The sequence below is a fragment of the Agromyces sp. G08B096 genome (assembly GCF_040267705.1).
Taxonomy (GTDB): Bacteria; Actinomycetota; Actinomycetes; order Actinomycetales; family Microbacteriaceae; genus Agromyces.
On sequence record NZ_CP158374.1, the window covers coordinates 3,369,654 to 3,425,087 of the forward strand.

The window sequence follows — 55,434 nt, forward strand, 5'->3', positions numbered from 1 at the left end:
GGCCGCGCGCCGCTCATGCGTGCATGCTATCGATCGGCCGTAGGCTCGACCCCATGACGACCGCCGCCCCCGCTCCCTCCGGCACCGCCGACCGCGCCGCCGAGCTCCGCCGACTGCACGAGGCCCCCGCGCTGCTGCAGGTGGTGAACGTGTGGGATGTCGCGAGCGCGAAGGTCGTCGCGGGCGTCCCGGGCACGACCGCGCTCGCGACCGCGAGCCACTCGATCGCGGCCACGTTCGGCTATCCCGACGGCGAGCAGATCCCGGTCGACCTGATGCTCGAGATGGCGGGCCGCATCGCCGCCGCGGTCGATCTTCCCGTCAGCGCCGACCTCGAGGCCGGGTACGGCGACGCGGGCGAGACGATCCGGAAGGCGATCGGGCGGGGCATCGCGGGCGCGAACCTCGAAGACCAGCTGAAGCCGCTCGGCGACTCCGTCGCGGCCGTGCGGGCCGCCGTCGCCGCGGCCGACGCCGAGGGAGTGCCGTTCGCGCTCAACGCCCGAACGGACGCGTTCCTCCGCGGAGGCGACCGGCCCCTCGCCGACTCGGTGGCCGACGCGATCGAGCGCGGCCGGGCGTTCCTCGACGCGGGCGCCACGTGCGTGTTCGTTCCGGGCAACTTCGGCGAGGATGTCATCGCCGACCTCGTCGCCGGCATCGGGGAGCGCCGCGTCAGCGTCATCGGGCTGCCGTCGGTGCCCGCGCCGGCCCGGCTCGAGGAGCTCGGCGTCGCCCGCGTCTCCTACGGACCGCTCACGCAGCGGGTCGCCCTCGGCGCGCTCGAGGATCTCGCGACCGCGCTGATCGCCGGCGGCGTGCTGCCGAGCGGCATCCGCCCGTTGAACTGACCCCGCGCTAGTCTGACTCCTGGCGGCATGGGCCGCCGGGGTCGTGCGGGGGCGCGACCCGACGCGGCACCGGTTCGCCCCCGGCGTGAGGAGCGGGCATGGCGGGCGGCATTCCCATCGAGGTCAGCGGGCTGACCAAGCGGTTCGGCCCGGTGACGGCGGTCGAGGATCTGAGCTTCACGGTGCAGCCGGGCCGGGTGACGGGCTTCCTCGGCCCGAACGGCGCCGGCAAGACGACGACGCTCCGGGTGCTGCTCGGGCTCGAACGCCCCACCGGGGGCTCGGCGACGTTCGACGGCACCGCGTACGCGGCGCTCGAGCGTCCGCTCGAGACGGTCGGCGCGGCGCTGGAGGCCGACTTCCATCCCGGGCGGACGGCGAAGAACCACCTCGCCGTGTACGCGACGGCGGCCGGCATCCCGCGGGCCCGCGTCGCGCAGGTGCTCGACCAGGTCGGCATCGCCGAGTTCGCCGACCGGCGGGTCGGCGGCTTCTCGCTCGGCATGCGGCAGCGCCTCTCGCTCGCCTACACGCTGCTGGGCGATCCCGGCGTGCTCGTGCTCGACGAGCCGATCAACGGGCTCGATCCCGAGGGCATCAAATGGATCCGCGTGTTCCTGCGCACTCTCGCGGCGGAAGGCCGGACGGTGCTGGTGAGTTCGCACCTGCTGAGCGAGGTGCAGCAGTCGGTGGACGACGTCGTGATCATCGCCAAGGGCCGGCTGGTGAAGACGGGCACGCTCACGAGCCTCGAGCTCGACGCGGCGCCGCGCACCGTGGTCGACTCGCCCGACCGGGCCGCGCTGCGGGCGGCGCTCGAGGCCGCCGGGCTGAGCGCGTCCGAGGGTCGGCAGGGCTTCATCGTCGACGAGCCCGATCCGGGCAGGGTCGGGCATGCGGCGTTCGTCGGCGGCGTGGAGGTGAGCAGCCTGCACCGGCTGAAATCCGGCCTCGAGGACTCGTTCCTGTCGCTGGTGGAGGGCGCCTCCGACGCCGGCACCGCCGCGCCGCATCCCGGCACGACCGGCGAAGGGGGCGACCGGTGAGGCTCATGCGCGCCCTCGCGGCGGAGTTCCAGAAGGTGCTCACCACCCGGATGTGGTGGCTGCTCGCCATCCTCCTCGCGGTCTACGTCGCGTTCATGGCGGGCGGCCTCGGCGCGCTGTTCAGCTGGCTCTCGGCCAACCCGGGCGAGGCCGCGGAGACGGGCGGCGCCCCGCTCCCCCGCGGCTTGGAACTCGCGCCGCTGCTGTACAGCTTCGCCTCGACGATCGGGTACGTCTTCCCGCTCCTGCTCGGCGCCCTCGCCGTCACCGGCGAGTTCCGGCACAAGACGCTCACGCCGACCTTCCTCGCGGAGCCGCACCGCTCGGTCGTGCTCTCGGCGAAATTCCTCTCGCAGCTCGTGGTCGGCGCCTTGCTCGGCGCACTCGCCTACGCGGTGTCGGTCGGCTCGGGCGCGGCGGCCCTCGCGGGATTCGGACTCGAGACCGGGCTCGACTCGAGCGACACCTGGGCCGTCATCGGTCGCGGTGTCCTCGCGATGGCGCTCTGGGGCGGCATCGGCGTCGGACTCGGCGTGCTCATCCCGAACCAGGTCGCGGCGGTCGTCATCGTCATCGCGTTCACCCAGTTCCTCGAGCCGATCCTGCGGTTCGCGGCATCGCTCAACGAGGTCACGGCGAGCATCGGCAGGTTCCTGCCCGGCGCGGCGAGCGACGCCCTGGTCGGGGCATCCTTCTACAGCGTCGCCTCGTTCGGCGGCGTCGAACTGCTGGAGTGGTGGCAGGGCGGGCTCGTGCTCGCGGGGCTCGCGGTGCTGCTCACGATCATCGGCGGGGCGACGACCTGGCGGCGGGACGTCTCGTAGATGGATGCCGCCGAGCTGCGCTCGCGACGGCTGTTCGCGCAGGGGCTCCGCGGCGAGGCCGATCCCGCCGCACCCGTCGGCACCGCGGCGGAGGTCGTGCGCCGCTCGCTCGCGGTGCAGGCGCAGGAGTACCTGCCCGCCCAGTGGGGTCTCGCCCAGCGGATCGCGCCCGCCGCGCGCCCGGATGCGGCGGCGGTGGCGGGCGCGATCGATGGCGGTGAGATCCTGCGCACGCATGTGCTCCGTCCGACGTGGCACTTCCTGCACCGCGACGACGCCAGGTGGGTGATCGGCCTCTCGGCCGAGCGCGTGCACCGGGCGAACGGCACGATGTACCGGCAGACCGGGGTCGCGGCCGACACGGCGGCGCGCTGCCTCGACGTGCTCGCGGCAGCCGTCGCGGGCGGCCGCCACCGCACCCGGGGCGAGCTCGCGGAGGAGCTCGCCGCCGCGGACCTGCCGTCGACGAGCGTCGGGCTCGCATACGCGATCATGCACGCGGAGCTCGAGCGCGTGCTCATCTCCGGCGCAGGGCGGGGCGCGCAGCGCACGTACGCGGCCTTCGACGAGCGCGTGCCGCCGGCTCCGGACCGGCCGCGGGGCGAGGCGCTCGCGGAGCTCGCGGAACGGTTCCTCCTCACCCGCGGGCCGGCTTCGGCGAAGGACCTCTCGACGTGGTCGGGTTTCACGCTGAACGACAGCCGGGCGGCGCTCTTGGAGGCCGCCGAGCGCACCGGAGGGCGCATCGAACGGGTCGCGGGCGAGGACGACCTGTGGCTCGACCAGGCGGTGGCCGCGGCCTGGAGTGCGCGGCCGGCCGAGCGCGCCCGCGCAGACGACGACGCGAGCATCGTCGACCTGGTGCAGGCCTACGACGAGGTCATCATGGGGTACGCGGCACCGCGGAGCTTCCTGCAACCGCCGGGGCGAGCGCCCGTCATGTCCGAGTTCCCGCTGCACGCGATGCTCGCGGGCGGGGTGATGGCCGGTCGATGGGCGCCCGCCGTCCGCGGCCGTCGCGCGACGGTGCGAATCGTCCCATGGCGTCGGATGACCCGGGCCGAGCTCCGCTCACGCGACGCCCGCATCGCCGAGGTCGAGGCGTTCCTCGGCCGCCCCGTCGATCTCGAGGTCGAGCCGGTCGCGCCGGCCTGACCGGGCGGGCGGCGCGTACGATCGGCGCATGGCCGTCATCGCGAGCATCCTCGTCGCCCTCGCCGCCCTGCTGCACGGGGCCATCTTCCTCATGGAGAGCGTGTGGTGGACCCGCCCGTCGACCTGGAAGCGGTTCGGTGTCGCCGACCAGGCGCAGGCCGACACGACCCGCCCGATGGCCTACAACCAGGGGTTCTACAACCTGTTCCTCGGCATCGGCGCGGCGATCGGGCTCGTGCTCTTCTGGTCCGGCGCCGAGGAGGCGGGCACCGCGCTCGTGCTCTTCACCACCGCGTGCATGGCGCTCGCCGCCGCCGTGCTGACGACGACGGGCCGCGGCTACTGGCGCCCCGCCCTCGTGCAGGGCGTGCTCCCGCTCGCGGGCTTCGTGCTCTTCCTCTTCGCCTAGTCGGCGACCGGCTCGGCCGACGCCTCGGCGGCCGCCACCTTCAGCCGGTCGATGAGCTCGGCCGCGTGGTTGGTCGAGATGATGAGCCGGGCGTACTCGCCGCCGGCGAGTTCGAGCACCACGGCCTGCCGCTTGCCCTTGACGATGACGAAGTCGCTGCCGCCGTGGTACTTCCAGAGGCCGACGGCGACGACGAGCGGGATCTCGGTGCCGCGGCGACGGATGCCCCGGATCCAGATCCACGGATCGTCGGTGATGGTCGCCGAGCGGATGTCTTCACGCTGGATGACGAGGTCATCGCCTCGGAACGCGAGCGACTTCTCGGTCGGGGTGAGTTGCACCTCGATCCGGTCGGAGTGGACACGCAGCTTGGCCATGTCCCCATCCTGCCCCATGACCGTGCGACGACCACGCCGCCCGCATCACGGTTTCAGGACATCGCCAGGCGCCGAGCCGGGCGACCCTCGCTCCGGCCGGCGACCGCGGCTCAGGCCGGGGCGACCGCGGCCGCGGCGGCGCGGGCCGCCTCCGGCAGCGCATCGACGATGCGCGACACGGCATCGTCGTCGTGCGCGGCCGTGACGAACCACGCCTCGTACACGCTCGGCGGCAGCGAGACACCCGCGTCGAGCATGGCGTGGAAGAACGGCGCGTAGCGCCAGCCCTCCTGCCGCTGCACGCCCGCGTAGTCGACCACGCCGGATGCCACGTCCTCGCCGAACGCGAAGCTGAAGAGGTTGCCCGCGCGCTGCACCGCGTGCGCGACGCCCTCCGCCGCGAGTGCGGCCGAGACGGCGTCGGCGAGGGTCGCCGCCGTGCGGTCGAGCGCGTCGTAGACGGAGGCATCCGCCGCTCGCAGCGTCGCGATGCCCGCCGCGACGGCGACCGGGTTCCCGGAGAGGGTGCCCGCCTGGTACACGGGGCCGACCGGCGCGAGGAAGTCGAGGAGGTCGGCCCGGCCGCCGAGCGCCGCGACCGGCATGCCGCCGCCGATGACCTTGCCGAACGTCAGCAGGTCGGGCGTGTAGGCGGATGCCTCGTCGCGGGCCTCGAGGCCCCACCAGCCGGCCGACGAGACGCGGAAGCCCGTGAGCACCTCGTCGCTGATGACGAGCGAGCCGTTCGCGTGGGCCAGCTCGACCAGCGCCCGGTTGAAGCCCGGCTTCGGCGGCACGACGCCCATGTTGGCTGCGGCGGCCTCCACGATGACGGCGGCGATGCGGTCGCCATGCTCCGCGAAGGCGGCGCGGAGCGCGTCGAGATCGTTGTACGGCAGGACGAGCGTGAGCGCCGCGATGTCGGCCGGCACGCCGGCGGACCCGGGCAGGGCGAACGTCGCGAGCCCCGAACCGGCCTCGGCGAGGAGCCCGTCGGAATGGCCGTGGTAGTGGCCGGCGAACTTCACGAGCAGGTCGCGTCCGGTGACTCCGCGAGCCAGGCGGATCGCGCTCATCGTCGCCTCGGTGCCGGTCGAGACCAGCCGCAGCTTCTCCACCGGCGCGACGCGCTGTTCGACGAGCTCGGCGAGCTCGGTCTCCGCCGGGGTCGACGAGCCGAACGAGAGGCCGCGCGCCGCGGCATCCTGCACCGCCTCGACGACGCGGGGGTCGGCGTGACCGAGGATCGCGGGACCCCAGCCCGCGACGAGGTCGACGTACTCGCGGCCTTCGGCGTCGGTCACATAGGGTCCGCGCGCCGACACCAGGAAGCGCGGCGTGCCGCCCACGGAGCGGAACGCCCGCACCGGGGAGTTCACGCCGCCGGGGATGGCGGCCTGCGCCCTGGCGAAGAGCTCGTCGTTCCTACGCACGCCCTCGGCGCGCTCCTCACCGGCGGTCATTCGGCCTCCCCCTCGCGGATCCACCCGGCGAGCTCGGTCGCCCAGTAGGTGAGCACGGCGTCGGCTCCCGCGCGACGGATGCCTCGCACCGACTCGATCACCGCCCGCTTGCGGTCGATCCAGCCGTGCGCCGCGGCCGCCTCGATCATCGCGTACTCGCCCGACACCTGGTAGGCCCACACCGGCACCTCGGATGCCGCAGCGACGTCGGCCAGCACGTCGAGGTAGCTGCCCGCGGGCTTCACCATGACGATGTCGGCGCCCTCCTCGATGTCGAGCATCGCCTCGCGGAGGCCCTCGCGACGGTTGCCCGGGTCGAGCTGGTAGGTGCGCCGGTCGCCCTCGAGGGTCGACTCGACGGCGTCTCGGAACGGGCCGTAGAAGGCGCTCGCGTACTTCGCCGAGTAGGCGAGGATCGCCGTGCCGCTGAACCCGTCTCGGTCGAGGGCGTCGCGCACGGCGGCGACCTGGCCGTCCATCATGCCCGACAGGCCGAGCAGCTCGGAGCCCGCGCGCGCCTGCTCGAGCGCCATCGCCACGTAGCGCTCGAGCGTCGCGTCGTTGTCGACCCGGCCCTCGTCGTCGAGCACGCCGCAGTGGCCGTGATCGGTGAACTCGTCGAGGCAGAGGTCGGTCTGCACCACCAGCGCACCCGCCGCGGCCTCACGCGCCACGCGCGTCGCCACGTTCAGGATGCCGTCGGGGTCGGTCGCCCCCGAGCCGCGCGCGTCGCGCATCTCGGGCACGCCGAAGAGCATCACGCCGCCGACCCCTGCGGCCGCCGCCTCGGCGATCGCGTCGGGCAGGCTCTCGAGGGAGTGCTGCACGACGCCCGGCATCGAGGAGATCGGCAGCGGCGCGGACACGCCCTCGCGGACGAAGAGCGGCAGCACGAGGTCGGCGGCGTGCAACCGGGTCTCGGAGACGAGACGACGCATCGCGGCGGTCTCGCGCAGACGGCGGGGGCGGACACGGGGCGCGGGAATCACCCGACCAGCCTACGTCGCGGCAGCTGAGCGGGCGCCGGGCGCCGGGGCGTCTGCCGGGTCAGGCGCTCGCGAGTGCGGCATGCACGACGGCGTCGATGAGCGACTCGGCGCTCCGCTCCTCGGCGACGACGTCGACGCGGAGGCCGACCTTCGCGGCATCCTTCTGGGTCTGCGGGCCGATGGCGGCGACGAGGGTCGTCTCGGGGATCGGCCCGAGCTGCTCCTGCACCTGCTCGGCGACGCTGCCCGAGGTCACGAGCACGGCGTGCACGTTGCCGGCGCGGACATCGTCGACGACCTTCTGCGCCACCGGCACCCCGACGGTGCGGTACGCCACGACGGCCTCGACGTGGTGGCCGATGCGGGCGAGGCCCACGGAGAGCACCTGCTTGGCGATCGCGGACCGGAGGGCGAGGACGCGCAGGCCCTTCTGCCCCTCGGTCGCGGCCTCCCACTCCTCCAGCAGGCCTCGCGCGGAGTTCTCCTCGCTCGGCACGATGTCGGCACGGTACCCGGCGGCCACGAGGGCGGCGGCGGTCGTCTCACCGACCGCGGCGACCTTCGTCGTCGACGGGATCACCGCGTTGTAGGAGGAGAGCACGTCCACGGTGGTGGCGCTGGTCACCGTGACCCAGTCGAACGCGCCCTCCGCGAGGCGGCGGAGCGCCGCCTCGAGCGCCGGCTGGTCGTCGGTCGGCGCGAAGTTGATCATCGGGGCGATGATGGGCGAGGCGCCGCGCGCCCGCAGGCTCGCCGCGACGCTGTCGCCCCAGGGACCGCCACGCGGCACGAGGACGCGCCAGCCCTGCAGCGGTTTGCCCTCGGCGCCGGACGGCAGCCTGATGGCGCCCGTCATCGGTTCGTAGTCGGTCACCGGGTCTCCTCGGGTGGTGCGAGTTCGGCGGCGCCGTTGCCGAGGAGTTCCGCGACGGCGCGAGACGCGACGTCGCGTGCCGCTTCCGCCAGATCGGCGGCCGAGCGGCTGTCGGGGGTCGCGGCGTGCGAGCTGGTCAGCTGCCGCGTTCCGTCGGCACTGTACACCGTCGCCGTCAGGAACAGAAGTTCGTCCTCGAGGAAGGCGGTCGCCGCGACCGGAGCCGAGCAGCCGGCCTCGAGCCCCGCGAGCACGAGGCGCTCGGCGAGCACCGCGGCCCGGGTGGAGCGGTGGTCGACCGACTCGAGCGCCTGCTCGAGCACGCGGTCTCCCCGTTCACGGCGGACCTCGACGGCGAGCGCGCCCTGGCCCGGTGCGGTCGGCCAGTCGGCGAGGTCGAGCAGCTCGGTCGCGGCCTCGAGCCGGCCGAGGCGGCCGAGCCCGGCGGCCGCGAGCAGGACCGCGTCGAGCTCGCCGCTCTCGACCTTGCCGAGCCGGGTGTCGACGTTGCCGCGCAGGTCGACGACCTCGACGTCGGGCCGCGCGGCGCGCAGCTGCGCGATGCGCCGCGGCGATCCGGTGCCGACCCGCGCGCCCTCGGGCAGCGTCTCGAGCGTCAGGCCGTCGCGGGCGCACAGGGCGTCGCGGGCGTCGGCGCGCTTCGGGACGGCGCCGAGCCGCAGGCCCTCGTGCTCGGAGGTCGGCAGGTCTTTCAGGGAGTGCACGACGAGGTCGCAGTCGCCGGCGAGCAGCGATTCGCGGAGCGCTGCGGCGAAGACGCCCTCGCCGCCGATCTGGCTGAGCGACGCCCGGGACGTGTCGCCGTGGGTGGTCACCTGCACGAGCTCGATCTCGGCGCCGCCCGCGGCCTTGGCGATGCGCTCGGCGATCCACGACGTCTGCGCCACCGCGAGGGCGCTGCCCCGGGTGCCGACTCGGATGACCTGGCTCACGGCGCGATCCCCGCGAGGGCCGGGCGGAAGCCGAGCCGCACGTTCTCGCAGCATCCCGGGCGGCACACGTCGTACCAGGGGCCGAGCTCGGTCATCGCCGGCCGTTCCTCGGTCGGGGTGCCGTTCACGCGCTCGAGCACGAGATCGACGAGGCCGGCGACGTAGGCCGGGTGGGTGCCGGGCGTCGGCACGCGGACGGCCGCGAGCCCCTGCTCCTCGGCGGTCTCGAGCGCCTCGTTGTCGAGGTCCCAGAGGACCTCCATGTGGTCGCTCACGAAGCCCAGGGGCACGATCACGACGGCCTTGCGGCCCGCGGCGGGCAGCAGCTCGATGGCGTCGTTGATGTCGGGCTCGAGCCACGGCATCGACGGGGGCCCCGACCGCGACTGGTAGACGAGCTGCCACGGCACGTCGCCGGCGCCGGCTTCGCGCATGACGACCTCGGCGACCGCGGTGTGCTGGGCCGCGTAGGCGCCGCCCTCGCCGAACCCGCGCTCGGCCGGCCCCGACTTGGCGGCGTCGGTCGACGGGATCGAATGCGTGGCGAACAGCACCTCGACCTCGGTCGTGCGGTCGAGGCCCGGCAGCTTCGCCTCGAGCTCGGCGAGGCCGTCGCGCACGCCCTCGATGAAGGGCTGCACGAAGCCGGGGTGGTCGAAGAACTGGCGCACCTTGTCGATCTGCACCGCACCGTCGCCCTCGGCGAGGCCGGTGTCGGCGAGCGCGTCGGCGAAGTCCTCGCGGTACTGCCGGCAGCTGGAGTACGAGCTGTAGGCGCTCGTCGCGATCGCGATGAGCTTCGTGTAGCCCGCGGCCTTCGCCTCGGCGAGCGCGTCGTTGAGGTACGGGTCCCAGTTGCGGTTGCCCCAGAGCACCGGCAGGTCGACGCCGCGGCGCGCGAGCTCGGCCTCGAGCGCGGCCTTCAGGTCGCGGTTCTGCTGGTTGATGGGGCTGATGCCGCCGAAGTGCCGGTAGTGGTGGGCGACCTCTTCGAGCCGCTCGTCGGGGATCCCGCGTCCGCTCGTGACGTTGCGGAGGAAGGGGATGACCTCGTCCTGGCCCTCTGGGCCGCCGAAGCCCGCGAGGAGGATCGCGTCGTAGGCGACGGGCTCGGTGACGTGCTCGGGGCCCGACTGGGCCGCCGGGGTGGCGCCAGGCACGACGGCGCCGGGTGCGTACGGCGCCGACGCGGCGGGAGCGGGCTTGCGACCGCGCTGCGCGTGCGCGGCCTCGGCGCGCTCGGGCGAGTCGGCGCCGGTGGACCCGAGGTTGGCCGCGACCATTACTGCAGCACCTCCACGAGCTCCGCCGTCGTGATGCGCCGGCCGGTGAAGAACGGGACCTCCTCGCGCACGTGCAGACGCGCATCGGTCGCGCGGAGCTCGCGCATGAGGTCGACGAGCTCGGTGAGGTCGTCGGCCTCGAGCGGCAGCAGCCACTCGTAGTCGCCGAGGGCGAAGGCGGCGACGGTGTTCGCGATGACCCCGCGGAACGCGGCCCCCTTGCGGCCGTGCTCGGCGAGCATGCGGCTCCGCTCGGCCGGGGAGATGAGGTACCAGTCGTACGACCGGTTGAAGGGGTAGACGGTCAGCCACGCCTTCGGCTCGATGCCGCGGAGGAAGCCGGGCACGTGCGACTTGTTGAACTCGGCGTCGCGGTGCACGCCCATCGCGTTCCAGGTGGGCAGGAGCGCCCGGAAGAGCCGGGTGCGGCGGAGCTCGCGCAGCGCCCACTGCAGGCCTTCGGGGGTCGCGCCGTGCAGCCACAGCATCACGTCGGCGTCGGCACGGAGGCCGGACACGTCGTAGATGCCGCGCACGACGACGCCCTCGTTCTCGATGAGCGAGACGGTGCCGTCGAGCTCGTCGACGAAGCGCGGCACGTCGCGCCCGTCGAGGTCGTCGGGACGCGCGGGATCGCGGCGGAGCACGGCGAAGAGCGTGTAGCCCTCGGGCGACTGCTTGGGTTCGGATTCGGAACGGAACGCGTCGGCTGCCGCCTCGGCAGCGGGGGAAGACATGCCTCCAGTCTCTCTCTTTCGACGTGATCGGCCAAAAGGAGCGGATGCCTCCGCCGGCGGCCGGGCTTAGGCTCGGGCGTCGTGAGGATCTGGTCGCTGCATCCCCGGTACCTCGACCGGCAGGGGCTCACCGCGTGCTGGCGGGAGACGCTGCTCGCGCAGGCGGTGCTCGCGGGGACGACGCGCGGGTACACGAGGCATCCGCAGCTCGAGCGGTTCCGCGCCGCGCCCGATCCGCTCGCGGCGGTGGCCGCCTACCTGGCCGGAGTGGCGGACGAGGCCGACGCGCGCGGGTACCGGTTCGACCGGTCGCGGATCCGGCCGGTGCCCGCGCCCGCGGCAGGGGTGCCGACCATGGCCGCGCCTTCGATCGCCGTGACCGAGGGGCAGCTCCAGCTCGAGTGGGCGCACCTGCGGGCGAAGCTCGCGAGACGGAGCCCCGAGGTCGCCGATCGTTGGCGCCTCGTGGAGGTGCCGGAGACGCATCCGCTCTTCGTACCGGTGCCCGGCCCGGTCGAGCCGTGGGAGCGTGCGACGGGTTAGCCGAGCGCGGGTTCCACCCCGTCGGGCTCGTCCGACGGATCGTCGTCGCCGGTCGCGGCGAGCGCGTCGAGGAAGCGCACGACCACCTCGCGCTCCTCGGGGGTGAGTGCCGCCGCCACGGCGAACCGGCGCGCGTGCTGGCGGCCGACGGTTTCGCGCGCATCGCGGCGGGTGTGCTCGGTGACGGTGATCGCGAGCGCGCGGCGGTCGGTGGGATGCGCGGCGCGGGCCACGTGCCCGCCGCGTTCGAGCCGGTCGAGCAGCTTGGTCGTCGCGGCGCTGGAGATGCCGAGGTACTCGGCGAGCGCGCCCGGCGTCGCGATGCGGCCCTGGTTGCGGGCGGCCACGAGGAAGCGGATGGCCCGCATGTCGGTGTGGTTGAGCTTCATGTAGCGCTCGGAGGCGGCGCTCATGCGGGCGGCCGCCTCGTGCCAGCGCCGCAGGCTCTCCATCACCCGGACGACCTGGTCGACATCGGCGTCGCTGAGGCCGTCGCGGTCGATGAGGCTGCCGTCGCGGTCGCTGACCCGGGGGTCGTGCAGGTGGTCGGCGATCGAGCCGGCGGGGGGCTCGGGCGCATCAACCATACGTTTGATTCTAGCCGAGATGGTGTATTTCTAGCCCGGTTAGCTTTACGCTGAAGACGGAATCACTCGAAGGGAGACCTGATGACCGATCCCGTCGAGGAGGTCGTCCTGCTGGACGCCGACGACCGTCCCATCGGCACCGCGCCGAAGGCGAGCGTCCACGGCGCGAACACCGCCCGCCACCTCGCGTTCTCCTGCCACGTCTTCAATCCGGCGGGCGAGCTGCTCGTCACGCGCCGAGCGCTCGCCAAGCAGGCGTGGCCGGGCGTCTGGACCAACTCCTTCTGCGGTCACCCCGGCCCCGCCGAGACGCTGCCGCACGCCATCCGCCGCCGCGGCGAGTTCGAGCTCGGCCTCGAGCTGAGCGACCTCGAGCCGGTGCTGCCGCTCTTCCACTACCGGGCGACCGACGCGTCCGGCATCGTGGAGAACGAGCTCTGCCCCGTCTACACCGCCCGCACGACGTCGACCCCCCAACCGCACCCCGGCGAGGTCGCCGAGTTCGCGTGGGTCGCGCCCGCCGCCCTCGCCGCCGCCGTCGACCACGCGCCGTGGGCGTTCAGCCCGTGGCTGGTTCTGCAGGCACGGCTCCTGCCCTTCCTCGGCGGCAGCGGACGGCTCGATCGCGACAGCGAGGCATCCGCGCCTGCGACGCTGCGCCCGCGACCCGCGACGGCGATCGCCTCATGACCCTCACGGCCCTCACCGCACCGACGCCGCTCGTCGGCATCGCCCAGGGCCTCGCCGCCGTGGAAGCGAGACTCGACCGGTTCTTCGAGGAGCAGGTCGCACGGGCGCGGACGCACGGCGACGCCTACCGACGGCTGTGGTCCGCCGCCCACGACGCCGCACGCGGCGGCAAGCTGGTCCGGCCGCGCCTGGTGCTCGCGGCGCACGACGCCCACGTCGGCGAGTCCGGCAGGGCGGCACCCGCGGCGGTCGACCTCGCCGCGGCGTTCGAGCTGCTGCACGCCGCGTTCCTGATGCACGACGACGTCATCGACCACGACCTCGTGCGGCGGGGCCGGCCGAACGTCGCCGGCAGCTTCGCCGCCGAGGCGTCGGCGGCCGGTGATCGCCGGGCGCGCGAGTACGGCGAGGCCTCGGCCATCCTCGCCGGCGACCTGCTGATCAGTGCCGCGCACCGCCTGGTCGCCGGGCTCGACGCGCCGACCGCCACGCGTCGCGCGCTCCTCGAGCTCGTCGACGAGTGCGTGTTCCTGGCGGCGGCCGGTGAGCACGCCGACGTGCGCTTCGCGCTCGGCACGGCCCCCGAGCCCGGCGAGATCCTCGCGATGATCGAGGAGAAGACCGCCTCGTACTCCTTCAGCGCCCCGCTGCAGGCCGGCGCCCTACTGGGCGGCGCGGACGCCCGCACGGTCGGCCGGCTCGGCGACCTCGGCCGCGACCTCGGCGTCGCCTTCCAGCTGCGCGACGACGTGCTCGGCGTCTTCGGCGAGGAGGCGGTCACCGGCAAGTCCGCGACGGGCGACCTCCGCGAGGGCAAGCAGACGCTGCTCATCGCGTTCGCGCGAGCGGATGCCGCGTGGCCGGACGTCGCCGACCGGTTCGGCCGGCCCGACCTCGGGACGGAGGACGCCGCGGCGATCCGGCGGGTCATCGTCGAGGCGGGTGCCCTCGACCGGGTCGAGGCGCTCATCGCCGACCGGTGCCGGTCGGCCGTCGCGCTCGCCGGCTCGTCGGGGCTGCCGACGGCACTCGCGGCGGAGCTCGCCTGGATCGCCCGCGGGTGCGCGGAGCGCGACCGATGAGCGCCACGACGGGGCTCGCCCTCTACGACGAGGTCGCGCGGCGCGGATCGGCGCGCGTCATCCGGGCGTACTCGACCTCGTTCGGACTCGCGAGCCGGCTCTGCTCGCGATCCGTCCGCGCCCATGTCGCCGATGTCTACGCCCTCGTCCGCGTCGCGGACGAACTCGTCGACGGCCCCGCGGAGGAGGCGGGGCTCGACCGCGACGCCCGCGCCGCGATGCTCGACGCCCTCGAGACCGAGACCGAGCGGGCGATGGCGACGGGGTACAGCCCGAACCTCGTGGTGCACGCGTTCGCGCGCACGGCACGGACGACCGGCTTCGGGCCGGAGCTCACGCGGCCGTTCTTCGCCTCCATGCGGCGCGACCTGGACCCCGTCGAGTTCGACGACGACGAGTTCGCCCGCTACGTCCACGGCTCGGCCGAGGTCGTCGGCCTGATGTGCCTGCGCGCCTTCACCCACGGCCTGCCCGCCGACGCCGCCCGCGACGCCCGCTGGCAGCGCGGCGCCAGGCATCTCGGCGCGGCGTTCCAGAAGGTGAACTTCCTCCGCGATCTCGCCGACGACTACGGCGAGCGCGGGCGCAGCTACTTCCCCGGCATCCGCCCGGGCGGCCTGACGGACGCGGAGCGCGACCGCCTCCTCGACGACATCGACGCCGACCTGGCCATCGCGGGCGCCGTGATCCCCGAGCTGCCCGCAGGCTGTCGCCGCGCCGTGGCCGCGGCCCACGCCCTCTTCGTCGAGCTGTCGGCGCGGCTGCGCCGCACGCCGGCCGCTGAGCTGCTGAGCGCGAGGGTCCGGGTGCCGGCCGCGCGGAAGCTCGTCGTCGTCGCGCGAGCGAGCCTCGCGCCGGGGCGGACGGCATGACGGGGGCGGCCCAGCCGGCCGGCCGGCCGGCGCCCGGCTCGAAGCGGGTCGTGGTGATCGGCGGCGGCATCGCCGGCCTCGCCACGGCGGGTCTGCTCGCGAGGGACGGACACCGGGTCACCGTGCTCGAGGCGCGGGGCGAGCTCGGCGGCCGCGCAGGCCGGTGGGAGCACGCCGGCTTCCGGTTCGACACCGGGCCCTCGTGGTACCTGATGCCCGAGGTCTTCGACCACTTCTTCCGCCTCATGGGCAGCTCCGCCGACGCCGCGCTCGATCTCGTGCCGCTCGACCCCGCATACCGCGTGTACTTCGAGGGCGAGGAGCGACCGGTCGACGTGCGGGCCGAGCGGGAGGCATCCGTCGCCCTCTTCGAGTCGATCGAGCCGGGCGCCGGTGCGGCGCTCGAACGTCACCTCGACTCGGCCGACGAGGCCTACCGTCTCGCGATGGCGCATTTCCTCTACACCGACTTCGCGTCACCGCGCTCGCTGCTGGTCGCGCCCGTGGTCCGCCGGCTCGGCCGGCTCGCGCGGCTGCTCGGCGAGCCGCTCGACCGGTTCGTGGCCAGGTCGTTCCGCGATCGGCGGCTGCGCCAGATCCTCGGCTACCCGGCCGTGTTCCTCGGCAGTTCGCCCTCGGACGCGCCGAGCATGTACCACCTCATGAGCCGGTTCGACCTCGCCGACGGCGTCGCGTACCCGATGGGCGGCTTCGGCGAGGTGATCGACGCGGTGGCCAGGCTCGCACGGTCGGCCGGCGCCGAGATCGTGACCGGCGCCGAGGTGACGGCGATCACGCTGGACGGCTCCCGCACCACCGGCGTGCGGTATCGCCGCGACGGTCGCCAGGTCGAGCTGCCGGCCGAGGTCGTCGTCTCGACGGCCGACCTGCACCACACCGAGACCTCCCTGCTGCCGCCGGCGTTCCGCAGCCGGTCGGATGGCGCGTGGGAGCGATGGAACCCCGGTCCGGGCGCGGTGCTCGTGATGCTCGGCGTCCGCGGACGCCTCCCGCAACTCGCCCACCACACGCTGCTGTTCACCGAGGACTGGCACGAGAACTTCCGGCGCATCTTCGGATCCGCTCCGAGCGTGCCCGATCCCGCCTCGCTCTACGTGTGCATGCCGAGCGCGACCGACGCCTCAGTCGCCCCTGCGGACTGCGAAAACCTGTTCGTGCTCGTGCCGGTGCCGGCCGACCCGTCGATCGGCGGCGGCGGGGTGGACGGCGACGGCGATGCGCTCGTCGAACGCACCGCCGACGCCGCCATCGCCCAGATCTCCTCGTGGGCCGGCATCCCCGACTTGTCCGATCGCGTCGTCGTGCGCCGCACCATCGGGCCGGCCGACTTCGAGGCCTGGTTCCACGCCTGGCGGGGCGGTGCGCTCGGACCCGCGCACACGCTGCGGCAGAGCGCGTTCCTGCGCGGCCGCACCGCCTCACGTCAGGTCGGCGGCCTGTACTTCGCGGGGGCCACGACGATCCCCGGTATCGGGCTGCCGATGTGCCTCATCAGCGCTGAGCTCGTCGCGAAGGCGCTCCGCGGCGACCGGTCGGCCGGTCCCCTGCCCGAGCCGGCTCCGACCGAGCGAGCGGTGCGCACGTGAGCCTCGTCTACCTCGCGCTCCTCGTGGCCTCGATCGGCTGCATGGTGCTGCTCGACCTGCGGTTCCGGCTCTTCTTCCGGGTCGCGCCGGCGCGCGCGGCCATCACGCTCGCCGCAGGGCTCGCGTTCCTTCTCGCGTGGGACCTGGTGGGCATCGGCCTCGGCATCTTCCTGCACACGCCGAACACGATCTCGACGGGCATCCTGCTCGCACCCCACCTGCCGCTCGAGGAGGTCGTGTTCCTGGCCTTCCTCTGCTACCTCTCGATGGTGCTGTGGACGGGCGCGCTGCGGATCAGGGCCGCTCGCGCTGCCCGCGCCGCCCGGGTGTCGGCGGCCGATCGACCACGGCCGACCGAGGGAGCCGCGCCGTGACCTACGCCGCCGTGTGCGCAGTTTTCCTTGCCGTCGCCCTCGTGGTCACCGCCCTCTCCTGGCGGGCCGCGCCGCACGGGCACGCGGCCGCGCTCGCCTGGGCGGCCACGGGCCTGGTCGTGCTCACGGCGGTCTTCGACACCGTGATGATCGCCGCCAGCCTCTTCGACTACGCCGGCGAGCTGATCTCCGGCGTGCGGATCGGCCTCGCCCCCATCGAGGACTTCGCCTACCCGATCGCGGCGCTCCTCGTGTGCACTTCGGTGTGGAACCTCCTCGGCCGAACCCGGCGGCCGGCGCCCACGGCCGCCCGCGACGAAGTAGAGGACGCCGCATGAGCGCGAGTCCGACCACGACCGCGCCACGCGGGAGCCTGCTGCGCGACCTGCTCGTCGCCTCGCGCCCGCTCAGCTGGATCAACACCGCCTTCCCGTTCGCCGCCGCGTATCTGCTGACCACGCGCGAGGTCGACACCGCGCTGATCGTCGGCACGCTGTTCTTCCTCGTGCCGTACAACCTCGCGATGTACGGCATCAACGACGTCTTCGACTACGCCTCCGACGCCCGCAATCCGCGCAAGGGCGGCGCGGAGGGCGCGCTGCTGCGCCCCGCGCGCCACCGGACGACGATCCTCGCCGCGGTCGGCCTGTGCGTGCCCTTCGTGGTGTGGCTCGTCCTCCTCGGCGGACCGGCGTCCTGGCTCGTGCTCGCCGTGAGCCTCTTCGCCGTCGCGGCCTACTCGGTGCCGGGGCTGCGGTTCAAGGAGGTGCCCTTCCTCGACTCCCTCACCTCGAGCGTGCACTTCGTCTCGCCGGCCGTGTACGGCCTCGCGCTGGCGGGGGCATCCGTCACGCCGCAGCTGGTCGCCCTGCTCGCCGCCTTCCTCGCCTGGGGCATCGCGAGCCACGCCTTCGGGGCCGTGCAGGACGTGGTGCCCGACCGTGAGGGCGGCATCGCATCGGTGGCGACGGTGCTCGGCGCGCGAGCGACGGTGCGGTTCGCGATCGGGATGTGGCTGCTCGCTGGAGCGCTGATGCTCCTGACCGCGTGGCCCGGACCGCTCGCGGCGCTCCTGGCGCTGCCCTACATCGCGGCGGCGTGGCCGTACCGACGCGTGACCGACGCGGACTCCGGCTCGGCGAACGCCGGCTGGCGGCGCTTCCTCTGGATCAACTACGCCTGCGGCTTCGCCGTCACGATGCTGCTCATCTGGAGCGCGGTGCTCACGGCGTGAGTCAGTCGCCGACGAGCAGCCTCGTCGAGTGCGCGAGGTGCTCGTGGATCGCCGCAGGCCCGCGGCGCTGCACGTCGGCGACCAGGGCGCGGTGCTCGCGGGCGAGGCCGGCGAGGCTGTAGTGCGGCCGCACGTGAAGCAGGAAGAGCAGGAGTTCGCTGCCGAGACCGGCGTGCGCTTCGATGATGCGGGGACTGCCGGATGCCTCCACGAGCGCCCGGTGCACGTCCGCGTGGAGCCGTTCGGCCTCGAGCCACTCCGCGCGGCTCGGAACTCCGTCGGTCGCCGCGGAACCGGCGGCGGCGGCGGGCGCCCCATGAGCGGAAGCCTCGGCCAGCGCGTCGAGCCGCTCGAGGGCCTCCTCGGCGGGAGCGAGCACCTCCGCGGGCCACGCCGACCCGAACCGTTCGCAGGCGATCCGGACCGCCTCGGCCTCGAGCGCCGACCGGAGCTGCTGCAGGGCGACGATCTGATCGCGGTCGAAACTCGTCACCCGGACCCCGCGGTACGGCTCGGCGATCGCGAGCCGCTCGGCGACGAGACGCTGGAAGGCCGCACGCACCGTGTGCCGCGAGACGCCGAACCGCGCCGCGGCCTGCTCCTCGCGGAGCGGCTCGCCCGCGCCGAGGTCGCCGCTCAGGATCTCGGCGCGCAGCGCGGCCGCGACCCGGCCGACGGCCGTAGCATCCGTCGCCGTCACCTGCCGGTCAGGGCTTCGTGACGTTGCGGACCACGAGCCACACGACGCCGCCGATCGCGACGACGACGCCCACGGCCGCGGCCGCCGCGGCGACCGGCTGCTCCTCGGCGAACCGCCGGAGCCGCACCTTGGTGCGAGCGGTCGCCCGCGACACCTGCTTCGGCACGTTCAGCTTGTCTTCGAGGGCGTTCAAGGTGTCGACGAAGTCGGCACGCGCGAGCTCGACGTTGGCGCGGGCCTGAACGCGGGTGACGTTCCGCTCCTGAGCGGCGAGGTCGCGCTTCGAGAGCCGGGGCTGCGAGCCCGCGGTGCTCGGACCGCCCGGCGTCGCGCCGGGGCGCGTGGGATCAGTAGCGGTCATAGTCGCCCGTTCCCTTCACGGCGTCGATGTCTTTGCGGAGGCTGTCGATGGATTCCAGCGGCTCGCTGCCGCGCTTGAAGTTCACGATGCCGATCCACACCAGCACGGCGATGATCAGGGCGAGCGCGCCCGAGACCACCAGGGCGGCCGCCCAGGCCGGCATCACGAGGGCGAGTGCGAAGATCGCCGCGGCGAGCAGGGTGAAGATCAGGAACGGCAGCACCACCAGGGCCACCACGAACAGGCCCGAGCCGATGCCGAAGTGCTTGGCCTTGTAGCTGAGCTCGGCTTTGACCTGGTCGATCTCGGCGCGCACCAGGGTCGAGACCCGGTCGGGCAGTTCGCCGATGAGGGTGAAGAGCGAGCGTTCGTCGTTGGTCGGATCGGCCATCTCGGGTCGTCTCCTCACGTGCGATCAGGAATCGGATGCCGCGGGCTTGCGCATGCTCGACGCGGTGCGCGAGCTCGGCGAGGTGCGAGGCGCGGTTCGCCCGGCGGGCTTCGCGGCCTCGCCGGCGACATCCGCCGCCTGCTCGATGACGTCGTCGATCGCCTCGGCGGCCGAATCGACGGCCGACTTCGCCGCCTTCGCCGAGGACGAGACGCCGCGGCGCGCCGATGCGGCGGCCCGCGAGACGTCCTGCTTGGTCGCGCCGGAACTCCGCGTGGCGGAGCCGATGAACTCCTTCGCCTTGTCGAGCACGACCTCGCCGAGGTCGCCGACCTTCGACTTCGCGAAGTCGGTGACCGTGCCGACGCCCTGCTGGACGCTCGGCTGGTTCCAGACCTTCTCGGCGGCCTGCTTGATCTGCTCGTAGCGCTCGCGACCGGCTCGGGTGCCGAGCACGTAGCCGACGCCCAGCCCGACGACGAAGAGGATCTTGCCCTTCATGTCCACCCCAATCCCGCCGCCCGCGGCCAGGCGGCGTTCTTCCAGCGTAGACCCCGACCGAGGCCTCGCAAGGGGGTTGCGCGAGGAATATGCCGTTCCGGCTATGCGTCGCCGGCGTCGCCGGCGACGGCGAGGTGCCTGATCCGCGCGGCGGCGGCACGCGCGTGCGGCACCACCGAGGCGAGGCCCGTGCCGGCCAGCCACGACCCCGTGACCTCCAGCCCGGGCACCGCGGCGATCGCCTGTTCGACGAACCGCACGCGGTCGCGCTGGCCGAGCGCGGCGTGCGAGAGGGCGTCGCGCCAGGCGGTGCGGCCCGCGGCGACCAGCATCGAGCGGTCGAGCGGGATGCCGGTGAGTGCGGCGGCGTCCGCGAGCGCGAGGTCGGCGACCTCCGCATCGGTCCGGCCGTCGAGCGGGTTCGGACCGCCTGCGCGGCCGTACGACAGGCGGACCACCTGATGCGGTGCGGCGAGCTCGGCGACCCACGACCACTTCGCGCTCGAGTGCGTGAGCGCCTTGGCGGCGACGCCCGGCGTGCCGGCGGCCACGAGCACGCCGGTGCCGCGCGGCGCGGCCGCGAGCGCGGGAGCGTCGAGCACGAGGGTGACGAGCTCGACCGAGGCCGCATCGGGCCAGGACGAGACATCCGCCCAGCCGTCGACGGCGGTGGCCAGCAGCGGCCGCGACGCCGCAGCGGGCGCCGCGACGATGGCGAACCGGGCGTCGACGACGAGCTCGCCCCCCTCGGTCTCCGCGGTCGCGCGCCAGCCCGGCGACGCGCCGTCGACCGATTCCGTCGCCGCCGCCCCACCAGACCGGACGAGCCCGGTGACCGGGGCCGACGTCACGACGGTCGCACCGAATCGCGCCAGCTCGGCGACGAGGGCGTCGACGAGGGTGTGCATGCCGCCGCGCAGGCCGAGCACGGCGCCGCCCGCGCGGCGCGACTCGACGAGCTCGCCCACGCCGCCCGACAGCGAGCCCGCCCGGGTCATCGCCTCGTTGAGGCCGGGGGCGACGACGTCGACGTCGAGGTCCATGGGGTCGGCCGAGTAGACGCCGGAGGAGATCGGTGTGACGAGCCGGTCGAGCACCGCCGACCCCATGCGCGAGCGCACGAGCTCGCCGAGGCTGACCGCACGGCCGATGCGGAGGATCGGCCGCAGCCGGTCGAGGTAGGCGCGGGCGGCGCCCTTCCAGCCGATGATCGCCCGCACGTCGTCGCCGAGCGGGTTGGCCGGGATGCCGAGGACGCCGGTCTTCGGCAGCGGCGCGGCCCGCAGCGCGGAGGCCTCCTGCTCGCCCCACACGAGCCAGGCGCCGGCCGGGTTCGGGCGCTCCACCTGGGCGGCGAGGCCGAGCTGCTCGATGAGCTCGGCGACGGCGCCGCCCCTCGTCGCGAACGACTCGGCACCCGAGTCGAGCCGGAGTCCCGCGAGCTCGATCCGCCCGACGCAGCCGCCGACCTGCCCGGACCGCTCGAGCACGACGACCGAGAGTCCGATGCGGGCGCACTCGAGCGCCGCCACGAGTCCCGCGACGCCGCCGCCGACGACGACGACGTCGGCCGCGCGCTCGGTACGGGCGGTATCGGCGGTCGGTGCCGGCTCGCTCATGCGCCCGCCTCGTGCACCAGCTCGACGACGCGCGTGAGCACCGTCGGGTCGGTCTCGGGCGGCACGCCGTGACCGAGGTTGAAGACGTGGGCCGGGGCGGCCTGTCCGCGGCGGAGCACATCGCGCACGGCGGCCTCGAGCACCGCCCAGGGTGCGGCGAGCAGCGCGGGGTCGAGGTTGCCCTGCAGCGGCACGCCCGCGCCGACCCGGGCCGCGGCGACGTCGAGCGGGATGCGGTAGTCGACGCCCACTGCATCGGCACCGACGCCGCGCATCGCGCCGAGGAGCTCGCCCGTGCCGACGCCGAAGTGGACGACGGGCACCGTCTGCGTCGCGGCATCCGAACCGGCGGCATCGGGCTCGCCGGCGGCGACGCCCGTGCCGTACGCGAGATCGTGGACGAAGCTCAGCGCCCGTGCCGAGGCGGGCGCGACGTGCCGCTCGTAGTCGTCGAGCGAGAGGGCGCCGGCCCACGAGTCGAACAGCTGCGCCGCTGAGGCGCCCGCGAGCACCTGGGTGCGGAGGAACCGGCCGGTGAGCTCCGCCGTCCAATGCATGAGCGCCGCCCACGCCCCCGGGTCGGCGTGCATCAGCGTTCGCGCGGCGAGGTGATCCTTCGACGGCCCGCCCTCGGCGAGGTAGGCGGCGAGGGTGAACGGTGCGCCGGCGAACCCGATGAGCGGAGTCGACCCCGTCTCGCGGCCGGCCGGCGCCGTCTCGTTGAGCTCCGCGACGGTGCGCTGCACGGCCTCGGTGATCGGCGCGGCCGCGGCGTCGAGCCCGGCGGGATCGATGGCGGTGAGCTCGGCGATCGCCGCGGCGTCGTCGTACCGGCGTCCGAACACCGGGCCGCGACCGGGCTGGATCTCGACGTCGACGCCCACGAGCTTCAACGGCACGACGATGTCGCTGAAGAAGATGCCCGCGTCGACCCCGTGGCGGCGCACGGGCTGGAGCGTGATCTCGGCGGCCATGGCCGGGTCGAGGCATGCGTCGAGCATGCGGGTGCCGACGCGCAGGTCGCGGTACTCGGGCAACGAGCGGCCCGCCTGCCGCATGAACCACACGGGCGTCGTGTCGGCCCGTTCCCCGCGGTACGCCCGGACGAGACGGGAGTCGGTGGTCAGGCCGGCGCTGAGCGGATGCTGCGGGGGAAGGATCACCCGCACATTGTCGCAGCCCGCGGCTGGGGCAGGGCTGGGCGCGGGCCGGTGCCCCGCAGGCTCGCGGCGGAATGCACGAAGCGGCACCCGGACCAGCGCTCGCGGCGGAATGCGAGGACCCCTTACAAACGGCGCGTGGTCGCGCTACCATCGGCAAGGTCGTGCCCCCACACGACGACGCGCCACCGTCGGCGCGCCTCCGACCCCCACGGAGACCGACGTGCCCCTCACCTCATCGCGGCAGCGCGCCGCGCTCATCCTCGTCGTGGCCTGCGCCGCGGCCCTCGTCGTCGGCGTCCTCGCGGCCATGCCGCCGAAGGTCGACCGCCTGGTCGCGCTGCTCCCGCCGGTTCCCGGCACGGCGGCCGGCCTCGCGTTCCTCGCGCTCTGCGCGCTGGCCGTCGCCATCGCAGCCCTCCGCCGCCTCGCAACCGTCGCGGCCTGCCGGAACCGCCGCGCGGCGCTCGAGCAGGCCTCGCCCCACGGCGCCGTGGCCTGCGGCATCCGTCACGGTGCGCTCACGGCCGCGCTCGCCGAACTCGGCGTCACGGCCCGCGTGCCCTCCCGGTTCTCGGTGCTCGCCGACCGCGCCGGCCTGTCGTTCTGGACCGGTGGCCGCCGGCCGCGGCGGGTCCTCGGCGTGCGCTGGAGCGAAGTGCGCTCCATCCGCAGCGACCGGCTCGTGGCGGGCGCGTCGACGGTGCCCGTCGTGGTCCTGCGCATCCGTCGCGACGGCGCCAGCGTCGAGGTGCCGGTGCTCCTCGGCGCCGAGCGCCCAGGCGCCTTCGCGCTCGGCGACGCCGACTTCTACGCCACCGTGCGGACGTGGAAGGCCGAGCACCGCGCCGCCCTCGCGGCGGAGGGGCTCGAGCTGCCCCCGCTCACCGCCCCGATCCCCGTGATCACGAGCGCCCAGCTCGTCGGCGCCGGGCGCTGACGAGCACGCGACGCGGCGGTCCGCGGGCGTCCGCGCCCTCGGTGTCCTCCCTGATCGGAGCACCCTTCGACCGCGGGTAGAATCGGCTGGTGCTCATCTGCCTCACCGCGAGTCACAAGAACGCCGGGTTCGACATGCTCGAGCGGCTTTCGGCGACCGCGGATGACGCGGGGCGACGGCTGATCGCCGGCCACGAGTCGGTGCAGGGCGCCGTCGTGGTCGCCACCTGCAACCGGTTCGAGGCGTACCTCGACCTCGACGCCCCCGAGGGCGACTCCCCCGTCGACGCCGTGCACGGCGCGATCCGCTCCGTCGGCGACGTCTCGGGCCTCGAGCCCGACGAGCTCCGCGCGAGCTTCGGCTTCGCACACGGCAACGCCGTGGCCGCGCACCTGTTCGCCGTCGCCTCCGGCCTCGAGTCGGTCGTCGTGGGCGAAGGCGAGATCGCCGGCCAGGTGCGGCGGTCGCTGGAACGGGCGCGCGCCGAGGGCACCACGACGCCAGAACTCGAACGGCTCTTCCAGCGCGCGGCGCAGACGTCGCGGCAGGTGAAGAACCGCACCGGCCTCGGCGCCGAGGGCCGCTCGCTCGTCCGCCTCGCGCTCGACCTCGCCGAGAGCCGCATCACCGACTGGTCGGCGACGAAGATCCTCCTCGTCGGCACCGGCCGCTACGCGGGCGCGTCGCTGGCCGCGCTCCGCGAGCGCGGCGCCGTCGACCTCGCCGTGTACTCCCCCTCCGGCCGCGGCGCCAGGTTCGCGGCATCCCACGACCTGCCGGCCGTCGCTCGCGACGACTTCGCGCGTGCCGCCGCGGCGGCCGACGTCATCGTCACCTGCACGCTCGCCGAGCACCACGTGATCGACCGCGCCCTCCTCGAGGCCGGCGCCGAGCGGCTCGCCGGCGAGACCGCGCCGGTGCGCACGCTCGACGGCGGCATCGTGCCCGAGCCCGAGCGTCGTCGGCTCGTGATCGACCTCGGCCTGCCGCGCAACGTCGACCCCGATGTCGCGGGCCTCGCCGGCGTCGAGCTGCTCGACCTCGAGACCATCAAGTTCCACGCGCCCATGGAGGAGTTCGGCTCGACCGACGCCGCACGCGACATCGTGCGCGCCGCGGCCCGCGACTTCGGCCAGGTCGGCGAGGAGCTCGACCTCGCCCCCACCGTCGTGGCGCTGCGTCGCCACGTCTTCGACGTGCTCGACGCCGAGATCGCCCGGTCCCGGGCCCGCGGCGACGACGACGGACGCATCGAGGCCGCGCTGCGCCACATGGCCGGCGTGCTCCTGCACACGCCGATGGTCCGCTCGCGCGAGCACGCACGTGCCGGCCGCCAGCGCGAGTTCATCGACGCCGTCGAGGCGCTGTTCGGCGTCCAGGCCGACCCTGCGTCGAGCATCGCCGCTCCCCGTGCGGAGACGCCGCGCGAGGCGGCCGCCGGGGGCGACGCGCCCTCGTTCTGAACGGGCCGGCGGGCGCGCCCCCATCCGTCGGCGGGCGCTCGTACACTGACTCCCGATGACCCCCTCAGCCGACCCGCCCGCCCTGCGCCTTCCGTTCGACGCGTCCGGATTGGCCGCCGACCCGCTCACGACCGAGCGCCTGCGGCTGCGCCCCCTCGAGACCTCCGATGCGCCCGATGTCTGGGAGTACCAGCGACTGCCCGAGGTGCTCCGCTACATCCCGTGGCCCGAGCGGTCTGAGGAGGAGGCGTACGAGCACACCCGCACGAGGGCTGGCATGCGGCGACTCGTGGCGGCGGGCGACGGGGTCATCCTCGCGATGGAGCTCGTGGGCGAGCCATCCGTGGCGGCCGACCAGGCGGCCGGGCGGAACCGCGTCGTCGGCGACGTGATGCTGCGGGTCTCCAACGCCGAGCATGCTCAGCTCGAGATCGGCTGGGTGCTGCACCCGGCGTTCCAGGGCCGCGGTCTCGCCGCCGAGGCGGCGGGCGCGGCGCTCGCGTTCGCATTCGAGCGGTTGCGTCCGCACCGGGTGCAGGCGATCCTCGACGCGCGCAACACGGCCTCGGCTCGGCTCTGCGAACGGCTCGGGATGCGTCGTGAGGCGACCATCCTCGAAGAGGAGTTCCACGACGGCGCCTGGGAGGACACCGCGATCTACGGCATCCTCGCCCGGGAGTGGGCCGAGCGGGGCTGACCCCGCCGATGGAGCCGACCCCGGCCGTGCCGACTCGCGCCGCGCCGACCCGGTCGCCCGCGCCTACGCCCCGACGAGCCGCGCGGCCAGGTGCCCCTCGAGCTCGGCGAGCGGCACGCGCTCCTGCTGCATGGTGTCGCGGTCGCGCACCGTCACCGCATCGTCCTCGAGCGAGTCGAAGTCGACGGTGATGCAGAACGGCGTGCCGATCTCGTCTTGGCGGCGGTAGCGGCGGCCGATCGCCCCGGCGTCGTCGAAGTCGACGTTCCAGTTCCGGCGGAGCTTCGCCGCGAGCTCACGCGCGAGCGGCGACAGCTTCTCGTTGCGGCTGAGCGGCAGCACGGCCGCCTTCACGGGCGCGAGGCGCGGATCGAGCTTCAGCACCGTGCGGCTGTCGGTGCCGCCCTTCGCGTTCGGCACCTCCTCGACGTGGTACGCGTCGACGAGGAAGGCCATGAGGGCCCGGGTGAGACCGAACGCCGGCTCGATGACGTAGGGCACCCAGCGCTCGTTCTTCGCCTGGTCGAAGTACGACAGGTCTTTGCCGGAGTGCTCGGAATGGGTGCTGAGGTCGAAGTCGGTGCGGTTCGCGACGCCCATGAGCTCGCCCCAACCGCTGCCGGCGAAGCCGAAGCGGTACTCGATGTCGATGGTCCGCTTGGAGTAGTGGGAGAGCTTCTCCTTGGGGTGCTCGTAGAGGCGGATGTGCTCGGGGTCGATGCCGAGGTCGACGAACCAGTCCCAGCAGTGCTGCACCCAGTAGTCGAACCACTCCTCGTCGGTGCCGGGCTCGACGAAGTACTCCATCTCCATCTGCTCGAACTCGCGGGTGCGGAAGATGAAGTTGCCCGGCGTGATCTCGTTGCGGAAGCTCTTGCCGATCTGGCCGATGCCGAACGGCGGCTTCATGCGCGCCGCCTGCAGCACGTTGGCGAAGTTCACGAAGATGCCCTGGGCCGTCTCGGGGCGGAGGTAGTGCAGGCCCGACTCGTCGTCGACGACGCCGAGGTAGGTCTTCAGCAGGCCGGAGAAGGCGCGCGGCTCGGTCCACTGCCCGCGCGTGCCGCAGTTGGGGCAGACGATCTCGGCCAGGCCGCCCTCGGGCGCCCGGCCCTTCTTCTCCTCGAACTCCTCGACGAGGTGGTCTTCGCGGTACCGCTTGTGGCAGTGCAGGCACTCGACGAGCGGGTCGGAGAACACCTCGACGTGGCCCGAGGCCTCCCACACCTGCTTCGGCAGGATGACGCTGGAGTCGAGGCCGACGATGTCGTCGCGGCTCTGCACCATGTAGCGCCACCACTGGCGCTTGATGTTCTCCTTCAGCTCCACGCCGAGGGGCCCGTAGTCCCAGGCCGACTTCGAGCCGCCGTAGATCTCACCCGCCTGGAAGACGAACCCGCGGTGCTGGGCGAGCGTGATGACGGAATCGAGACGGCTGGGTGCGGCCACGGTGGCTCCAATGGTCGAGCTGGTCGGGCGAGGCCCGGAGGTGGGTGCGGTGCCTCCATCCTACGGGCGGGACGCCGCGTACCCTGAGACGGATGCCTCAGCTGCCCGACCTCCTCGTCTCCGCCATCGCCCTCATCCGCGACCGTCGCGTCCTCATGGTGACGGCGCGTGAGCGCGAGGTGTACTACATGCCGGGCGGCAAGATCGATCCGGGCGAGACGGCGGCGGAGGCGGCCGCGCGCGAGGCGTTCGAGGAGGTCGCGTTGCGCCTGGATCCGGCGTCGCTCGACGAGCTCTTCGAGGTGCGCACGCAGGCGCACGGCGAACCCGACGGCCGCCAGGTGCGGATGCGCGTCTTCCGCGCCGAGACGGATGCCTCGCCCGAGGCGTCGGCTGAGGTCGGCGCCGTGCACTGGGTCACGACCGCCGACGCCGACCGCTGCCCGCCCGCCGGCCGTGCGGTGCTCACCCGGCTCGCGGCATCCGGCCTCATCGACTGACGGGGCCGGCCCGCGCGATCAGCCGGGCAGCACGCCCATGCCGTCGACGGCCGGGATGGCGGCGAGCAGGCGCTGCGTGTACGGCTCCTTCGGGTCGGTCCACACCTCGTCCACCGGTCCGCGCTCGACGATGCGGCCCGCGCTCATCACCGCGACGTCGTCCGCGATGACGCGCACGACCGAGAGGTCGTGGCTGATGAACAACAGCCCGGCGCCGGTCTCGAGGGCGAGGTTGCGCATGAGGATCGCGATCCGCGCCTGCAGCGAGGCATCCAGCGAGGCGATCGGCTCGTCGCCGATGAGCAGTTCGGGGCCGGCGGCGATGGCCCGGGCGATCGCGACACGCTGCCGCTGGCCGCCGGAGAACTGGTGCGGATAGCGCGTCCGGCTCGCGGGGTCGAGCTCGACGTGCTCGAGCAGATCCGGCACGCTCCACGCGTCGCGCGTCGGATTCGCCCGGAGGCCGTCCTCGATCTGGCTGCCGATGGTGCGTCGCGGGTTCAGCGAGGCGTACGGGTTCTGGAAGACCATCTGGATGCGCAGGAGCGCCGGGTCGCGACGCTTCAGCCCGAGCGGGCCGATCCGTCGACCCTGGAACGTGATCTCGCCGCCCGAGAGCGACTCGAGGCCGCAGACGGCGCGGGCGAGCGTCGACTTGCCGCAGCCCGACTCGCCGACCAGGCCGAGCACCTGCCTGGGCGCGAGGTCGAAGCTCACGCCGTCGACCGCGCGGAGCGTCCCCCGGCCGGGGAGCTTGTAGGTCACGTGGACGTCGTCGAGCTGCAGCAGCGTCATGGGGTGACCTCGCTTCGGGGCGCCTCCGGCCGCGCCGCCGATTCCGGCAGGGCGTCGATCAGCGCCGTCGTATACGGATGCCTCGGGGCCGTGATGACCTGATGCCGGTCGCCGTGCTCGACGACCTCGCCGTCGCGCATGACCGCGATCGTGTCGGCGAGCGCCGACATGACCCCGAGGTCGTGGGTGACGAGGATGACGGCGATGCCGAGCTCGTCGCACAGCCGGCGGAGGAGCCGGAGGATGCCGGCCTGGACCGTCACGTCGAGCGCGGTCGTCGGCTCGTCGGCGATGAGCACCGCCGGTTCGCACATCAACGCCGAGGCGATGGCGATGCGCTGCAGCTGCCCGCCGGAGAACTGGTGCGGGTACTTCCGGAGCGCCGTCTCGGGCTGCGGCACGGCCACCAGCTCGAGGACCTCGAGCGCCCGAGCCCTGGCGGCCCGCCGGCCCGCCCCGGTGTGGTGGCGGTAGTGGTCGATGAGCTGGCCCTCGATGGTGAGCATCGGGTGCAGGCTCGCGGTCGGGTCTTGGAAGATCATGGCGATCTTCGCACCGCGCAGCCGGTTCATGCCGCGCTGCGGCATGCCCACGAGTTCGGTGCCCTCGAAGCGGATGCTGCCGCCGACGTCGGCGCCCGCGGGCAGCAGACCGCAGATCGCGAGGCCGGTCATCGTCTTGCCCGATCCCGACTCGCCTGCGAGGCCCGTGATGCGGCCGGCGGGCACGGTGAGATCGACACCGCGCAGGATCTGCTTCCGGTTCTCGCCGCGGCCGAAACTCAGGGTGAGGCCGGTGACGACCACGCCGCCGGTCGCCGCCTCGGCGACCACGCGGTCGTCGCCGGATGTCATGAGGCTCACAGCGCCCTCCCCTGTACGGCTTCCTGGGATCTCGGGTCGAGCGCGTCGCGCAGCGCATCGCCGAGGAAGTTGAACGCGAGCACGACGCTGAGGATCGCGAGGCCCGGGAAGACCGCGATCCACCACGACGAGAAGTTCTGCACCCCTTCGGCCACCATCGCTCCCCAGTCCGGCGTCGGCGGCACGGCACCGAGGCCGAGGAAGCTGAGCCCGGAGAGCAGCAGGATCGCCGTGCCGACATCGAGCGTGGCGAGCACGACGACCGGTGAGACCACGTTCGGGAGGATGTCCTTCCGGAGCGAGGTGAACGGGCCGTTGCCGAGGAGCCGGCCGGCGATGACGTACTCTGACGTCCGCGCGCCGAGCACGAGCGACCGCGTGACGCGGGAGTACGCGGGCCACGAGACGATGAGCATCGCGATCACGGCGTTCGCGAGGCTCGGCCCGAGCGCGGCGGCGATCACCATCGCCAGGATGATCGTGGGGAACGCGAAGACCAGGTCGGCGATGCGCATGATCGTCTCGTCGATCGCCTTGCCGAAGTAGCCGGCGATCGCGCCGAGCACCGAGCCGATCAGCATCGCGAACAGCACGAGCAGCAGCGCGAGCGGAAGCGACACCTGGGCGCCGGTGATGACGCGCGAGAGCACGTCCCGGCCCACCTGGTCGGTGCCGAACCAGTGTTCGGCGCTCGGCGGCTGCAGGCGCGGGAAGTCCTGCGCGAGCGGGTCGTACGGGCGGATCCAGACCGCCGTCACGGCGATCACGATCCAGAGGGCGACGATGACCGCGCCGGTGATCGCGAGCGGCGTGCGCAGCTGCTTCGCCACGCGGAAGCGCCCCTTCCAGCGCGTCTGGGCGACGAGGACGTCGCTCACGGTGCCGCCGCTCATGCCACCCTCACCCTCGGGTCGATGACGCCGTAGAGGACGTCGATGACGAAGTTCAGCCCGATGTACACGCAGCCCACGATGAGCCCGACGCCCATGATCGCCGGCAGGTCGAGCTTCGTGGCGGCGGAGTAGGCGTATTCGCCGAGGCCGTGCCAGGAGTAGACCTTCTCGACGAGCACGGTGCCCGACAGCAGCGAGCCGAAGGCGACGCCCAGCACCGTGAGGATCGGCACGAGCGCGCCCCGCAGCACGTACCGGGAGACGACGACCCGACCCGGCAGTCCCTTGGCACGCGCGGCGCGGACGTAGTCGAGGTCGAGCACCTCGAGGATGGCCGACCGCGCGAACCTCGTGAGCAGGCCGATCGTGTAGAGCGCCAGCACCGCCGCCGGCAGCGCGAGATGGGCGACGGCGTCGCCGAACGTGGCCCATTGACCGGCGAGCGCGGCATCCACCGTGTACATGCCGGTGACCTTGGGCGGCGGGATGGCGGCGGGTGACAGCCGGCCCGACCCGGGGAACCAGTGCAGCTGCGAGAAGAAGACGAAGTAGACCACGAGCGCCAGCCAGAACGACGGTACCGAGATGCCGATGAGGCTGACGACCCGGATCGCCTGGTCGGTCACGGTCCGGCGGCGGAGCGCGGCCCAGAGCCCGAGGCCGACGCCGATCACGATGGAGATGAGGATGGCAGCGATGGCGAGCTCGGCCGTCGCCGGGAACGCCTTGCCGAGATCGTCCGCGACGGGCTGGCGCGTCTGCTGCGAGGTGCCGAGCTCGCCCTGGAGCAGGTTTCCGAGGTAGGTGACGTACTGCACGGGCAGCGGCTGGTCGAGGCCGGCGTCTGCCCGGAACTGCGCCACGATCTCGGGGTCGGCGGCGGCCTGCTCGCCGAGCGCGGCCTGCACCGGATCGGCCGGCACGAGGTTGGTCAGGGTGAACGTGACGAGCGTCACGCCGAAGAGCAGCAGGACGGTCAGGCCGAGGCGCACGCCGAGATAGCGCGCGAGCGGGTGCAGACCCGCTCGCGCGCCACGCTCGGCCGGGGCCGTCTTACTCGATTCCGGCAAGGTCGACGGTCCACGTGGGGTTCAGCGGCACGGTCGTGATCGACGGCGCGGTGACCACGTTCTGCGCCGGCTGCAGCAGCGGGATGAACGGCCCGCTGGCGTTCTGCGCCTTCTGCAGCTCCTCGTACGCGGTCGCTCGGGCCGCGGGGTCGGTCGCGGCCACGGCGGCCGCCGCGAGGTCGGTGACGGTCGGGTCGGCGCCGGCAGCCCAGCCCGCACGGAGGCCGACGAGCTCACCCGGGGTGAACGCGAGGTAGTTCGAGGGGTCGGGGAAGTCGGGGCCCCAGTACCAGAGCCCGATGGTCTCCTTGCCGTCGCGGTAGGCGTCGAGCTCGGTCGCGACCGGAGCGGGAGCCAGCGTGATCGTGATGCCGACCTCCTTCAGCTGCGCCTGGATCGACTCGGCGACGCTCTGGAGCGACAGGCCCTGCACCGTGATGTCGTTCGGGAAGTTGAGGGTGACCTCTTCGCCCGCGTACCCCGACTCGGCGAGCGCGGCGGCCGCGGCGTCGGGGTCGTACTGGTTGCCGTCTGCGGCATCGAGCGCGCCGTTGAAGATCGAGGGGATGAATCCGCCGGGGCGCACCGAGCCCTCGCCCGCGAGCTCGACGATCTTGTCGTAGTCGATGCCGAGCTTGACGGCCTCGAGGAACGCGGGGTCGCTCGTGACCGTGCTGACCGACGGGTCCTGGTTGAGCAGCAGGAAGATCATGTACCGCGACGGGTTGGCGATGATCGACACCTTGGAGGTGTCGAGCTCGGCGACCTGGTCGGGGTTCAGGTCGAGCGCGACCTGCGAATCGCCGGCCTCGACGTTGAGCTTCTGCGTGGGGCCCTGCACGTTGCGCAGCACGATGCGCTCGTATGCCGGCTTGTCGCCCGAGTACTCGGGGTTCGCCGTGAACACGACCTGGGAGGCGGCGTCGAAGGACTCCAGCACGTACGGGCCCGAACCGGCCGACTCCGTGTTGAGGAACGACTCGGCGGCGTCGTCCGGGGTGGTGCTGCCGCCGTTCTCCTCGACGACGTCCTGGTTGACGACGCCGAGGGCGGGGTTCGGCAGGATGAACGGCAGCGCGGGGTTCGGCGTCGCCGAGGTGAGCGTCAGCGTCGTGTCGGACGTCTTCTCGATCGTCACGCCGTCGAGGAGGAACGACGGGTTGCCCTTCAGGCCCTGCACCCGCTGCAGTGAGAACACGGCGTCGTCGACGGTCACCTCCGAGCCGTCGGAGAACGTGCGGCCCTCCTTCATCGTGAGGGTGAGGACGGTGTTGTCGGCGTTCATCTCGTAGCTCGCGAGCCCGTCGACCGGCGTGGTGACGTCGTCGCCGTCGAAGGTGAGCAGCGTCTCGTAGAGCGCCTTGGCGACGATCGAGCCCGTGGTCTCGTACTCGCGGTTGGGGTCGGCGGTCTTCAGGTCGAACGAGGCGTCGACCACGAGCGAGGAGCCGGAACCGGATTCGGTCGGCGCGGCGGACGAGCAGGCGCTGACCCCGAGCGCCGCGGCGACGGTCAGACCGGCGGCAGCGACCAGGCGGCCGCGACGGCGGAACGAAGGTGACAAGAGGAGCTCCTTCTGCTTGGAGGGATGGGTGCGAAAGTACTGTTCGACCGATAGATCGTCAATCAACGATGCGGTAACGAAGAACAAATGTCTCGCGATTCGCCGAAGAGTGGCATATTCTCCCTTTTGATCGCCCCTCCCGCCGTTGTGACTGGACAGATGGAGTCCCGAGATGCAACTCGATGACACGCACGTTCGCATGCTGGAGCTCCTGCGCGAGGACGGGCGAACCTCCGTCGCCGCGCTCGCGGAGCGACTCGGCATCTCGCGATCGAACGCCTACGCACGGTACGAGGCGCTGCTCCGCGACGGCGTCATCCGCGGTGTCCACGCCGACATCGACCCCACGGCCGTCGGGCTCGGCGTCGCCGCCATGGTGTTCATCACGCTGCGCCAGAGCCAGTGGGCGGACTTCCGCGCGCGGCTGGGCTCGGTGCCGGAGCTCGAGTACTTCGCGGTCACCACCGGCGAGCACGACGCCATGCTCCTCGTCCGCGCCCACGACGTCGCGGCCATCCACGAGCTGGTGGCGACCCGGCTGGCGCAGTGGCCGTCGATCAAGGCGACGACCACCGTCTTCCTCATGGACGAGGAACGCTCCGACGTGTCGCTGCGGATGACCCGGTCTGCGGCCTCATCGGTCGAGGACTCGGGCGAGCGGTTCGGAATGACGCGATTCGTGCGCACGAGCGACGAGCGCGCGCAGCGCGTGCCCGATCGGCGTCGCCGCTGACGGTCAGGCCGGCGCGGCGCCGACGACCTCACGGCACACGCTCGTGTGCAGCGATCCGTCGGGCGCGCGGAACTCCTCCGTGAGCACCAGCGCGCCGTCCTCGGCGCGTGAGATCTCCGAGGTCGCGGTGCCGGTCGTCGTGCCGGCGTCCCCGTGCCCGAGATGCACGAACGAGATGTCGATCGTGGCGTCGCGGCGCACGCCGCAGAACCGTCCGACGACGACGGTGTCGCCGACGTACTCGCCCCAGAGCACGCCCTCGGACTCGTGGTACACGAACCGGGTCGGGGCGTCGGGATCGACCCGGCTGGCCGTCGAGGAGACCATGTCGAACACCCGCCGATCGAGGTCGAATTCGGGGCCGTCGTGGGGCTGGGATGAGTCCGATCCGGTCATGAGCACATTGTGGGAAGGCCCGGAAAGCGATGTCAATCGCGCGGCGTTCCGTCCGGATCGGGCGGCGTGATCAGCACCGATTCAGGACGAACCGCGTCGCATGGGGCATCCCTGCTGGATGTTCTGCTGAAGAGCCGGGAGCCGGCTTGACGTTCTCCGACGTCGCCTGCGTAACTGGGTGCCATGCGTCCAGCGCCGTTCACCTTCCGCGATCCCCGCACCCAGCCGCTTCCGGACACCGACGAGTTCCGTCGCGCCCTCGCCTCCGACTGGGGGCCGGTGGATCGCACGGCAACGGTGGCGCCAGGGGCCGCCGCGGCGGCCGCGCGCCATCGCGCCGACCTCGGGGCGGAGCTCCCGGGCCGGACCCTGGTGATCGCCTCGGGACGCGCCAAGGTCCGCGCGAACGACACCGAGTTCGACTTCCGGCCCGACAGCGACTTCGTCTGGCTGACCTCGTGCCTCGCCGAGGCCGCCGTGCTCATCATGCGGCCCGCGGCGGGCGCGCATGACGCGGTCCTCTACCTGCCCGAGCCGATCGGACCCGGCACACCAGGGTTCTCGGCCGACCCGCTTCGCGGCGAGCTGTGGATCGGCCCAGCCGCGGGCCTCGCCGAATGGTCGGCCGCGCTCGACCTGCCCGTTCGGTCGATCGACGAGCTCCCCGGCGCACTCGACGCGCTGCCCGCGGACGCCTGGCTCGCCGGCGCCGACGAACCCGCGATCGGCGACCGCTTCGTCCGCCCGGCCGAGCTCGCGATCGCCCTGTCGGCCGCGAAGCTCGTCAAGGACGACTGGGAGATCGCCCAGCTCCGCGACGCGGTGGACGCCACCGTCGGCGGGTTCCGCGCGGTTGTCGCCGAGCTGCCCGCCGCGATGGACTTCGGCGGCGAGCGCTGGCTGCAGGCGACCTTCGAACGGCATGCGCGCACCTTCGGCAACGGGGTCGGCTACTCCACCATCGTGGGCAGCGGCGCGCACGCGCCCACCCTGCACTGGACCCGCTGCGACGGCCCGGTCCGCGCGGGCGAGGTCGTGCTCATCGACGCTGGCGTCGAGGCGCGCACGCTCTACACCGCGGATGTCACGCGCACCCTGCCCGCGGACGGCACCTACACGCCGGCGCAGCGCGAGGTCCACGCCCTCGTCGAGCGCGCCCACCGCGAGGCGCTCGCCCAGGTACGGCCGGGCAAGACCTTCCGCGACATGCGCAGCACCGCCTACGAGTGGATCGCGACCGGCCTGCACGAGCTCGGCATCCTGCGCGTCTCGGTCGACGAGGCGATGTCGCCGACCGGCCAGCAGCACCGCCGGTACCTCCCGAGCGGCACGGGCCATCACCTCGGACTCGACGTGCACGACTGCGCCCGGATCGGCGACGAGCGCTACCTCGACGACCCGCTCCGCCCGGGTGCGGTGCTGACCGTCGAGCCCGGGCTCTACTTCCAGGCGAACGACCTGACCGTGCCGCCCGAGCTGCGCGGCATCGGCGTCCGCATCGAAGACGACGTGCTGGTCACGCCGTCGGGCAACGAGGTGCTGTCGGCGGCGCTGCCGTCCGACGCCGCGGGCATCGAGGCGTGGATGCGGGGCTGACCCCGCTCAGGCCGCGCGCAGCACCTCCGGTCCGAGCTCCGCGACGGACGTGCATCCGGCGAGCGCGAGCGTCACGTCGAGCTCGGCGATGACGTTGCGCAGCACCTCGCTGACCCCGGTCGCCCCGGCCACGGCGAGCCCGTACGCGTAGGGGCGACCGAGCCCGACCGCGGTGGCGCCGAGGGCGAGGGCGATGACCGCGTCGGCACCGCTGCGGACGCCCGAGTCGAGGATCACCGGCACCCGGCCGGCGACGCGCTCCACGATCTCGGGCAGCACGGCGAGCGTCGGCACGGAGCGGTCGACCTGGCGTCCGCCGTGGTTGGAGACGACAATGCCGTCCATGCCCGCCTCGACGGCCCGGTCGGCGTCATCCGGGTGCACGACGCCCTTGAGCACGACGGGCAGGTCGGTGAGATCGCGCACGCGGGCGACGCGCTCCCACGTCAGGGTCGGGTCGGCGAACACGTCGAGGAAGGTCTCGACGGCGGCGCGCGGCAGCGCCGACCGCATGGCGGCGGTGAGCCCGCCGTCGACGAGCCCGGCACGCCGGCCGGCGCGCGCGATGTCGAGGGCGGCCCGGACCGCCTGCAGGGTGACCTTCACGGGAGGGGCATCCGGATCGCCGACGGCACCCGACGCGACGCGCGCGCGGACGAGCTCCGCGAAGACGGGGTCGGAGCTGTACTGCGCGATGCCCTGCCCGCGCGTGAACGGCAGGAAGCCGAGGTCGAGGTCACGGGTCCGCCAGCCGAGCAGGTGCGTGTCGAGGGTGATGACGACGGCCTCGCAGCCGCACGCCTCGGCCCGCCGGAGGAACGACGCGTTCAGCTCGTCGGAGGAGCTCCAGTAGAGCTGGAACCACCTGGCGGCGTCGCCCATGGCGTCGGCGACCTCCTCCATCGGCCGGGAAGCCTGGTTGGACAGCACGTACGGCACGCCGAGTGCCGCGGCCGCCCGGCCGACGGCGACGTCGGCGTCGGCATGGGCGAGCTCCATCACGCCGAGGGCGGACAACAGCAACGGCGTCGCACGGCGGCGGCCCAGGAGCTCGATCGACAGATCGCGCTCGGCGACATCGCGGAGGACGCGCGGGACCACCTGCCAGCGCGCGAAGGCGTCGAGGTTCGCGGCCATGGTGTGCTCGCCGCCGGCGCCGCCCGCCAGGTAGGCGAACGCCTCGGCGCCGAGCGCCCGGCGCGCGGCCTGCTCGAGTGCGGCCGGCGACGTGGGCACGGCAGGGCGTCGGCCGGAGATGCCCGCCCGGTAGATCGCCGACTGCACGGCGCGGGCGAACCCGCGCGAGGTATCGAGTCGCGCCATGTGGACCTCCTCGTCCGGCGGAGCCGCCTGCGGGGCGCCGCACCGGCCCCACTCTAACGCCGCCTAGACTGCCGGGCATGGCCGTGACCAGGCGCTTCCACCGAGACGACGAGGTCGTCGTGATCACCGAGTCGGGTGCCCGCACGGGCCCGACGTACGTGCTCGTGCACGGGCTCGGGATGGCGCACGAGTACTGGGCGGCGCTCGCCGACGCGCTCGAGCCGACCGGCCGGGTGCTCGCCCTCGACCTGCCCGGATTCGGCGATTCACCCGACCCCGCGGCGCCCCTGTCGATGCCCGAGTCGGGATCCCTGCTCGCCGAGTTGATCGAGGCGGAGGGGCTCGACCGGCCGGTGCTCGTCGGCCACTCCACGGGCGCCCAGGTCGTGGCCGAGGCGGCCGCGCAGCGACCGGACCTCGTCGGACCGATCGTCCTCATCGGCGCGACGGTGAACCCGCGTGAGCGCACGATCACCCGGCAGAGCCTGCGTTTCCTGCAGGACATCGCGATCGGCAGCCCCAAGGTCTTCGCGATCGGCCTGCACTCGTACCTCGAGGGCGGCATGGGCTGGTACGTCCGCAACCTGCGACCGATGATCGCCCACCGCATGGAGGACGTGCTGCCCCGCATCCAGGCACGCACCCTCGTCGTCCGGGCGGAGCGCGACCGCGTCGTGCCCCGCGACTGGGGCCGCGAGATGACGGCGCTCGCGCCGCACGCTGCCTACGTCGAGGTGCCGGGGCGCGGGCACGAGACCATGGTCACGGCCGGGCCCGAGGTCGCCCGGCTCATCGCCAGGCATGCGACGGGGCTGCCGGTGGGCGAGCCGGTGGCCGCGGCATCCGTCTCGCAGTCGGCCGGGCCGCCGCCCACGGATGCCGCCACGCCCGTGCCGCTCACCCGCAAGGCCCGCGCGTGGATCGCCGATTACGCGTACGCGGGCCTCCGCCAGCTCGCCGCGCTCGGTGCCCGCCGGCCACCGGCGCACTGGCTCAAGGGCGACGACGCGCTGCCCGACATCGTGCTGCTGCCCGGCGTGTACGAGCACTGGTCGTTCCTCCGCCCGCTCGCCGAGCGGCTGAACCGCGCCGGGTACCGCGTGCGAACCGTCCACGGCCTCGGCGTGAACCGGCTGCCCATCGTCGACACCGGCGACCGGCTGGTCCGCGCGCTCGCACGCCTTCCCGTGCCGCAGGCGGGCCGCGTCATCGTCGGCCACAGCAAGGGCGGCCTCATCGGCAAGCACCTGCTCGTGCACGAAGCCGGGCAGACCGCGCCCGGCGAGCCCGGCCCGCTCGGCGTGCTCGGCGTCGTCGCGGTCGCGACCCCGTTCGGCGGATCCCGCCGCGCCCGCCTCCTGCTCGACCCCGCCGCGCGCGCCTTCCTCCCCGACGACGAGACGATCGTCATGCTCGGCGGTGCGGGCGACGTGAACGGGCGCATCGTGTCGATCTTCGGCGGGTACGACCCGCACGTGCCCGAGGGCAGCGCGCTCGACGGCGCCACCAACGTGCTCCTGCCCGTCGACGGGCACTTCACGATCCTGCGCGCACCCGAGACCGAGTCGGCGGTGCTCGAAGGACTCGAGTACCTGGCGCACGCCGACGCGCCGGCCGGCAGCGCGGAGGCATACGCCGGCAGCGCCGACGCTTAGTGCACGTACTCCAATAGGTCGAGCCCGACCTGGCGCATGCCCTCGAGCACCGAGAGCCGGCTCGACAGCTGCGTGTCGGCGAAGTACGTCGACACCGCGTAGGCGACGCTCGCGCGCGGCCCGCGGAGCACGCCGACCTCGCTGCGGACGCCGCCGTCGGTGCCCGTCTTGTTCATGAGCAGCACGTTGTGGTCGGGCATGCGGTGCGCCAGCGGGTCGAGCCCGAACGCCGACGCGACCATCGAGAGGTCGGAGTTCAGCGACAGCCAGCCGACGACCCGCTGCGAGACCTCGGGGCTCACGACCTCGCCGCGGGCGAGGGCCGCGAACAGCCACGTGAGCTCCTTCGCCGACCCGATCGACAGCTGCGGGGCGTCGTCGGGCCCGCGGTGGTCGCGCACCAGGTCGAGCAGGGCGGTGCGGGTCAGTCCGAGCGCCTCCGTGCGGGCGCGCACCGCCTCGAGGCCGATGTAGCGGATCAGCACGTTCGTCGCGAGGTTGTCGCTCGTCGCGCCGATGAGCGCCGCGAGGTCGGCGATCGGCAGGCTCGGCGACTGCAGGTGCTGCCAGATGCCGGAGTCGCCGACCGCGTCGCGAGGGGCGCGGTCGAGCACGGTGAACGCCTCGGGACTCGCCCCGGTGAGGCGGGAGGCGACCTCGACGAGGAGCAGCACCTTGCCGATCGACGCCGTCGGCATGACGACGTGGTCGTCGACCGAGAACAGCACGCGGCCGGTCGCGAGATCGGTCGCCCGCGCCGAGACCTGCACACCCGCGAGCGCGAGCTCGCCGAGGGCGGCGAAGCCGCGGCTGAAGTCCTCGTAGGGTCCGTCGGTGAGGTGCTTGCCTCGCCGGACGACCGCATGGCGCGAGCGACGCTCGGAGCCCTGCGACGACGTCACCACGGTGGCGAGTTCCTTCTCTGTCGGTCGGCGCTCCCCCACCGCGGGCTGCGGCGCGCTCGAGATCGGTGGAGTGGACAACGGACGGGTCGCGGCTACCAGATCGTCACCCGCTCGGTCGGGTCGAGCCAGAGCGCGTCGTCTGCGGTCACTCCGAAGCCAGTGTAGAACTCGTCGATGTTGCGGACGATCTGGTTGCAGCGGAACTCGCTCGGCGAGTGCGGGTCGATGGCCAGCAGCCGGACGACCTCCTCATCGCGCGCCTTCAGCTGCCAGGCCTGCGCCCACGAGAGGAAGAAGCGCTCCGCGCCGGAGAGCCCGTCGACGACGGGCGGCTCCTGGCCGTCGAGGGAGATGAGATACGCCTTCCACGCGATCGCGAGACCGCCCAGGTCGCCGATGTTCTCGCCGATGGTGAGCGCGCCGTTCACGTGCGGCGCCTCGGCCGGGGCATCCGTCTCACTCGATCCGCCATCGGATGCCTCGCCGGCGCGGCCGGCCAGCTGCAGCGGCACGAGCGCGTCGTACTGGTCGATCAGCGCCTTGGTGCGCTCCTCGAACGCGGCCCGGTCGTCGGCGGTCCACCAGTCGGTGAGCCGGCCGTCGCCGTCGTACTTCGACCCCTGGTCGTCGAAGCCGTGGCCGATCTCGTGGCCGATGACGGCGCCGATCGCGCCGTAGTTCGCCGCGGCCTCGCGGCTCTCGTCGAAGAACGGGAACTGCAGGATGGCGGCCGGGAAGACGATCTCGTTGAAGCCGGGGTTGTAGTACGCGTTGATCGTCTGCGGCGTCATGAACCACTCGTCGCGGTCGATGGGCTTGCCGATCTTGCCGAGCTCGCGGGCGAACTCGAACTCCGCCGTCGCGCGCACGTTGCCGATGAGGTCGCCCGCGTCGACGGCGAGCGAGGAGTAGTCGCGCCACTTCACCGGGTAGCCGATCTTCGGGGTGAACTTCGCGAGCTTGTCGAGGGCGCGGCGCTTGGTCTCCTCACCCATCCAGTCGAGGTCGGTGATCGAGCGGCGGTAGGCCTCGACGAGGTTCGCGACGAGGTCGTCCATGGCCGCCTTCGCGGTGGGCGGGAAGTGGCGCTCGACGTAGATGCGGCCGACCGCCTCGCCCATCGAGCCCTCGACGAGCGAGACGCCGCGCTTCCAGCGCTCCCGCATCTGCGGGGTGCCGGTGAGCGTGCGCCCGTAGAAGTCGAAGTTCGCCTCGACCAGGTCGCTCGACAGGTACGCGGCGCTCGAGCGGATCACCTGCCAGGCGAGCCAGTCGCGCCAGGCGGGCAGCCGGCTCTCGACGAGCAGCTCGCCGAGGCCGGACACGAACGAGGGCTGGCGCACCACGAGCTCGTCGAAGGCGGCCGCCGGCACACCCATCGCGTCGCGCCAGATCGCGAGGTCGGGACCGTCGGCCGACGCGCCGGATGCCGCGGCGACCACGTCGGCCCACGGCGTGAGGTTGTACGTCTTCTCGCTGTCGCGCGACTCCACGTTGGTCCAGTGGGTCGCTGCGATGCGGGTCTCGAGCTCGAACACGCGGGCGGCCCGCTCGGCGGGTTCGTCGAGGCCGGCGAGCCGGAACATCCGCTCGAGGTGCGCGAGGTAGGCGTCGCGGATGGCGGCGAAGCGCTCCTCCCGGAAGTAGCTCTCGTCGGGCAGGCCGATGCCGCCCTGCTCGACGAACACGAGATACCGCTCGGGGTCGCCCGGGTCGTTGTCGACGAAGAGCTGCGCGAAGCCCGAGACGCCCTGGCGCTCGAGCCGGCCCACGGCGGCGAGCAGTTCGGGCACCGAGCTCACGGCGGCGGCGTCCTCGAGCTGGGGTGCGATGGGCGTCGCGCCGAGCTCCTCGGCACGCGCCTCGTCCATGAAGCTGGCGTAGAGGTCGCCGACCTTGCGCGCCTCCGTGCCCGGCTCGGCGCCCTGCGCCTCCTCGATGATCTCGCGCACGGCCTGCTCGGCCTCCTCGTGCAGCAGGATGAACGAGCCGTACCGCGCCTTGTCGGCGGGGATCTCGGTCCGCTCCATCCAACGGCCGTTGACGTGTCGGAACAGGTCGTCCTGCGGCCGGACCGCGGGGTCGAGCTCGTCGAGCGCGATGCCGGAGGCGAGGGGGGCGTCGGTCATGCGCTCCAGCCTAGGGTTTCCGGCGGCCCAGGGTTCGGCTTCCCCGAGGCATGGAGCGAACCCTCAGATTTCTGCTCCCGGCGCGACCCATCAGATGACGCGGTCGTTGCCGCCGTCGACCGAGAGGTGGGCGCCCGTCGTGGCCGGCAGGCCGGTGCAGAACGCGAGCACGGCGTCCGCCACGAGCGCGCTGGTCACCTCGACGCCGAGCAGGTTGCGCGTGCGGTACTCCTCGACCGTGAGCCTGTAGCGCGCGGCGCGCTCGGCGAGCAGCTCGGGGGTCCAGATCGCGGTGTCGAACACGGCGTCGGGGTCGACCTGGTTCACGCGGATGCCGTCGCCGGCCCACTCGAGCGCGGCGACGCGCGCGAGCTGGGCCGCCGCGGTCTTGCTGGCCGAGTAGGCGGCAGCGCCCGGACCGGGCGCGGCCACGTTCTTGGTCGAGACGAGCACGACGCGTCCACCGCGTGGAGCGAGCGACAGGTACGGATGCCCCGCGCGGAGCGCCCGCACGACCGCCGTCGCGTTCACGCGCATGGCGCGCTCCCACACGGCGTCGTCGAGGTCGGCGATCGCCTGGCTCTCGGGGAAGATGCCGGCGGCGACGACGAGCACGTCGACGCCCCCGAAGTCGCGCGCCGCGAGCGAGAACGCGGCGTCGAGCACCTCGGCGTCGCTCACGTCGCCGACGACCCCGCGCCAGCCCGCACCCGCACTCGTGCCCGCGAACGCCGTCTCGACCGCCGGGTTGAGATCGATGCCGACGACGGCGGCCCCCTGCGCGAGCAGCGCCGCCGCGACGGCTCGCCCGATGCCGGAGGCGGCGCCGGTGACGACGGCCACCTCGCCGTCGAGCGGCCGGCGCTTCGCCGCAGCGAGTTTGGCCTGCTCGAGCGACCAGTACTCGATGTCGAAGCTCTCACCCTCGTCGAACGAGCGGTACCCGCCGTGCCGATCGGCCGCGTCGATGACGTCCATGGTGTGGGAGGCGACGTCGGCCGCGGCGCGGGCCGCGCCGAGCGTCGCGCCCGCCGTGAGCAGACCCAGCTCGGGATCGAGCACCACGCGCGGCGCCGGGTCGAGCTCGGTGAACGGCCCGCGGGCTCTCGCCCGGTTGCGCTCCACGTAGGCCCGATACTCGGCCGCGTAGCGCGTGACATCCCGACCCACGAGCGGCGCACGCTTGGTGTGGATGACGTGCTCCGGGGTCGCCGTGCCGCGCGAGGTGAGCTCGGCGAGGCCCGGGCGCCCCGCGAAGGCGAGCGCACGCGACGAGTCCGACTGCACCAGGAACATGGGGCGCTCGGCCGCCGCGCTGATCGCGGCGCGGAGCCGGGCCACCTCGAGCGGGTCACCGCGCCTCGGCGCGACCTCGCCCGGCTCGCCCCAGGCCGTGATCCCGAGCGCGTCCGACGCCCGCGCCACGAGCTCCAGGTGCCGCGCGAGCGCGGCATCCGCACCGTCGGCGAAGGTGAACAGACCGTGGCCGCTCAGCACGATCGCGTCGATGCCCGTGAGGTCGGCCCCGGCGACGAGCTTCGCGAGCTCGAACCCGGGCATGACGTACGGCAGCACGAGCACCCCGTCGCCGAGCACCTCGGCGACCCGGCCGTCATGGCCGGCGGCGTGCGTGAGCGCGACGATCGCGTCGGCGTGGGAGTGCAGCGCGACCCGCGCAGGCAGGTGTGCGTGCAGCAGCGCCTCGATCGACGCCGTCGGCGCGGCAGCGTCCACCGACGCCTGACGCAGCTCGTTCACCATCCGCTCGTCGTCGAGGCGCTCGAGGCGCAGCAGGTCGAGCAGGCGGCGGCGCCGGAGCGGCGCGAACCCCGCGGGCTCGATCGAGCCGAGGTTCCATCCGCTGCCCTTCACGAGCACGAGCTCGACGGGCTCGCCGGTGACATCCGTGCCCGTCGCCTTGATGGAGGTGTTGCCGCCGCCGTGCAGCACGAGCGCCGGGTCGCCGCCCAGCGCGCGCGACGCGCGCGTGATCTCGGCGAGCGCCGCCTCGACGTCGGGACCGAGCGGATGCTCCGCGGCCGCGCCAGGCGCTGCAGGAGAAGGTCGCGTCGTCGTCGCCTCGTTCATCGGGCCGCCTCCGTCCAGACCGCGCCCATCGCGCCGAGCACGCGATCGAAGCGGTCGCCCTGCGCGCGGTAGATCTCGCGCTCCGCGCCGGGTCGGACGACGAGCTCGGGGTCGGGGTCGACGCGCCAGCACGCGGTGTCGAGACCGGCGCCGCGCGCGGCGAGCGAGGCCACGCCTCTCGCGCCCAGCTCGGTGCCGAGCTGTCGGCGCACCGGGTGACCCACCACGTCGGCGAACATCTGCGCCCAGAGCGGGTTCTTCGCGCCCCCGCCGGCGAGGGTCCAGGGCTCCTCCGAGACCGTCGCACCGCTCGCGCGGACCTTCGCGAGCTGCACGCGGTGGTACTGCGTGATGCCCTCGGCCACGGCCCGGGCGACCTCGCGGTACCCGTGGCTGCCGCGTGCGCCGAGCAGGCAGCCCGATGCGCCGAGGTGCTCGGGCGCGCCGTGCACGAACGGCAGGAAGAGCAGGCCGTCGGCACCCGCCGGCACGTCGGCGGCCGCGGCGAGCAGCTGCTGCGGCGTGACCTGGTCGACCGCGAGGGTCGACATGAGCGACGAGTACCACTCGATGCTCGCGGCCGACGTCGGTGCGACCTCCTGGGCGAGCATGAGCCCGGGCTCGGGCAGCAGTGCGTTCAGCGTGACGCGGGGCGGGGCCTGGTCGGCGGGAACGACGACCGAGTTGATGGCCCAGGTCCCGACGATGATCGTGACGTCGCCCGGACCGACCGCGCCGGCGCCGATGGGGCTCGCGACGCAGTCCATGCAGCCGGCGACGACCGGTGTCCCGACGGGCAGCCCCGTCCGCGCCGCCGCATCGGGCGTGACCTGCCCCACGACCGCGTCGGACTCCGCGAGCGGCGGCAACAACCGCATGAGCTCGCGCGGCAGCCCGAGCAGGTCGAACGCCGCGCCCTCGTACTCGCGCGAGGCGAGGGCCACGAGCCCGCAGGCCGAGGCATCCGAATAGTCCGCGCTCGCGACACCCGTGAGGCACGCCGCGATCCAGTCCTTGCAGGTCAGCGCCCAGCTCGAGGTCGCGAGCACCGCCGGCTCGTGTTCGTGCATCCACCGCAGCAGCAGCCCTGGCTGGCCCGCCCAGGGCACCGAACCCGTGACCTCGCGCACCCGCTCCACCTCGGCAGGGTCGAGCCCCGCCACGATCGACTCGGCTCGCGTGTCGGTCGAGGCGAACGCGGGCCGGACGGGGCGCAGCGCCTCATCGACGAGGTAGAGTCCGTTGCCGTGCCCGGTGGCGCCGACCGCTCGCACCTCCCAACCCTCGGCGTCGAGCCAGGCGGTGAGCAGCGAGAGCACGTCCGCGACGACGCCCCACAGGCCGTCCATGTCGATCTCCTGGCGATCGCTCGCCACGGCGACGCGTGGATTCGGCGCCGAGTACGTGCGCAGCTCGTTCCCGTCCTCGTCGAAGGCCGCGGCCTTCGCGGCCGTGAGGCCGACGTCGATGCCGACGACGCAGTGCTTCTTCGTCACGTGGGTCTCCTCGCGGTGGTCAGGCAGTTCGTTCGGCCCGGAGTCCACGCGGCATGAAGCGTCGCACCGCGATCCGGTACCGGTCAAGTTGGGTGTCGGCGTACTCGCGGCTCCACCCCGCGTGGGCGACGAGCACGGCGGCGATCGCGGGCGCGGCGGTGAGCCCGACATCGCGGTTCACCCCGACCGCCATGCGCCGGAGGATGACGTCCTCGAGCGTGTGCGCGCCTTCATCGCGCACCGCGTGCACCGCCTCCGCGGCGATGGCACCCGTGTCGCGGTCGACGACCTCGCCGAGCTCCGGCTGCGCGGCGACGAGCGCCTCGACCTCGGCCGCGCGTCGCCCATAGGTGTCGACGAGCCGCTCCGCGGTCGCTGGCGCGAGGGCGCTCCGCCGTACGAACTCGGCCCGGAACGCCGGCCAGTCGCCACCGGGCGCACCCGGGAAGTCGGCGTCGCGCGTCGGCGACGGGCCGGGACGCGCACCGAGCGCACGCTCGAGCCGCTTCGCGACCAGTTCGCCGAGCGCACGGTGCGTCGTGAACTTGCCGCCGATGATCGTGACGAGGCCGGCGCGATCGCCGTCGTGCACGATGATCTCGTGATCACGGCTGACCTTCGACGGGTCGTCGAGGTCGGCCACGTACGGCAGCGGCCGCACGCCCGAATAGGACCAGAGCACATCGTCCGCCGTGAGTCGCGCCGCGGGGATCAGTCCGTTCACGGCGCGCAGCAGGTAGTCGACCTCGTCGTCGTCGATCACGATCTCGTCGATCGAGCCGTCGTAGGGCAGGTCGGTCGTGCCGATCATGTACTTGCCGGCCCAGGGCAGGACGAACATGGGCCGGGCGTCGTCGGGCGATTCGAAGAAGATGCACGTCGACGGCGCACCCGGGAAGGCGTCGACGACGAGGTGGCTGCCCTTCGTCGGACCGATCTGACGGTCGTGGGCGCCGGCGAGGTCGAGCACGGCGTCGACCCACGGCCCCGCGACGTTCACGACGACGCGAGCGTCGACCCGCTTCAGCTCGCCGTCGACGCGGTCACGGTAGGTGAGGCCCGTGATCCGCCCGCCCGAGCGCACGAGCGACTCCACCCGGGAGTGCGTGAGCACGGTCGCGCCGTGCGCCTGCGCGTCGATCGCGAGCTCGACGCAGAGCCGCTCGGTGAGCGGCACGTTCGCGTCGTGGAAGAGCCCGCCCCATTTGAGCCCGCCCTCGACGAGCGACGGGTAGTCGCGCTTGAGGCGCCCGCCGAACACGATGCGGGAGAACGGCAGGGGCTTCCGCAGCGAGAGGACGTCGTGCAGCAGCAGCCCGCATGAGAGCAGCCAGCCCGGCCGGCTCGCGCCCTTCGAGAACGGGATGAGCATCGGGTAGTGGTGCACGAGGTGCGGTGCGCGCTCGAGCAGGATGTTCCGCTCGCGGATCGACTCGTGCACGAGGTGCACCTCGAGCCGCTCGAGGTATTTGAGCCCGCCGTGGATGAGCCGGGTCGCGATCGCGGAGGTGCGCGCCCCGAGGTCGTCCTGGTCGATGAGCAGCACCGAGCGGCCGCGGCGTGCGGCCTCACGGGCGATCGCGAGGCCGTTGATGCCGGCGCCGATCACGGCGACGTCGACGGATGCGGGCGCTGGAGCGTACGTCGAGAGAGCGGGCATGGCTGATGAGTCCTCCGGTGAAGCGGAACGCGGGGCGCGCCGTGCGCGGCGCGCATCGTGAGAGCCTGGCCGGCGACGGATGCCCCGTCGCCGGCCCTTCGGCTCAGTGCGAGAGCTCTTCGTAGAGCGAGAAGGCGTCCTCGGGCGTCAGGCCGTCGTGCACGACGCCGCGCACGGCCTGGAGCATCGCCTCGGGGTGCTCGGACTGGAACACGTTGCGGCCCATGTCGACGCCGGCGGCCCCCTCCTGGATGGCGCGGTAGGCGACCCGGAGCGCCTCGCGCTCCTCGACCTTCTTGCCGCCCGCGATGATGATCGGCACCGGGCAGGCGGCCGTGACCGTCTCGAAGCCCTCCTCCACGTAGTACGTCTTCACGAAGGCGGCGCCGAGCTCGGCCGAGATGCGGGTCGCGAGGCGGAAGTACCGAGCGTCGCGCACCATGTCGCGCCCCACCGCGGTGACCGCGAGCACGGGGATGCCGGTCGCCTGGCCCTGGTCGACGAGGGTCGTGAGGTTCTTGACGGACTTCGTCTCGTGCTCGCCGCCGACGAACACCTGCACCGCGAGCGCGGCCGCGTCGAGGCGCACGGCGTCGTCGATCGAGACCGCGAGCTCCTCGTCGGAGAGCTCCTTGAGTACGCTCGGCCCGCCCGAGGCGCGCAGGACGATGCCCTTGCCGCTGTCGGCGGGGATCGTCGTGCGGAGCGCGCCGCGGGTGCACATGAGCGCGTCGGCCCGCGGGATGAGCGGGACGATCGAGCGGTCGAGCCGCTCGAGGCCCGACGTGGGGCCCTGGAAGTAGCCGTGGTCGAACGCCAGCATGACCGTCTTGCCGTCGGCGGGGTCGAAGATCCGCGAGAGGCGCGCACGCATGCCCCAGTCCTGGCCGCCGAGGCCTTTCAGGTGGAAGCCGCCGGCGGCGACGGTCGCGCCGCCGAAGTCGGTGCCGTCGCGCAGGTCGTCGAGGTCAGCCATGGATGGTCTCCTTCTTTCCGAGGTGCAGGGAGGCGCGGAAGCGCGCGAGGGTGGACCGGCCCGTGCCGGTCGCGGCGGTCGAGATGACGACGACCGCGACGACGAGCACGCCCTTGAGGATGTTCTGCGCGCCCACCGGCCAGCCCACGAGGTTCAGCAGGCCGGACAGGAGCACGAAGAACAGCGCGCCGGTCCAGGCTCCGGCGGGCACCGCGCGTCCGCCGGAGATGAGGGTGCCCCCGATGACGACCACGGCGATGGAGTCGAGCATGTAGGAGGTGCCGAGCACGGTGCTCGGCGAGATGAAGGCCGCGAGCAGGGCACCGGCGAGGCCGGCGAAGCCCGCGGAGACGAGGTACGCGCTCGCGGTCACGCCGCGCACCCTGAGGCCCGCGCGCTCGGCGGCACGCGCGCTCTGCCCGACGGCCACGATGGAGAGCCCGAAGCGCGTGCGGGTGAGCACGAACCAGATCGCGACGGTCACGAGGAGCACGAGCAGCGCGATCACCGGGACGCCGAGGAGCTTCGCGTTCACGAGGGCGCGGAGCGCGGGATCGGCGCCCGCGCGGTTCGCATCGGCGAGCAACAGGGTCGCCGACGTCAGGATGAGGCTGGTCGCAAGCGTCGCGATGATGGGCGGCACGCGCAGCAGCAGGATCGCGATGACGCTGATCGCGCCGGCCGCGACGCCCGCCGCGACGCCCGCGAGGACGCCCATGAGCGGACCGGCGGACTGTCCGACTGCGACCGACACGTAGGAGGCCATCGAGATCACCGTGCCGACGGAGACGTCGATATTGCCCGGGCCGAGCGTGATGACGAGCATCTGGCCGAGTGCGACGAGCACGAGGAACGGCGCGAGCGAGAGCGCCTGCATCAGCGGGTCGAACGGCGCACCGGGCCGGACGGCGACGATGCACGCCCAGACCACGGCCACGCCGATGAGGGACCACGCCCACGCGGGCCAGGTGAACCGGCGGCGGTCGGCGGCGGCCGCGATCGCGGTCGTCTCGGGTCCGGAGGCGACGGGCTGCTTCACGGTGCTCATCGGGTGAACCTTTCGGTGACGACGCGGCCGGCGAGCACAGCGAGCACGATGATGCCCTGCGCCGCGGACTGGAGGCTCGAGGACAGGTTCACCAGGCTGAGCAGCACGGTGATCAGGCCGAGCGTGACGGCGCCGAGCGTGGCGCCGATCGGGAGGGCGCGACCGCCCGAGAACGTGCCGCCGCCGAGGATGACCGCGGCGATCGTCATGAGCGTGAAGTTGCTCGCGGAGTTCACGTCGCCCGACCGGGTCTGCGCGGCGAGCAGGAGGCCGGCGAGGATGACGAGCAGCGCCGCGAGCACGTACGCCGTCACGCGCGTCGCCGTTCGCGAGCGACCGGCCTTGTCGAGCGTGGCCGCGCTCGAGCCGAGAGCGCGCATGCGCATGCCGACGCGGCTCCGGCGCGCCAGATACCAGCCGATGAGCGTCGCGAGGGCGATGAACAGGATGGGCGCGGGGAATGCGGTCGGCCGCCAGCTGCCGATCGCCGCAAGCCATTCGGGGGTCGCGCCGCCCGGCGTGGGCAGCAGTTGGAGGCCGATGCCGAGCCACACGAACGACATGCCGAGCGTCACGATGATGGAGGGCACCCCGCGGCGCTGCACGAGGAAGCCGAGGAGGGCGTAGACGGCGACGATGCCCGCGAGCATCGCGAGCCCGAGCATCGGCTCCTGCGCGAGTGTGGTGGCCGCGATGACGGTCACGAGGCCCACGAGGTATCCGATGCCGAGGTCGATGTCGCCGACCGACATGATGAGCATCTGGGCCTGGGCCGCGAAGACGAGCGGCACGGCCGACATGAGCATGAGCGTCAGTCCGGGGATGCTGAGGATGCCGGGCTGGTTCGCGACCGCGATCGCGAAGATGACGACGAGCGCGACCAGTGAGAGCAGCGCGGGCGAGCCGTGCACGGCGCTCGTGCGGGCCCGCGCGCCGAAGGTCGGCCGGGCGTGACCCGCACGGTCAGTGCCGGCGGCAGCGGCCGGGGGCGCGGTGGTGGTCATCGGGTGCCTCCCGTGGCGTCGTCGAAGGAGTCGGCGATGATCCGCTCCTCGGTGTTGGTGTCGCCGGCGAGCTCGGAGACGATCCGGCCGGCGCGGAACACGTAGACCCGGTCGCAGTGCGCCATCTCGCCGTTCTCGGTCGAGTACCAGACGACGGCGCGGCCCGCTCGGGCCTCGGCCTTCATGAGCGCGTAGAGCTCGTTCTTGGTGGCGACGTCGACGCCTCGGAAGGGGTCGTCGAGCAGCACCAGCCGGGCGTCGGTCGCGAAGGCCCTGGCGACGAGCACCTTCTGCTGGTTGCCGCCCGACAACGCGGTGATCGGCGTGGCGGCCGAACCGCGGACGCGCAGCGCGTCGATCCACCGGCCCGCGAGTTCGCGCTTCGCCCGGCCGTCGACGACGCCGAGCCTGGAGATCGAGCGGAGCGCCGACACCGTGAGGTTCTCGGCGACGCTCCAGAGCGGCATGATGCCGGAGGTCTGCCGGTCGCCGGGCACATACGCGCGCCGCTTGGCCACGGTCGCGCCGCGACCGCCCCGCCAGAGACGGTCGAGCACGTGCTCCTGCCCTTGGCCGGCGAGGCCGGCCAGGCCGATCACTTCGCCGGCGCGCACGCGCAGAGCCGGCCCGTCGCCCGTGCGCAGCTCGGCGACGAGTGCGTCGCCGCCCCCGGCACCGGCCGGCGAACGGGAGACGGATGCCGCTTCAGGAGTCTCCTCGACGAGTTCCTGCGCGCGCTCCAGCGCGGCGGCATCCGCTCGGACCTCGCCGCCCATCGCGACCAGCAGGTCGTCCTCGGTCACCGCCGAGGTGTCGTAGACGTCGACGACCGTGCCGTCCTTCATGACCGCGACGCGGTCGCTGTGCTCGAGCACCTCGTGCATGCGGTGCGAGATGAGCAGCACGCTCACACCGTCGGCGGCGAGCGTCTTCAGGTGTGCGTAGAGCTGTCGGGCGGCGTCGACGCCGAGCGACTCCGTCGGCTCGTCGAGGATGAGCAGCCCGAGCCGGTCGGTGCAGAGGGCGCGGGCGATCTCGACCATCTGCCGCTCGGCCATCGCCAGTTCGCCCGCCCGGCGCAGCACGCTGATGCCGTGGCCCGGGAAGACGCGGTCGAGCACCTCGCCGACGCGGCGCTCGGCACGCCCGCGCCACGCGAGGCCCGGCCGACGCGGGTCGGAGAGCGCGGCGTTCTCGGCGACCGTGAGGTCGGCGCAGAGCGCCAGCTCCTGGTACACCATGCGCACGCCGGCCGATGCCGCGGCCTTGGCGTTCCAGCTCCGTGAGTCGCCGCGCCACACGACGCGGCCCTCGTCGGGCTGCTCGCGCCCGGCGAGCACACGCATGAGGGTGCTCTTGCCCGCGCCGTTGTGACCGACGAGCCCGAGGATCTCCCCGCGCTCGACCGTGAGGTCGACGCCGCGCAGTGCGCGCGTGCTGCCGTAGCTGCGGGCGACACCGGTCGCGGTGATCGTGGGCGCGCTGTGGGACGCGGACTGATCGGGCGCGGGGCCGGTCGTGCGTGACCTGGTCGCAGTGGGAGACATGCGTGCTCCTTCGGGCTCGTCGGTCGGGTCGGTTACTTGATGGCCGGCGCCTCGACGGGGTCACCCGCGAGGTTCGCCTCGATGGCCGCCTGCACGGTGGCCTCGTCCCACGGGTACGCGGCGTACTCGTCGGCGTCGAGCTGGCTCACCCAGGTGTCGAGGTCTTCCTGGCCGATCTGCAGCAGCGGCAGCACGACCTCGTCCGGCACCTCGTCGCCCGCGAGCTTCGCGAGCGCGACGTAGATGGCCGCGACGGCCTGACCGGGGTCGGTCAGTGCGGCGAACGAGCCGTTGTCGATGCCCCGCTCCTTCCAGAACGAGAGCGACTTGCCGTCGGTGTCGAAGACGACGACGGGCAGCGGCCTGCCGGCCGACTCGAAGGCCTGCACCACGCCCATTCCGCCGATGCAGCCCGGGACGGCGGCGATCTCGGGCAGCGACCCGAGCACCGAGACGATCTCCTTCTGAGCGGTCGACGAGTCGCAGAAGCCGTTCACCTCGGCCGCGACCGTCACGTCGGGGTACTCCTCGAGGATCTCGAGCTGCCGGGCGTGGAATTCCTCCTCGGGCTGGGAGCCGATGACGCCGCGGTTGATGACGATCTCGCCGGCGCCGCCGATCGCGTCGAGCGCGGGCTGGATCGAGACTTCGCCCCACTGGTCGTACGCGTTCCGCACGACGGTCGCGCAGTCGGTGTCCATGTCGGCGTCGAGCACGATGACCTCGATGCCCGCGGCGCACGCCTCCTCGACGGCCGGGACGAGCGCGGTCGACGAGGCCGGGATGACCATGAGCACGTCGGGCTGCTGCAGCACGAGGCTGCGGATCTGCGACGCCTGCTCGGTCGCGCTGTTCTCGCCGGGCGCGTTGACCGTCGAGTACTCGCTGACGATGCCCTCGCCCTTCAGCTTCTCGGCCTCCTCCTCGAACTTGTCGATGAGCGTGAGCCGCCAGCCGTTGACGAAGCCGTTCGACAGGGCGATCGAGATGCCCTCGGTCGAACCGCCGTCGCCCCCGTCGGCCGCGGCGTCGCCGCCGGCACATCCGGTGAGCATGAGTGCGGTCGCCGCCGCAAGTGCGACGCCGCCGCGTCGCCAGGTTCCAAACGACATTGTTCTTGCCTCCATGTTCGCTTCGCTGCGAGACGCCGGCCCGGCGGGCCGACGCGAGTCGGTGCGGTGGTGCGTCGGGACCGGCGACGCCGGCTCCGGGTGTTCGATCCGGCGGACCGGGTCGGACTTGTCATCCCTAACTTGTCATACTCAACTCATCATGACAAGTTGATCATGACGACAGTACGTCGCCCGGTCCGGCGCGGTCAAACCGCGACCCGGTAGTCTCTCGACAGCGTCGACGAGCGGCGAGGCGGCGGAGAGAGGAATCGATGGCCCACCACAGCTCGCTTCGCGCAGACCGGCTCGACCGGGGCGCGGACACGCCGCTCTGGCAGCAACTCGCCGGTGTGCTCCGCGAGGCGATCCGCGAGGGTGAGCTCTCCCCCGACCAGGCGCTGCCGTCGGAGGCCGAGCTCATCGATCGATTCGGCGTCTCGCGGACGGTCGTCCGCGACGCGCTCGGCGAACTCGTGCGCGAGGGCCTCATCTACAAGATCCGCGCGAAGGGCTCGTTCGTCTCCCCGGCGAAGCCCGCCCTGCGCTTCATCGGCAGCACCGTCGGCTCGGCCGACGACCTCAGCGCGACCGGCCGTGCCGTCACGACGCGAGTCCTGGCCGTCGACGAGGGGCCGGCCGACGAAGACGAGGCCGCGGCGCTGCGACTCGACGACGGCGCCGAGGTCGTGCGCCTCCGACGGCTGCGCGCCGTCGACGGCGTGCCATGGCTGCTGGTGGACACCGCCCTGCCCAAGGCGCTGTTCCCCGGCGTCGCCCGGGCCAACCTCGAGAACCGCTCGCTCTACGAGCATCTGCGCCGGCACTACGGGGTGACGCCGAAGGGCGCGGACCGCTGGATCGAGGCGGTCATCCCGACGCCCGAGCAGGCCGAACTCCTGCAACTCGAACCCGGCCGGCCGGCGCTCGCCATCGAGTCGATCTCCTGGCGCGACGACGGCACCCCCATCGAGTACTACCGCGGGCTGCACCGCAGCGGCGAGCCCCGGTTCCACGTCGGCATCCGCTGAGGCCGGGCATCGCTCGCGCCCCCGCACGCGACGGGGCCCAGCGTGCTCCGTCGGGAACCGGCGTCGGCGCCCGGCCCGCGGGAAGCGGACCGGGCGCCACGGCGGCTCAGCCCTTGCCCGGCTTCACCGCCTCGATCGGGAAGCTCCACGCGTTGACGCCGTCGCCGCTGCCGGACTCGATGCCCGCCTGCTCCGCGTACGAAACGAGGATGCGCGCGTCGTCGGCGAGCGCGGCGCGCGTCGCGGCGTCGATCGGCACGGTCAGCTTGCCCTTCCCCGCGCCGACGGGCTGCTCGAAGGAGCCGAGCAGTCGGCCGCTCATGTCGGGCGCCCACGGCGGCGCCTGACCGTCGGCCGGCGAGCACGCCTCGAAGCCGTACACGTCGCCCTCGCAGCTGGAGGTCCACACCGGGATGAACGTCGTGTCGCCCGTCCAGAGGAACACCCGCACCGTGCCCGCCTCCTCGGCGTCGTACGAGAGGCGCAGATGCTTCTGCTGGAGCTTCACGTCGGTGACGGCCAGCGCATCCGACGGCTGCACTCCCGAGATCGTGCCGCCGCGCGTGACCGACTGCGCGACCGTCTGCGGCGACTCGACACCTTGCAGAGCGGTGTCGGGGATGATCGGCGACGCGGGCTCGGTCGACCGGTCGGCCGGCGGCGCGTACCCGTCGAGATAGGCGTGACCCCAGCGGTAGGGCTCCGACTGCTGGCTCCCGAAGGCCGACCACGCGGTGCGGGTCTGGCCGATGAAGTCCTGCGTGTCGGAGTCGTACGGCGTCACGTTCAGCCCCAGGTAGGCCGGATCCACCTCGTTGCGCGCCGGGTCGCCCGACGGCACGGCCCCCGTCGGACCCACCGCTGCGGGCAGCGTCGCGAGCGGCACCTTGACTTCGACGTCATAGCCGCCGCCGGCGTACGTGCCGTCGGCCTGGCGCGCGACCTGGACCGCGACCTCCACCCCCTCGGCATTGAGCCCGCCCTCGACCGTGTCGGCGAGCGGACCCGTCGAGAACCCCTGGTGGTTGTCGGCGTCGCGCGACCAGCAGGGCCCGTTCTCGCCGTTGCCGTTGGCGCCCTCGGGATCGTCGGTGAACGGGAACATGCCGAGCTTGAACGTCGTCGACGTGTCGACCGAGTTCCCACGCGGATCGAGCAGCAGCTCGACGGAGTCGACGAGCCAGTGGCCGAAGCAGCGGTCGGGCGTCGCCGCCGCGCTCGCGAGCTCGTCGGTCACCCGGATCTGCGCGTAGAGCGCATCGTCGTACCAGCCGAGCCGCGCCACACTGCCATCGCCGCAGTCGACGCCGTCGGCGGCGCACTCCGCGCCCTCCCAGCGGGTGCCGACGTCGATGACCGGGCCGGTGTAGACCCCATCCGCCGCGCCGTCGACGGCCGGCGCCGAGGCGAGCTGCGGGATGACCACCGAGGGCACGAGGTAGACGGTCTCGTTCTCGGCGGACGTTCCGGCGCCGGAGGTCGTCGTCGCGGTGAAGGTCACCGTACGGCTGGCCGGATCGGCCGGGTCGGTGTGGGTGACCGCGAACTCCACCGTGGTCGTGTCACCCGGGGCGAGTCCGTCGAACGGCTTCGAGGCGGCGTCGACGACGAATCCGGCGGGGACCGCGAGCGCGACCTGGCCCGACTCGGTCGCGGCGCTGCGGTTCGTCACCTCGACGGGCACCGTCACGGTCTCGCCGGCGCCCATCTGCGCGACGGCGCCGGAGCGACCGCCCACGTAGGCGTCGTGGTCTCGGGTCCACTGCTCGTACTCGGCCATGTTGCCCCAGCGTTCGAAGCGGCCCTCGACGGGAGCGACGAG

The 55,434-nt window shown here is 73.2% G+C and carries 55 protein-coding genes (2 of these 55 running past the window's edge); 21 read left to right on the plus strand and 34 right to left on the minus strand.

Annotated elements, in window-relative coordinates; all coding sequences use genetic code 11:
* A protein-coding gene (locus tag ABIQ69_RS16145) for an LssY C-terminal domain-containing protein (protein WP_350348143.1) crosses the window boundary here: on the minus strand, positions 1-17 show its start. 1,384 nt of this gene lie to the left of the window's left edge; 17 of the gene's 1,401 nt are visible here — the first part of the coding sequence; the start codon lies at positions 15-17; its stop codon lies beyond the left edge, outside the window.
* A gap of 36 nt (positions 18-53) precedes the next feature.
* On the opposite strand from ABIQ69_RS16145, the gene ABIQ69_RS16150 reads away from it, so the two are divergent.
* The 5 genes from ABIQ69_RS16150 (at position 54) to ABIQ69_RS16170 (ending at position 4,285) form a co-directional block, all read left to right on the plus strand.
* Entirely contained in the window at positions 54-851 is a 798-nt protein-coding gene (locus ABIQ69_RS16150) for an isocitrate lyase/phosphoenolpyruvate mutase family protein (RefSeq protein WP_350348144.1), read from the plus strand.
* 98 nt (positions 852-949) lie between these two features.
* A complete protein-coding gene (locus ABIQ69_RS16155) occupies positions 950-1,897 on the plus strand; it encodes an ATP-binding cassette domain-containing protein (protein WP_350348145.1) in 948 nt (315 codons plus the stop codon).
* Between the two features lie 5 nt (positions 1,898-1,902).
* Positions 1,903-2,721 carry an ABC transporter permease gene (locus tag ABIQ69_RS16160; RefSeq protein ID WP_350350041.1) on the plus strand — a complete coding sequence of 273 codons (819 nt, stop codon included), beginning with the start codon at positions 1,903-1,905 and terminating at the stop codon, positions 2,719-2,721.
* A complete protein-coding gene (locus tag ABIQ69_RS16165) occupies positions 2,722-3,876 on the plus strand; it encodes a winged helix DNA-binding domain-containing protein (RefSeq protein ID WP_350348146.1) in 1,155 nt (384 codons plus the stop codon).
* A gap of 28 nt (positions 3,877-3,904) precedes the next feature.
* A complete protein-coding gene (locus tag ABIQ69_RS16170) occupies positions 3,905-4,285 on the plus strand; it encodes a DUF1304 domain-containing protein (protein WP_350348147.1) in 381 nt (126 codons plus the stop codon).
* Here ABIQ69_RS16170 and ABIQ69_RS16175 read toward each other — a convergent pair.
* The 7 genes from ABIQ69_RS16175 to hemQ all read right to left on the minus strand — a co-directional run bounded on the left by ABIQ69_RS16175 (position 4,282) and on the right by hemQ (position 10,961).
* Positions 4,282-4,662: a hypothetical protein gene (locus tag ABIQ69_RS16175; RefSeq protein ID WP_350348148.1), complete on the minus strand. Its 381-nt coding sequence runs from the start codon at positions 4,660-4,662 to the stop codon at positions 4,282-4,284. The genes ABIQ69_RS16170 and ABIQ69_RS16175 overlap by 4 nt on opposite strands.
* Positions 4,663-4,772: 110 nt before the next feature.
* Complete coding sequence (gene hemL / locus ABIQ69_RS16180) at positions 4,773-6,125, minus strand: glutamate-1-semialdehyde 2,1-aminomutase (protein WP_350348149.1); 1,353 nt, start codon at positions 6,123-6,125, stop codon at positions 4,773-4,775.
* Entirely contained in the window at positions 6,122-7,111 is a 990-nt protein-coding gene (gene hemB / locus ABIQ69_RS16185) for a porphobilinogen synthase (protein WP_350350042.1), read from the minus strand. Before hemB ends, hemL begins: the two co-directional genes overlap by 4 nt.
* A gap of 61 nt (positions 7,112-7,172) precedes the next feature.
* Complete coding sequence (locus tag ABIQ69_RS16190; RefSeq protein WP_350350043.1) at positions 7,173-7,970, minus strand: uroporphyrinogen-III synthase; 798 nt, start codon at positions 7,968-7,970, stop codon at positions 7,173-7,175.
* A gap of 14 nt (positions 7,971-7,984) precedes the next feature.
* On the minus strand, positions 7,985-8,941 hold the full coding sequence (hemC, locus tag ABIQ69_RS16195) for a hydroxymethylbilane synthase (protein WP_350348150.1): 957 nt from the start codon (positions 8,939-8,941) through the stop codon (positions 7,985-7,987).
* On the minus strand, positions 8,938-10,224 hold the full coding sequence (locus ABIQ69_RS16200) for a ferrochelatase (protein ID WP_350348151.1): 1,287 nt from the start codon (positions 10,222-10,224) through the stop codon (positions 8,938-8,940). The genes hemC and ABIQ69_RS16200 overlap by 4 nt, the downstream gene beginning before the upstream one ends.
* On the minus strand, positions 10,224-10,961 hold the full coding sequence (hemQ, locus tag ABIQ69_RS16205; protein ID WP_350348152.1) for a hydrogen peroxide-dependent heme synthase: 738 nt from the start codon (positions 10,959-10,961) through the stop codon (positions 10,224-10,226). Before hemQ ends, ABIQ69_RS16200 begins: the two co-directional genes overlap by 1 nt.
* Positions 10,962-11,042: 81 nt before the next feature.
* Here hemQ and ABIQ69_RS16210 point away from each other — a divergent pair, with 81 nt between their 5' ends.
* A complete protein-coding gene (locus ABIQ69_RS16210) occupies positions 11,043-11,504 on the plus strand; it encodes a pyrimidine dimer DNA glycosylase/endonuclease V (RefSeq protein ID WP_350348153.1) in 462 nt (153 codons plus the stop codon).
* On the opposite strand, the gene ABIQ69_RS16215 is transcribed toward ABIQ69_RS16210, so the two are convergent.
* A complete protein-coding gene (locus ABIQ69_RS16215) occupies positions 11,501-12,091 on the minus strand; it encodes a MarR family transcriptional regulator (RefSeq protein ID WP_350348154.1) in 591 nt (196 codons plus the stop codon). The two genes, ABIQ69_RS16210 and ABIQ69_RS16215, sit on opposite strands and share 4 nt — an antisense overlap.
* An 81-nt stretch (positions 12,092-12,172) precedes the next feature.
* Here ABIQ69_RS16215 and idi point away from each other — a divergent pair, with 81 nt between their 5' ends.
* The 7 genes from idi to ABIQ69_RS16250 are packed head-to-tail and all read left to right on the plus strand — an operon-like array spanning position 12,173 to position 17,950.
* The gene (gene idi / locus ABIQ69_RS16220) at positions 12,173-12,781 is read left to right on the plus strand and encodes an isopentenyl-diphosphate Delta-isomerase (protein WP_350348155.1); all 609 of its coding nucleotides are present in this window, start codon (positions 12,173-12,175) and stop codon (positions 12,779-12,781) included.
* Positions 12,778-13,863, plus strand: a complete 1,086-nt coding sequence (locus ABIQ69_RS16225; protein ID WP_350348156.1) for a polyprenyl synthetase family protein — start codon at positions 12,778-12,780, stop codon at positions 13,861-13,863. The genes idi and ABIQ69_RS16225 overlap by 4 nt, the downstream gene beginning before the upstream one ends.
* Positions 13,860-14,735, plus strand: a complete 876-nt coding sequence (locus ABIQ69_RS16230) for a phytoene/squalene synthase family protein (RefSeq protein ID WP_350348157.1) — start codon at positions 13,860-13,862, stop codon at positions 14,733-14,735. The genes ABIQ69_RS16225 and ABIQ69_RS16230 overlap by 4 nt, the downstream gene beginning before the upstream one ends.
* Positions 14,732-16,342, plus strand: a complete 1,611-nt coding sequence (gene crtI, locus ABIQ69_RS16235; protein ID WP_350348158.1) for a phytoene desaturase family protein — start codon at positions 14,732-14,734, stop codon at positions 16,340-16,342. The genes ABIQ69_RS16230 and crtI overlap by 4 nt, the downstream gene beginning before the upstream one ends.
* Positions 16,339-16,716 (plus strand): lycopene cyclase domain-containing protein, encoded by a 378-nt coding sequence (locus ABIQ69_RS16240; RefSeq protein ID WP_350348159.1) that lies wholly within the window; start codon positions 16,339-16,341, stop codon positions 16,714-16,716. Before crtI ends, ABIQ69_RS16240 begins: the two co-directional genes overlap by 4 nt.
* Complete coding sequence (locus ABIQ69_RS16245; RefSeq protein WP_350348160.1) at positions 16,713-17,054, plus strand: lycopene cyclase domain-containing protein; 342 nt, start codon at positions 16,713-16,715, stop codon at positions 17,052-17,054. The genes ABIQ69_RS16240 and ABIQ69_RS16245 overlap by 4 nt, the downstream gene beginning before the upstream one ends.
* Positions 17,051-17,950, plus strand: a complete 900-nt coding sequence (locus tag ABIQ69_RS16250) for a prenyltransferase (RefSeq protein WP_350348161.1) — start codon at positions 17,051-17,053, stop codon at positions 17,948-17,950. Before ABIQ69_RS16245 ends, ABIQ69_RS16250 begins: the two co-directional genes overlap by 4 nt.
* Before the next feature lies 1 nt (position 17,951).
* On the opposite strand, the gene ABIQ69_RS16255 is transcribed toward ABIQ69_RS16250, so the two are convergent.
* From ABIQ69_RS16255 to hemE, 6 genes are all read right to left on the minus strand, one after another.
* Entirely contained in the window at positions 17,952-18,650 is a 699-nt protein-coding gene (locus ABIQ69_RS16255; protein ID WP_350348162.1) for a GntR family transcriptional regulator, read from the minus strand.
* 7 nt (positions 18,651-18,657) lie between these two features.
* Positions 18,658-19,011 (minus strand): hypothetical protein, encoded by a 354-nt coding sequence (locus ABIQ69_RS16260; protein WP_350348163.1) that lies wholly within the window; start codon positions 19,009-19,011, stop codon positions 18,658-18,660.
* Positions 18,998-19,402 carry a phage holin family protein gene (locus ABIQ69_RS16265; protein ID WP_350348164.1) on the minus strand — a complete coding sequence of 135 codons (405 nt, stop codon included), beginning with the start codon at positions 19,400-19,402 and terminating at the stop codon, positions 18,998-19,000. The genes ABIQ69_RS16260 and ABIQ69_RS16265 overlap by 14 nt, the downstream gene beginning before the upstream one ends.
* A 24-nt stretch (positions 19,403-19,426) precedes the next feature.
* Positions 19,427-19,903, minus strand: a complete 477-nt coding sequence (locus ABIQ69_RS16270) for a YtxH domain-containing protein (protein ID WP_350348165.1) — start codon at positions 19,901-19,903, stop codon at positions 19,427-19,429.
* Between the two features lie 101 nt (positions 19,904-20,004).
* Positions 20,005-21,522 (minus strand): protoporphyrinogen oxidase, encoded by a 1,518-nt coding sequence (gene hemG / locus ABIQ69_RS16275; protein ID WP_350348166.1) that lies wholly within the window; start codon positions 21,520-21,522, stop codon positions 20,005-20,007.
* On the minus strand, positions 21,519-22,685 hold the full coding sequence (gene hemE / locus ABIQ69_RS16280; protein WP_350348167.1) for a uroporphyrinogen decarboxylase: 1,167 nt from the start codon (positions 22,683-22,685) through the stop codon (positions 21,519-21,521). Before hemE ends, hemG begins: the two co-directional genes overlap by 4 nt.
* Before the next feature lie 220 nt (positions 22,686-22,905).
* On the opposite strand from hemE, the gene ABIQ69_RS16285 reads away from it, so the two are divergent.
* From ABIQ69_RS16285 to ABIQ69_RS16295, 3 genes are all read left to right on the plus strand, one after another.
* A complete protein-coding gene (locus ABIQ69_RS16285; RefSeq protein ID WP_350348168.1) occupies positions 22,906-23,622 on the plus strand; it encodes a hypothetical protein in 717 nt (238 codons plus the stop codon).
* An 89-nt stretch (positions 23,623-23,711) separates the two neighbouring features.
* Positions 23,712-25,085, plus strand: a complete 1,374-nt coding sequence (locus ABIQ69_RS16290) for a glutamyl-tRNA reductase (protein WP_350348169.1) — start codon at positions 23,712-23,714, stop codon at positions 25,083-25,085.
* Between the two features lie 55 nt (positions 25,086-25,140).
* Complete coding sequence (locus tag ABIQ69_RS16295) at positions 25,141-25,782, plus strand: GNAT family protein (RefSeq protein ID WP_350348170.1); 642 nt, start codon at positions 25,141-25,143, stop codon at positions 25,780-25,782.
* A 63-nt stretch (positions 25,783-25,845) separates the two neighbouring features.
* Here ABIQ69_RS16295 and ABIQ69_RS16300 read toward each other — a convergent pair whose 3' ends face one another.
* The gene (locus tag ABIQ69_RS16300; RefSeq protein WP_350348171.1) at positions 25,846-27,231 is read right to left on the minus strand and encodes a glycine--tRNA ligase; all 1,386 of its coding nucleotides are present in this window, start codon (positions 27,229-27,231) and stop codon (positions 25,846-25,848) included.
* Between the two features lie 92 nt (positions 27,232-27,323).
* Here ABIQ69_RS16300 and ABIQ69_RS16305 point away from each other — a divergent pair, with 92 nt between their 5' ends.
* On the plus strand, positions 27,324-27,731 hold the full coding sequence (locus ABIQ69_RS16305; RefSeq protein WP_350348172.1) for an NUDIX domain-containing protein: 408 nt from the start codon (positions 27,324-27,326) through the stop codon (positions 27,729-27,731).
* A gap of 18 nt (positions 27,732-27,749) precedes the next feature.
* On the opposite strand, the gene ABIQ69_RS16310 is transcribed toward ABIQ69_RS16305, so the two are convergent.
* Genes ABIQ69_RS16310 through ABIQ69_RS16330 form a run of 5 tightly spaced genes read right to left on the minus strand, consistent with a single transcriptional unit; the run spans position 27,750 to position 32,916 of the window.
* Positions 27,750-28,526, minus strand: coding sequence for an ATP-binding cassette domain-containing protein (locus ABIQ69_RS16310; protein WP_350348173.1), 777 nt, complete (start codon positions 28,524-28,526; stop codon positions 27,750-27,752).
* A complete protein-coding gene (locus ABIQ69_RS16315) occupies positions 28,523-29,380 on the minus strand; it encodes an ABC transporter ATP-binding protein (protein ID WP_350350044.1) in 858 nt (285 codons plus the stop codon). The genes ABIQ69_RS16310 and ABIQ69_RS16315 overlap by 4 nt, the downstream gene beginning before the upstream one ends.
* A gap of 5 nt (positions 29,381-29,385) precedes the next feature.
* Positions 29,386-30,282: an ABC transporter permease gene (locus tag ABIQ69_RS16320; protein WP_350348174.1), complete on the minus strand. Its 897-nt coding sequence runs from the start codon at positions 30,280-30,282 to the stop codon at positions 29,386-29,388.
* Entirely contained in the window at positions 30,279-31,352 is a 1,074-nt protein-coding gene (locus tag ABIQ69_RS16325; protein ID WP_350348175.1) for an ABC transporter permease, read from the minus strand. Before ABIQ69_RS16325 ends, ABIQ69_RS16320 begins: the two co-directional genes overlap by 4 nt.
* On the minus strand, positions 31,336-32,916 hold the full coding sequence (locus tag ABIQ69_RS16330; RefSeq protein ID WP_350348176.1) for an ABC transporter substrate-binding protein: 1,581 nt from the start codon (positions 32,914-32,916) through the stop codon (positions 31,336-31,338). The genes ABIQ69_RS16325 and ABIQ69_RS16330 overlap by 17 nt, the downstream gene beginning before the upstream one ends.
* Before the next feature lie 172 nt (positions 32,917-33,088).
* Here ABIQ69_RS16330 and ABIQ69_RS16335 point away from each other — a divergent pair, with 172 nt between their 5' ends.
* On the plus strand, positions 33,089-33,649 hold the full coding sequence (locus ABIQ69_RS16335) for an Lrp/AsnC family transcriptional regulator (protein WP_350348177.1): 561 nt from the start codon (positions 33,089-33,091) through the stop codon (positions 33,647-33,649).
* Between the two features lie 3 nt (positions 33,650-33,652).
* On the opposite strand, the gene ABIQ69_RS16340 is transcribed toward ABIQ69_RS16335, so the two are convergent.
* Positions 33,653-34,045, minus strand: coding sequence for a hypothetical protein (locus tag ABIQ69_RS16340; RefSeq protein ID WP_350348178.1), 393 nt, complete (start codon positions 34,043-34,045; stop codon positions 33,653-33,655).
* Between the two features lie 183 nt (positions 34,046-34,228).
* On the opposite strand from ABIQ69_RS16340, the gene ABIQ69_RS16345 reads away from it, so the two are divergent.
* Complete coding sequence (locus ABIQ69_RS16345; RefSeq protein WP_350348179.1) at positions 34,229-35,641, plus strand: aminopeptidase P family protein; 1,413 nt, start codon at positions 34,229-34,231, stop codon at positions 35,639-35,641.
* Between the two features lie 6 nt (positions 35,642-35,647).
* Here the strand turns inward: ABIQ69_RS16345 and ABIQ69_RS16350 are convergent, their stop codons facing one another.
* Positions 35,648-36,964, minus strand: coding sequence for an alpha-hydroxy-acid oxidizing protein (locus tag ABIQ69_RS16350; protein WP_350348180.1), 1,317 nt, complete (start codon positions 36,962-36,964; stop codon positions 35,648-35,650).
* A 77-nt stretch (positions 36,965-37,041) separates the two neighbouring features.
* Between ABIQ69_RS16350 and ABIQ69_RS16355 the strand changes: the two genes are divergently transcribed.
* Entirely contained in the window at positions 37,042-38,619 is a 1,578-nt protein-coding gene (locus ABIQ69_RS16355) for an alpha/beta fold hydrolase (RefSeq protein WP_350348181.1), read from the plus strand.
* Here the strand turns inward: ABIQ69_RS16355 and ABIQ69_RS16360 are convergent.
* From ABIQ69_RS16360 to ABIQ69_RS16405, 10 genes are all read right to left on the minus strand, one after another.
* On the minus strand, positions 38,616-39,524 hold the full coding sequence (locus ABIQ69_RS16360) for a serine hydrolase (RefSeq protein WP_350348182.1): 909 nt from the start codon (positions 39,522-39,524) through the stop codon (positions 38,616-38,618). The two genes, ABIQ69_RS16355 and ABIQ69_RS16360, sit on opposite strands and share 4 nt — an antisense overlap.
* A 92-nt stretch (positions 39,525-39,616) precedes the next feature.
* Positions 39,617-41,653 carry a M13-type metalloendopeptidase gene (locus tag ABIQ69_RS16365; protein ID WP_350348183.1) on the minus strand — a complete coding sequence of 679 codons (2,037 nt, stop codon included), beginning with the start codon at positions 41,651-41,653 and terminating at the stop codon, positions 39,617-39,619.
* 90 nt (positions 41,654-41,743) lie between these two features.
* A complete protein-coding gene (locus ABIQ69_RS16370) occupies positions 41,744-43,741 on the minus strand; it encodes an SDR family NAD(P)-dependent oxidoreductase (RefSeq protein WP_350348184.1) in 1,998 nt (665 codons plus the stop codon).
* Positions 43,738-45,237: an FGGY-family carbohydrate kinase gene (locus tag ABIQ69_RS16375; protein ID WP_350348185.1), complete on the minus strand. Its 1,500-nt coding sequence runs from the start codon at positions 45,235-45,237 to the stop codon at positions 43,738-43,740. The genes ABIQ69_RS16370 and ABIQ69_RS16375 overlap by 4 nt, the downstream gene beginning before the upstream one ends.
* 19 nt (positions 45,238-45,256) lie before the next feature.
* Positions 45,257-46,897 (minus strand): glycerol-3-phosphate dehydrogenase/oxidase, encoded by a 1,641-nt coding sequence (locus ABIQ69_RS16380; RefSeq protein WP_350348186.1) that lies wholly within the window; start codon positions 46,895-46,897, stop codon positions 45,257-45,259.
* Between the two features lie 103 nt (positions 46,898-47,000).
* A complete protein-coding gene (lsrF, locus tag ABIQ69_RS16385) occupies positions 47,001-47,873 on the minus strand; it encodes a 3-hydroxy-5-phosphonooxypentane-2,4-dione thiolase (RefSeq protein WP_350348187.1) in 873 nt (290 codons plus the stop codon).
* Entirely contained in the window at positions 47,866-48,921 is a 1,056-nt protein-coding gene (locus ABIQ69_RS16390; protein ID WP_350348188.1) for an ABC transporter permease, read from the minus strand. The genes lsrF and ABIQ69_RS16390 overlap by 8 nt, the downstream gene beginning before the upstream one ends.
* Positions 48,918-49,925: an ABC transporter permease gene (locus ABIQ69_RS16395; protein WP_350348189.1), complete on the minus strand. Its 1,008-nt coding sequence runs from the start codon at positions 49,923-49,925 to the stop codon at positions 48,918-48,920. The genes ABIQ69_RS16390 and ABIQ69_RS16395 overlap by 4 nt, the downstream gene beginning before the upstream one ends.
* Entirely contained in the window at positions 49,922-51,472 is a 1,551-nt protein-coding gene (locus tag ABIQ69_RS16400; RefSeq protein ID WP_350348190.1) for a sugar ABC transporter ATP-binding protein, read from the minus strand. The genes ABIQ69_RS16395 and ABIQ69_RS16400 overlap by 4 nt, the downstream gene beginning before the upstream one ends.
* A gap of 32 nt (positions 51,473-51,504) precedes the next feature.
* Entirely contained in the window at positions 51,505-52,584 is a 1,080-nt protein-coding gene (locus ABIQ69_RS16405; protein ID WP_350348191.1) for a substrate-binding domain-containing protein, read from the minus strand.
* A 272-nt stretch (positions 52,585-52,856) separates the two neighbouring features.
* On the opposite strand from ABIQ69_RS16405, the gene ABIQ69_RS16410 reads away from it, so the two are divergent.
* Positions 52,857-53,612: a GntR family transcriptional regulator gene (locus tag ABIQ69_RS16410; protein WP_350348192.1), complete on the plus strand. Its 756-nt coding sequence runs from the start codon at positions 52,857-52,859 to the stop codon at positions 53,610-53,612.
* 106 nt (positions 53,613-53,718) lie between these two features.
* Here the strand turns inward: ABIQ69_RS16410 and ABIQ69_RS16415 are convergent, their stop codons facing one another.
* Positions 53,719-55,434, minus strand: the 3' portion of a protein-coding gene (locus tag ABIQ69_RS16415; protein WP_350348193.1) for an NEW3 domain-containing protein. The gene runs 1,350 nt beyond the window's last position; only the last 1,716 of its 3,066 coding nucleotides appear in the window; its start codon lies off the right edge, out of view; its stop codon occupies positions 53,719-53,721.

Coding starts and splice junctions, on each gene's coding strand:
- ABIQ69_RS16365 (WP_350348183.1), bottom strand. CDS start 41,653: ATGACCGACGCCCCCCTCGCCTCCGGCATCGCGCTCGACGAGCTCGAC.
- ABIQ69_RS16305 (WP_350348172.1), top strand. CDS start 27,324: ATGCCTCAGCTGCCCGACCTCCTCGTCTCCGCCATCGCCCTCATCCGC.
- ABIQ69_RS16250 (WP_350348161.1), top strand. CDS start 17,051: ATGAGCGCGAGTCCGACCACGACCGCGCCACGCGGGAGCCTGCTGCGC.
- ABIQ69_RS16395 (WP_350348189.1), bottom strand. CDS start 49,925: ATGACCACCACCGCGCCCCCGGCCGCTGCCGCCGGCACTGACCGTGCG.
- ABIQ69_RS16345 (WP_350348179.1), top strand. CDS start 34,229: ATGCGTCCAGCGCCGTTCACCTTCCGCGATCCCCGCACCCAGCCGCTT.
- ABIQ69_RS16310 (WP_350348173.1), bottom strand. CDS start 28,526: ATGACGCTGCTGCAGCTCGACGACGTCCACGTGACCTACAAGCTCCCC.
- ABIQ69_RS16370 (WP_350348184.1), bottom strand. CDS start 43,741: ATGAACGAGGCGACGACGACGCGACCTTCTCCTGCAGCGCCTGGCGCG.
- hemG (WP_350348166.1), bottom strand. CDS start 21,522: ATGAGCGAGCCGGCACCGACCGCCGATACCGCCCGTACCGAGCGCGCG.
- ABIQ69_RS16175 (WP_350348148.1), bottom strand. CDS start 4,662: ATGGCCAAGCTGCGTGTCCACTCCGACCGGATCGAGGTGCAACTCACC.
- ABIQ69_RS16230 (WP_350348157.1), top strand. CDS start 13,860: ATGAGCGCCACGACGGGGCTCGCCCTCTACGACGAGGTCGCGCGGCGC.
- ABIQ69_RS16295 (WP_350348170.1), top strand. CDS start 25,141: ATGACCCCCTCAGCCGACCCGCCCGCCCTGCGCCTTCCGTTCGACGCG.
- ABIQ69_RS16335 (WP_350348177.1), top strand. CDS start 33,089: ATGCAACTCGATGACACGCACGTTCGCATGCTGGAGCTCCTGCGCGAG.
- ABIQ69_RS16170 (WP_350348147.1), top strand. CDS start 3,905: ATGGCCGTCATCGCGAGCATCCTCGTCGCCCTCGCCGCCCTGCTGCAC.
- ABIQ69_RS16265 (WP_350348164.1), bottom strand. CDS start 19,402: ATGGCCGATCCGACCAACGACGAACGCTCGCTCTTCACCCTCATCGGC.
- ABIQ69_RS16215 (WP_350348154.1), bottom strand. CDS start 12,091: ATGGTTGATGCGCCCGAGCCCCCCGCCGGCTCGATCGCCGACCACCTG.
- ABIQ69_RS16160 (WP_350350041.1), top strand. CDS start 1,903: ATGCGCGCCCTCGCGGCGGAGTTCCAGAAGGTGCTCACCACCCGGATG.
- ABIQ69_RS16150 (WP_350348144.1), top strand. CDS start 54: ATGACGACCGCCGCCCCCGCTCCCTCCGGCACCGCCGACCGCGCCGCC.
- ABIQ69_RS16320 (WP_350348174.1), bottom strand. CDS start 30,282: ATGAGCGGCGGCACCGTGAGCGACGTCCTCGTCGCCCAGACGCGCTGG.
- ABIQ69_RS16200 (WP_350348151.1), bottom strand. CDS start 10,224: ATGGTCGCGGCCAACCTCGGGTCCACCGGCGCCGACTCGCCCGAGCGC.
- ABIQ69_RS16260 (WP_350348163.1), bottom strand. CDS start 19,011: ATGACCGCTACTGATCCCACGCGCCCCGGCGCGACGCCGGGCGGTCCG.
- ABIQ69_RS16405 (WP_350348191.1), bottom strand. CDS start 52,584: ATGTCGTTTGGAACCTGGCGACGCGGCGGCGTCGCACTTGCGGCGGCG.
- crtI (WP_350348158.1), top strand. CDS start 14,732: ATGACGGGGGCGGCCCAGCCGGCCGGCCGGCCGGCGCCCGGCTCGAAG.
- ABIQ69_RS16400 (WP_350348190.1), bottom strand. CDS start 51,472: ATGTCTCCCACTGCGACCAGGTCACGCACGACCGGCCCCGCGCCCGAT.
- ABIQ69_RS16355 (WP_350348181.1), top strand. CDS start 37,042: ATGGCCGTGACCAGGCGCTTCCACCGAGACGACGAGGTCGTCGTGATC.
- idi (WP_350348155.1), top strand. CDS start 12,173: ATGACCGATCCCGTCGAGGAGGTCGTCCTGCTGGACGCCGACGACCGT.
- ABIQ69_RS16155 (WP_350348145.1), top strand. CDS start 950: ATGGCGGGCGGCATTCCCATCGAGGTCAGCGGGCTGACCAAGCGGTTC.
- ABIQ69_RS16165 (WP_350348146.1), top strand. CDS start 2,722: ATGGATGCCGCCGAGCTGCGCTCGCGACGGCTGTTCGCGCAGGGGCTC.
- ABIQ69_RS16380 (WP_350348186.1), bottom strand. CDS start 46,897: ATGCCCGCTCTCTCGACGTACGCTCCAGCGCCCGCATCCGTCGACGTC.
- ABIQ69_RS16225 (WP_350348156.1), top strand. CDS start 12,778: ATGACCCTCACGGCCCTCACCGCACCGACGCCGCTCGTCGGCATCGCC.
- ABIQ69_RS16270 (WP_350348165.1), bottom strand. CDS start 19,903: ATGAAGGGCAAGATCCTCTTCGTCGTCGGGCTGGGCGTCGGCTACGTG.
- ABIQ69_RS16390 (WP_350348188.1), bottom strand. CDS start 48,921: ATGAGCACCGTGAAGCAGCCCGTCGCCTCCGGACCCGAGACGACCGCG.
- ABIQ69_RS16340 (WP_350348178.1), bottom strand. CDS start 34,045: ATGACCGGATCGGACTCATCCCAGCCCCACGACGGCCCCGAATTCGAC.
- ABIQ69_RS16410 (WP_350348192.1), top strand. CDS start 52,857: ATGGCCCACCACAGCTCGCTTCGCGCAGACCGGCTCGACCGGGGCGCG.
- lsrF (WP_350348187.1), bottom strand. CDS start 47,873: ATGGCTGACCTCGACGACCTGCGCGACGGCACCGACTTCGGCGGCGCG.
- ABIQ69_RS16350 (WP_350348180.1), bottom strand. CDS start 36,964: ATGGCGCGACTCGATACCTCGCGCGGGTTCGCCCGCGCCGTGCAGTCG.
- ABIQ69_RS16315 (WP_350350044.1), bottom strand. CDS start 29,380: ATGACATCCGGCGACGACCGCGTGGTCGCCGAGGCGGCGACCGGCGGC.
- ABIQ69_RS16190 (WP_350350043.1), bottom strand. CDS start 7,970: ATGACGGGCGCCATCAGGCTGCCGTCCGGCGCCGAGGGCAAACCGCTG.
- hemL (WP_350348149.1), bottom strand. CDS start 6,125: ATGACCGCCGGTGAGGAGCGCGCCGAGGGCGTGCGTAGGAACGACGAG.
- hemQ (WP_350348152.1), bottom strand. CDS start 10,961: ATGTCTTCCCCCGCTGCCGAGGCGGCAGCCGACGCGTTCCGTTCCGAA.